Source organism: Micromonospora endolithica, from assembly GCF_003626595.1.
Lineage (GTDB): Bacteria > Actinomycetota > Actinomycetes > Mycobacteriales > Micromonosporaceae > Micromonospora > Micromonospora endolithica.
Genome location: NZ_RBAK01000003.1, coordinates 454,497 through 510,273, shown reverse-complemented (window position 1 = coordinate 510,273; position 55,777 = coordinate 454,497). Strand labels below are relative to the sequence as shown.

55 protein-coding genes (1 of these 55 running past the window's edge) are annotated in these 55,777 nt (G+C 73.2%); 17 read left to right on the top strand and 38 right to left on the bottom strand.

Annotated features, from left to right (window positions below; translation table 11 throughout):
• Positions 1–90, bottom strand: the 5' end (the start) of a protein-coding gene (locus tag D7223_RS11630; protein WP_120728006.1) for a Gfo/Idh/MocA family protein. 918 nt of this gene lie to the left of the window's left edge; the window shows 90 of its 1,008 coding nt (coding positions 1–90); its start codon is at positions 88–90; the stop codon falls past the left edge of the window.
• A 228-nt stretch (positions 91–318) separates the two neighbouring features.
• Here D7223_RS11630 and D7223_RS11625 point away from each other — a divergent pair, with 228 nt between their 5' ends.
• The 4 genes from D7223_RS11625 (at position 319) to ctaD (ending at position 5,482) form a co-directional block, all read left to right on the top strand.
• Entirely contained in the window at positions 319–1,302 is a 984-nt protein-coding gene (locus D7223_RS11625) for a glucosyl-3-phosphoglycerate synthase (protein WP_238161842.1), read from the top strand.
• Between the two features lie 49 nt (positions 1,303–1,351).
• Positions 1,352–2,509 carry a glycosyltransferase gene (locus D7223_RS11620; RefSeq protein WP_120728002.1) on the top strand — a complete coding sequence of 386 codons (1,158 nt, stop codon included), beginning with the start codon at positions 1,352–1,354 and terminating at the stop codon, positions 2,507–2,509.
• Between the two features lie 112 nt (positions 2,510–2,621).
• The gene (locus D7223_RS11615) at positions 2,622–3,350 is read left to right on the top strand and encodes an ATP-binding protein (RefSeq protein ID WP_120728000.1); all 729 of its coding nucleotides are present in this window, start codon (positions 2,622–2,624) and stop codon (positions 3,348–3,350) included.
• Between the two features lie 104 nt (positions 3,351–3,454).
• Entirely contained in the window at positions 3,455–5,482 is a 2,028-nt protein-coding gene (gene ctaD / locus D7223_RS11610; protein WP_120727998.1) for an aa3-type cytochrome oxidase subunit I, read from the top strand.
• Positions 5,483–5,585: 103 nt separating this feature from the next.
• Here ctaD and D7223_RS11605 read toward each other — a convergent pair whose 3' ends face one another.
• Positions 5,586–6,725, bottom strand: coding sequence for a SigB/SigF/SigG family RNA polymerase sigma factor (locus tag D7223_RS11605; RefSeq protein ID WP_120727996.1), 1,140 nt, complete (start codon positions 6,723–6,725; stop codon positions 5,586–5,588).
• Between the two features lie 224 nt (positions 6,726–6,949).
• Positions 6,950–8,353, bottom strand: coding sequence for a hypothetical protein (locus D7223_RS11600; RefSeq protein WP_120728207.1), 1,404 nt, complete (start codon positions 8,351–8,353; stop codon positions 6,950–6,952).
• A 256-nt stretch (positions 8,354–8,609) separates the two neighbouring features.
• Here D7223_RS11600 and D7223_RS11595 point away from each other — a divergent pair, with 256 nt between their 5' ends.
• Positions 8,610–8,837 carry a CDGSH iron-sulfur domain-containing protein gene (locus tag D7223_RS11595; protein ID WP_120727993.1) on the top strand — a complete coding sequence of 76 codons (228 nt, stop codon included), beginning with the start codon at positions 8,610–8,612 and terminating at the stop codon, positions 8,835–8,837.
• Between the two features lie 32 nt (positions 8,838–8,869).
• Here the strand turns inward: D7223_RS11595 and D7223_RS11590 are convergent, their stop codons facing one another.
• The 3 genes from D7223_RS11590 to D7223_RS11580 are packed head-to-tail and all read right to left on the bottom strand — an operon-like array spanning position 8,870 to position 12,865.
• Positions 8,870–9,973, bottom strand: a complete 1,104-nt coding sequence (locus D7223_RS11590) for an iron-containing redox enzyme family protein (RefSeq protein WP_420330307.1) — start codon at positions 9,971–9,973, stop codon at positions 8,870–8,872.
• A 17-nt stretch (positions 9,974–9,990) separates the two neighbouring features.
• The gene (locus tag D7223_RS11585) at positions 9,991–11,748 is read right to left on the bottom strand and encodes a thiamine pyrophosphate-binding protein (protein ID WP_120727991.1); all 1,758 of its coding nucleotides are present in this window, start codon (positions 11,746–11,748) and stop codon (positions 9,991–9,993) included.
• Entirely contained in the window at positions 11,741–12,865 is a 1,125-nt protein-coding gene (locus D7223_RS11580; protein WP_120727989.1) for a baeRF2 domain-containing protein, read from the bottom strand. The genes D7223_RS11585 and D7223_RS11580 overlap by 8 nt, the downstream gene beginning before the upstream one ends.
• Before the next feature lie 153 nt (positions 12,866–13,018).
• Here D7223_RS11580 and D7223_RS11575 point away from each other — a divergent pair, with 153 nt between their 5' ends.
• The gene (locus D7223_RS11575; RefSeq protein WP_120727987.1) at positions 13,019–13,567 is read left to right on the top strand and encodes a hypothetical protein; all 549 of its coding nucleotides are present in this window, start codon (positions 13,019–13,021) and stop codon (positions 13,565–13,567) included.
• A 100-nt stretch (positions 13,568–13,667) separates the two neighbouring features.
• Positions 13,668–14,528 (top strand): alpha/beta fold hydrolase, encoded by an 861-nt coding sequence (locus tag D7223_RS11570; protein WP_120727985.1) that lies wholly within the window; start codon positions 13,668–13,670, stop codon positions 14,526–14,528.
• Positions 14,529–14,547: 19 nt separating this feature from the next.
• Here D7223_RS11570 and D7223_RS11565 read toward each other — a convergent pair whose 3' ends face one another.
• Positions 14,548–14,886: a DUF3817 domain-containing protein gene (locus D7223_RS11565; protein WP_120727983.1), complete on the bottom strand. Its 339-nt coding sequence runs from the start codon at positions 14,884–14,886 to the stop codon at positions 14,548–14,550.
• 185 nt (positions 14,887–15,071) lie between these two features.
• On the opposite strand from D7223_RS11565, the gene D7223_RS11560 reads away from it, so the two are divergent.
• Positions 15,072–16,550, top strand: a complete 1,479-nt coding sequence (locus tag D7223_RS11560) for a glutamate-cysteine ligase family protein (protein WP_120727981.1) — start codon at positions 15,072–15,074, stop codon at positions 16,548–16,550.
• 34 nt (positions 16,551–16,584) lie between these two features.
• On the opposite strand, the gene D7223_RS11555 is transcribed toward D7223_RS11560, so the two are convergent.
• The 7 genes from D7223_RS11555 to D7223_RS11525 form a co-directional block, all read right to left on the bottom strand.
• Complete coding sequence (locus D7223_RS11555) at positions 16,585–17,190, bottom strand: GNAT family N-acetyltransferase (protein ID WP_120727979.1); 606 nt, start codon at positions 17,188–17,190, stop codon at positions 16,585–16,587.
• A gap of 137 nt (positions 17,191–17,327) precedes the next feature.
• Positions 17,328–18,500: a zinc-dependent alcohol dehydrogenase gene (locus tag D7223_RS11550; protein WP_120727977.1), complete on the bottom strand. Its 1,173-nt coding sequence runs from the start codon at positions 18,498–18,500 to the stop codon at positions 17,328–17,330.
• 16 nt (positions 18,501–18,516) lie between these two features.
• Positions 18,517–19,470, bottom strand: a complete 954-nt coding sequence (locus D7223_RS11545) for an SRPBCC family protein (RefSeq protein WP_120727975.1) — start codon at positions 19,468–19,470, stop codon at positions 18,517–18,519.
• A 120-nt stretch (positions 19,471–19,590) separates the two neighbouring features.
• Positions 19,591–20,505, bottom strand: a complete 915-nt coding sequence (gene bla / locus D7223_RS11540; protein ID WP_120727973.1) for a class A beta-lactamase — start codon at positions 20,503–20,505, stop codon at positions 19,591–19,593.
• Positions 20,506–20,661: 156 nt separating this feature from the next.
• Positions 20,662–20,907, bottom strand: a complete 246-nt coding sequence (locus D7223_RS11535) for a hypothetical protein (RefSeq protein WP_238161826.1) — start codon at positions 20,905–20,907, stop codon at positions 20,662–20,664.
• 121 nt (positions 20,908–21,028) lie between these two features.
• The gene (gene msrA / locus D7223_RS11530; protein ID WP_120727971.1) at positions 21,029–21,547 is read right to left on the bottom strand and encodes a peptide-methionine (S)-S-oxide reductase MsrA; all 519 of its coding nucleotides are present in this window, start codon (positions 21,545–21,547) and stop codon (positions 21,029–21,031) included.
• Between the two features lie 44 nt (positions 21,548–21,591).
• Complete coding sequence (locus D7223_RS11525) at positions 21,592–22,482, bottom strand: redoxin family protein (protein ID WP_120727969.1); 891 nt, start codon at positions 22,480–22,482, stop codon at positions 21,592–21,594.
• A gap of 187 nt (positions 22,483–22,669) precedes the next feature.
• Between D7223_RS11525 and D7223_RS11520 the strand changes: the two genes are divergently transcribed.
• Positions 22,670–23,299 carry a GNAT family N-acetyltransferase gene (locus tag D7223_RS11520; RefSeq protein ID WP_120727967.1) on the top strand — a complete coding sequence of 210 codons (630 nt, stop codon included), beginning with the start codon at positions 22,670–22,672 and terminating at the stop codon, positions 23,297–23,299.
• A 67-nt stretch (positions 23,300–23,366) separates the two neighbouring features.
• Here the strand turns inward: D7223_RS11520 and D7223_RS11515 are convergent, their stop codons facing one another.
• From D7223_RS11515 to D7223_RS33485, 4 genes are all read right to left on the bottom strand, one after another.
• The gene (locus D7223_RS11515) at positions 23,367–24,698 is read right to left on the bottom strand and encodes a hypothetical protein (protein ID WP_147252522.1); all 1,332 of its coding nucleotides are present in this window, start codon (positions 24,696–24,698) and stop codon (positions 23,367–23,369) included.
• Positions 24,695–25,216, bottom strand: coding sequence for a SigE family RNA polymerase sigma factor (locus D7223_RS11510; RefSeq protein WP_120727963.1), 522 nt, complete (start codon positions 25,214–25,216; stop codon positions 24,695–24,697). The genes D7223_RS11515 and D7223_RS11510 overlap by 4 nt, the downstream gene beginning before the upstream one ends.
• A gap of 124 nt (positions 25,217–25,340) precedes the next feature.
• Entirely contained in the window at positions 25,341–26,468 is a 1,128-nt protein-coding gene (locus tag D7223_RS11505) for a helix-turn-helix domain-containing protein (protein WP_238161825.1), read from the bottom strand.
• Positions 26,458–26,622 carry a hypothetical protein gene (locus tag D7223_RS33485; protein ID WP_238161824.1) on the bottom strand — a complete coding sequence of 55 codons (165 nt, stop codon included), beginning with the start codon at positions 26,620–26,622 and terminating at the stop codon, positions 26,458–26,460. The genes D7223_RS11505 and D7223_RS33485 overlap by 11 nt, the downstream gene beginning before the upstream one ends.
• A gap of 186 nt (positions 26,623–26,808) precedes the next feature.
• On the opposite strand from D7223_RS33485, the gene D7223_RS11500 reads away from it, so the two are divergent.
• Positions 26,809–27,048 (top strand): winged helix-turn-helix domain-containing protein, encoded by a 240-nt coding sequence (locus tag D7223_RS11500; RefSeq protein ID WP_120727959.1) that lies wholly within the window; start codon positions 26,809–26,811, stop codon positions 27,046–27,048.
• Between the two features lie 18 nt (positions 27,049–27,066).
• On the opposite strand, the gene D7223_RS11495 is transcribed toward D7223_RS11500, so the two are convergent.
• The gene (locus D7223_RS11495) at positions 27,067–28,086 is read right to left on the bottom strand and encodes a helix-turn-helix transcriptional regulator (protein WP_120727957.1); all 1,020 of its coding nucleotides are present in this window, start codon (positions 28,084–28,086) and stop codon (positions 27,067–27,069) included.
• Positions 28,087–28,177: 91 nt separating this feature from the next.
• On the opposite strand from D7223_RS11495, the gene D7223_RS11490 reads away from it, so the two are divergent.
• Complete coding sequence (locus D7223_RS11490) at positions 28,178–28,579, top strand: RidA family protein (RefSeq protein WP_238161821.1); 402 nt, start codon at positions 28,178–28,180, stop codon at positions 28,577–28,579.
• A gap of 44 nt (positions 28,580–28,623) precedes the next feature.
• Here the strand turns inward: D7223_RS11490 and D7223_RS11485 are convergent, their stop codons facing one another.
• The gene (locus D7223_RS11485) at positions 28,624–29,034 is read right to left on the bottom strand and encodes a nuclear transport factor 2 family protein (protein ID WP_120727953.1); all 411 of its coding nucleotides are present in this window, start codon (positions 29,032–29,034) and stop codon (positions 28,624–28,626) included.
• Positions 29,035–29,121: 87 nt separating this feature from the next.
• Here D7223_RS11485 and D7223_RS11480 point away from each other — a divergent pair, with 87 nt between their 5' ends.
• The gene (locus D7223_RS11480) at positions 29,122–29,562 is read left to right on the top strand and encodes a MarR family winged helix-turn-helix transcriptional regulator (RefSeq protein ID WP_120728203.1); all 441 of its coding nucleotides are present in this window, start codon (positions 29,122–29,124) and stop codon (positions 29,560–29,562) included.
• A 130-nt stretch (positions 29,563–29,692) separates the two neighbouring features.
• Here D7223_RS11480 and D7223_RS11475 read toward each other — a convergent pair whose 3' ends face one another.
• The 3 genes from D7223_RS11475 to D7223_RS33480 form a co-directional block, all read right to left on the bottom strand.
• The gene (locus tag D7223_RS11475; RefSeq protein WP_120727951.1) at positions 29,693–30,343 is read right to left on the bottom strand and encodes a maleylpyruvate isomerase family mycothiol-dependent enzyme; all 651 of its coding nucleotides are present in this window, start codon (positions 30,341–30,343) and stop codon (positions 29,693–29,695) included.
• A 275-nt stretch (positions 30,344–30,618) separates the two neighbouring features.
• Positions 30,619–31,113 (bottom strand): GNAT family N-acetyltransferase, encoded by a 495-nt coding sequence (locus D7223_RS11470; RefSeq protein ID WP_120727949.1) that lies wholly within the window; start codon positions 31,111–31,113, stop codon positions 30,619–30,621.
• Positions 31,114–31,219: 106 nt separating this feature from the next.
• The gene (locus D7223_RS33480) at positions 31,220–31,378 is read right to left on the bottom strand and encodes a DapH/DapD/GlmU-related protein (protein WP_272948687.1); all 159 of its coding nucleotides are present in this window, start codon (positions 31,376–31,378) and stop codon (positions 31,220–31,222) included.
• A gap of 61 nt (positions 31,379–31,439) precedes the next feature.
• Between D7223_RS33480 and D7223_RS33475 the strand changes: the two genes are divergently transcribed.
• A complete protein-coding gene (locus tag D7223_RS33475; RefSeq protein WP_238161843.1) occupies positions 31,440–31,682 on the top strand; it encodes a hypothetical protein in 243 nt (80 codons plus the stop codon).
• A gap of 60 nt (positions 31,683–31,742) precedes the next feature.
• Here the strand turns inward: D7223_RS33475 and treZ are convergent, their stop codons facing one another.
• From treZ to glgX, 3 genes are read right to left on the bottom strand one after another with little or no spacing between them, the layout of a single operon-like run.
• Positions 31,743–33,470 (bottom strand): malto-oligosyltrehalose trehalohydrolase, encoded by a 1,728-nt coding sequence (treZ, locus tag D7223_RS11460; RefSeq protein ID WP_120727947.1) that lies wholly within the window; start codon positions 33,468–33,470, stop codon positions 31,743–31,745.
• A complete protein-coding gene (gene treY / locus D7223_RS11455) occupies positions 33,470–35,776 on the bottom strand; it encodes a malto-oligosyltrehalose synthase (protein ID WP_120727945.1) in 2,307 nt (768 codons plus the stop codon). The genes treZ and treY overlap by 1 nt, the downstream gene beginning before the upstream one ends.
• A 3-nt stretch (positions 35,777–35,779) precedes the next feature.
• Complete coding sequence (glgX, locus tag D7223_RS11450) at positions 35,780–37,897, bottom strand: glycogen debranching protein GlgX (RefSeq protein WP_120727943.1); 2,118 nt, start codon at positions 37,895–37,897, stop codon at positions 35,780–35,782.
• A gap of 338 nt (positions 37,898–38,235) precedes the next feature.
• Here glgX and D7223_RS11445 point away from each other — a divergent pair, with 338 nt between their 5' ends.
• A complete protein-coding gene (locus D7223_RS11445) occupies positions 38,236–39,642 on the top strand; it encodes a glycosyltransferase family 4 protein (protein WP_120727941.1) in 1,407 nt (468 codons plus the stop codon).
• A 203-nt stretch (positions 39,643–39,845) separates the two neighbouring features.
• On the opposite strand, the gene D7223_RS11440 is transcribed toward D7223_RS11445, so the two are convergent.
• From D7223_RS11440 to D7223_RS33015, 4 genes are all read right to left on the bottom strand, one after another.
• Positions 39,846–41,129 (bottom strand): citrate synthase, encoded by a 1,284-nt coding sequence (locus D7223_RS11440; RefSeq protein ID WP_120727939.1) that lies wholly within the window; start codon positions 41,127–41,129, stop codon positions 39,846–39,848.
• 300 nt (positions 41,130–41,429) lie between these two features.
• On the bottom strand, positions 41,430–43,436 hold the full coding sequence (locus tag D7223_RS11435; protein ID WP_120727937.1) for a sulfatase-like hydrolase/transferase: 2,007 nt from the start codon (positions 43,434–43,436) through the stop codon (positions 41,430–41,432).
• On the bottom strand, positions 43,429–44,847 hold the full coding sequence (locus D7223_RS11430) for a class I SAM-dependent methyltransferase (RefSeq protein WP_120727935.1): 1,419 nt from the start codon (positions 44,845–44,847) through the stop codon (positions 43,429–43,431). Before D7223_RS11430 ends, D7223_RS11435 begins: the two co-directional genes overlap by 8 nt.
• A gap of 5 nt (positions 44,848–44,852) precedes the next feature.
• Positions 44,853–45,002 carry a hypothetical protein gene (locus D7223_RS33015; RefSeq protein ID WP_167183181.1) on the bottom strand — a complete coding sequence of 50 codons (150 nt, stop codon included), beginning with the start codon at positions 45,000–45,002 and terminating at the stop codon, positions 44,853–44,855.
• 529 nt (positions 45,003–45,531) lie between these two features.
• On the opposite strand from D7223_RS33015, the gene D7223_RS11425 reads away from it, so the two are divergent.
• The 3 genes from D7223_RS11425 to D7223_RS11415 all read left to right on the top strand — a co-directional run bounded on the left by D7223_RS11425 (position 45,532) and on the right by D7223_RS11415 (position 47,705).
• Complete coding sequence (locus D7223_RS11425; protein ID WP_120727933.1) at positions 45,532–46,119, top strand: hypothetical protein; 588 nt, start codon at positions 45,532–45,534, stop codon at positions 46,117–46,119.
• 259 nt (positions 46,120–46,378) lie between these two features.
• Positions 46,379–47,236 carry an arginase family protein gene (locus tag D7223_RS11420; RefSeq protein WP_120727931.1) on the top strand — a complete coding sequence of 286 codons (858 nt, stop codon included), beginning with the start codon at positions 46,379–46,381 and terminating at the stop codon, positions 47,234–47,236.
• Between the two features lie 76 nt (positions 47,237–47,312).
• Positions 47,313–47,705, top strand: a complete 393-nt coding sequence (locus tag D7223_RS11415) for a VOC family protein (RefSeq protein WP_120727928.1) — start codon at positions 47,313–47,315, stop codon at positions 47,703–47,705.
• A gap of 43 nt (positions 47,706–47,748) precedes the next feature.
• Here D7223_RS11415 and D7223_RS11410 read toward each other — a convergent pair whose 3' ends face one another.
• From D7223_RS11410 to D7223_RS11380, 8 genes are all read right to left on the bottom strand, one after another.
• A complete protein-coding gene (locus tag D7223_RS11410) occupies positions 47,749–48,435 on the bottom strand; it encodes a helix-turn-helix domain-containing protein (protein WP_120727926.1) in 687 nt (228 codons plus the stop codon).
• Positions 48,436–48,473: 38 nt separating this feature from the next.
• Entirely contained in the window at positions 48,474–49,706 is a 1,233-nt protein-coding gene (locus D7223_RS11405; protein ID WP_120727924.1) for a bifunctional glycosyltransferase family 2/GtrA family protein, read from the bottom strand.
• A gap of 1 nt (position 49,707) precedes the next feature.
• Positions 49,708–51,768, bottom strand: a complete 2,061-nt coding sequence (locus D7223_RS11400; protein ID WP_120727922.1) for an ArnT family glycosyltransferase — start codon at positions 51,766–51,768, stop codon at positions 49,708–49,710.
• Positions 51,769–51,813: 45 nt separating this feature from the next.
• Positions 51,814–53,289, bottom strand: coding sequence for a sensor histidine kinase (locus D7223_RS11395; RefSeq protein ID WP_120727919.1), 1,476 nt, complete (start codon positions 53,287–53,289; stop codon positions 51,814–51,816).
• Positions 53,267–54,013: a response regulator transcription factor gene (locus D7223_RS11390; RefSeq protein ID WP_120727917.1), complete on the bottom strand. Its 747-nt coding sequence runs from the start codon at positions 54,011–54,013 to the stop codon at positions 53,267–53,269. The genes D7223_RS11395 and D7223_RS11390 overlap by 23 nt, the downstream gene beginning before the upstream one ends.
• An 81-nt stretch (positions 54,014–54,094) precedes the next feature.
• On the bottom strand, positions 54,095–54,343 hold the full coding sequence (locus tag D7223_RS11385; RefSeq protein ID WP_238161820.1) for a hypothetical protein: 249 nt from the start codon (positions 54,341–54,343) through the stop codon (positions 54,095–54,097).
• Positions 54,344–54,353: 10 nt separating this feature from the next.
• Positions 54,354–54,524: a hypothetical protein gene (locus D7223_RS33010; protein WP_186832223.1), complete on the bottom strand. Its 171-nt coding sequence runs from the start codon at positions 54,522–54,524 to the stop codon at positions 54,354–54,356.
• A 127-nt stretch (positions 54,525–54,651) separates the two neighbouring features.
• Positions 54,652–55,608 (bottom strand): helix-turn-helix domain-containing protein, encoded by a 957-nt coding sequence (locus D7223_RS11380; RefSeq protein WP_120727915.1) that lies wholly within the window; start codon positions 55,606–55,608, stop codon positions 54,652–54,654.
• Positions 55,609–55,777 lie beyond the last annotated feature (169 nt).

Genomic DNA, 55,777 nt, shown 5'->3' with positions numbered 1-55,777 from the left:
CAGTTCGACGTCGTCGAAACCGCTCAACACCCGGGCATGGCGTTGCGCCACCCCACCGGCTCCTACCAGTCCCACCCGGCACACGCGCATGTAGAGCCCTTCTCACCAGAGTTTTCATGTTCCGGCTGTCCCCACTCCCCCCGCGCGTTCGCAATCAAACGTTCACCGCCTGGGAACACTGCGTCGTCCGGTCCGTGATCAGGTTGTTAGCCCCTACCCGGTTAGCGCGAGGAGGGTAGTGGGAAAACCAACTCTGCTTTTTCCGCCCACGATCAGGGGGTGCCTGTGCGGAACTTGGATACGACTGTCTCACCGGTGGTGGAGGCGTGGGCCACCTACCGGACGACCTCGGCGGCCGACTGGCCGGCCCGGCGGCTCATGCGGGCCAAGGGGGACACCCGGGTCAGCGTGGTGCTGCCGGCGCGCAACGAGGAGGCGACGGTCGGCGCGATCGTCTCGACGATCCGCGAGCATCTGATGGACCGGGTGGCGCTTGTCGACGAGTTGATCGTGGTGGACTCGCGCTCGACCGACCGTACCGCGCAGGTCGCCCGCGCCGCGGGAGCCGAGGTGGTCAGCCAGGACGCGATGACCCGTGGCCTGCCGCGGCTCAGCGGCAAGGGGGACGCCCTGTGGGCCGGCCTCGCCGCCGCCGAGGGCGACGTGGTCGCGTTCGTCGACGCGGACCTGCGGGAGTTCCGCCCGCACTTCGTCACCGGGCTGATCGGCCCGCTGCTCACCGATCCGTCGGTGGACTTCGTGAAGGGCTTCTACCACCGGCCACTGGTGGGTGCGACGAGCGTCGAGCTTGACGGCGGCGGGCGGGTGACGGAGCTGATGGCGCGTCCGCTGCTCAACCTGTTCTGGCCGGAGTTGGCCGGTTTCGTGCAGCCGCTCGCCGGTGAGTACGCCGGTCGCCGCGAGGTGCTGTCCCGGGTGCCGTTCGTGTCCGGCTACGGCGTCGAGACGGCGATGCTGATCGACCTGCTGGATCTGGTCGGACTGGACGCGCTGGCCCAGGTGGACCTGGGCGAGCGCAAGCACCGGCACCAGGACACCGCGGCCCTGGGCCGGATGTCCGCGCAGATCATGCTCACCGCCTGGACCCGGCTGCAACGGCGCGGCTGGGCGGCCCCGGGTGCGATGCCCGCCGGCCTGCTCACCCAGTTCCGGCGCGGCGGCTCGGAGGCGCTGCCGAACCTGGACCGGGAAATCGTGGTGCACGACGTCTCGATCGAGGAACGGCCGCCGTTGGCGGAGCTGCGCCACCGGGTGCCCCGCCGTCGGGTGGCCGCGGCGTGAGGCGGGCCCGGACCACCCCACCGCCCGCCGAAGAGAGGAGCCGCGCCCGATGAGCCTCACCGTCCTGATGAACGCCGGACCGTGGCTGTCCGTGCCGCCCCCCGGCTACGGCGGCATCGAGAACGTCATCGCCACCCTGGTGCCGGAGCTGCGTCGGCTCGGCGTGAAGGTGGTGCTGGCCTCGGTGGACAGCAGCACCCTCGCGGTCGACGAGAAGTTCTCGGTGTTCCCCGACGGGCAGTTCCACGCCCTGCAACGGCCGTACAACCAGGTGTGCGGGGTCGCCCAGGCGCACCTGGCCGGCGTGGCCCGGGTGGTGCACGCGCGCGACGACATCGACCTGGTGCACGACCACGTGGAGGCCGTCGGCCTGGCCACCCTCGCCGCGATGGGTCCGGACGCGCCGCCGGCGCTGCACACCCTGCACTGGGACCTCGCCAAGCACCCGGCGTTGTACGGCAACCTCGACGGAGGCGACCGGGTACGGGTCAACGGCGTGTCCGCGTCGCAACTGGCCCGCGCGCCGCAGGCGTTGCGGGACCACTCGGTGGGGCACGTGCACCTGTCCACACCGCTGGCGGTGGACGCGGACCGGCGCCGGTTGCCCGACAAGGGCGACTACCTGATCATCCTGGGCCGGATCAATCCCGGTAAGGGGCAGGACGTCGGCGCGCGGCTCGCCCAGCGGGTCGGTGTCCCGCTGGTGCTGGCCGGGCCGGTCGGGCCCTACCACCGGCCGGAGGACCTGGCCGCCGCCGGGGACGAGGCGCGGCAGAACCCGGATGTCCGGTTCTTCTACGACGAGGTGGCCCCGCACGTGGACGGGGACCTGGTGCGCTGGGTCGGCACGGTCGCCGGGCAGGACCGCGACGACCTGCTGGCCGGCGCCCGGGCCTCGCTCTTCCCGCTGCGCTGGGAGGAGCCCGGTGGCACGGCCGTGGTGGAGTCCCTCGCCCTCGGTACGCCGGTGGTGGCCACCGCGCGCGGCTGCCTGCCCGAGCTGATCGAGCACGGTCGCACCGGCCTGCTCACCACCGACGAGGAGGAGCTGGGCGACCTGCTGCTCGCCGCCGGCCTGCTCGATCCGGACGAGTGCCGGCGGGAGGCGGCCGCGCGGTTCACCCCGGCGGTGATGGCCGAGAAGTACGTGCGGCTATACGAGCGGGTACGCCAGCAGGCCACCACCCCCCACCTCCAGCCAGCCTGACCCCCACCTCCGCCCACCCCACCGCGGGGTGGGCGGAGGTGGGTGCGGTTTCGCCCTGCTGGGCCCCGGGTAGTTCGCAGATGACCCCCGACACAGCGAAACGAGGGCTGCGATGCCGAGCCGGATCACCTGCGAGGTGCGCGACTGGTCTCCGGTGACCGTCGTGCGGCTGCACGGCGGGCTCGACCTGGGCACCATGCGCGCGGTGCACACCGTGCTGGACCGCTGCCTGTCCACCCAGCCGGACGCGCTCGTGATCGATCTCGCCGACGTCACCGTTCGGGACGAGCTGGCCCTGTCGGTGTTCGCGGCCACCGCCCGCCGGGCCGCCGACTGGCCGGGCGTGCCGGTGGTGCTGTGCTCCCCGCCGCCGGCCGCGGCGACCTGGCTGGCGGAGTCGACCGCCTGCCGGGTGGTGCCGGTGCGGCGCGACTGCGCGGAGGCGACCCGGGTGGCGAACGCCGCCGCCGCACCCCGGTTGCGGGCCCGGTTCGAGCCGGTCGCCGGAGCGTGCCGGCGGGCCCGGGAGATGGTCGGCGAGGCGTGCGCGCGGTGGAACCTGCCGGAGGCCGCCGGTCCGGCGTCGCTCGTGCTCAGTGAGCTGGTCGGCAACGTGGTGCGGCACGCGGGTACGCCGATGCAGGTCACCCTCACTCTGCGCCGGCCGTACCTGCACCTGGCGGTGGTGGACGGCAATCCGGCCGGCGCGCGTGCCGTGCGGCCGGACCCGCGGGCCGAGGGCGGCCGGGGGCTGATGCTGGTCCGCGAGCTGGCCCAGCGGTGGGGAAGCATGCCGGCCGGCGAGGGCAAGGTCGTCTGGGCGACACTCCCGGCGAACTGACCGAAATTTCCGCTCTAGCCTGAATAGTCTCTCTCGCCTGGTTACATGGGAGAAGGGGCGGGTAGTCGCGCCCGTCCTTTCTGCCGTTGTGACGGGGTGAGACCATGGCCAGACGGGTGACCACGGAACCCGCGCGAGACCGCGGTCCCGCGGTTCTGGCGCCGGCCCGCTTCGGCGGCTACCCCGGTCCGTTCCGCGCGATCACACCCGGCGGCAGCCTGATCAAGCTGCTGGGGACCACCGACGCCAAGGTGATCGGCCTGCTCTACCTGATCACGTCGTTCATCTTCTTCCTGATCGGCGGAGTGCTGGCCCTGCTCATCCGCGCCGAACTGGCCCGCCCCGGCCTGCAACTGCTCTCCCCCGAGCAGTACAACCAGATGTTCACCATGCACGGCACCATCATGCTGCTGCTCTTCGCGACGCCGCTGGTCTTCGCGTTCGGCAACTACGTCGTGCCGTTGCAGATCGGCGCGCCCGACGTGGCGTTCCCCCGGCTCAACGCGTTCGCCTACTGGCTCTACCTGTTCGGCGGCAGCATGGTCGTGCTCGGGTTCGTGACACCGGGCGGCGCGGCCGACTTCGGATGGTTCGCGTACTCCCCGCTGAGCAGCGCCGAGCACTCCCCCGGCGTCGGGGCCAACATGTGGGTGGTCGGCCTGGTGATCTCCGGCCTGGGCACCATCCTCGGCGCGGTCAACCTCATCACCACCGTGCTGACCCTGCGCGCGCCCGGCATGACGATGTTCCGGATGCCGATCTTCACCTGGAACCTGCTGCTGACCAGCGTGCTGGTGATCTTCGTCTTCCCGCTGCTGGCCGCGGCACTGTTGGCGCTCGCCTCGGACCGGCTGCTCAACTCGCACGTGTTCGACCCGGCCACCGGCGGGCCGATGCTCTGGCAACACCTGTTCTGGTTCTTCGGCCACCCCGAGGTCTACATCGTCGCGCTGCCGTTCTTCGGCATCATCACCGAGATCATCCCGGTCTTCTCCCGCAAGCCGATCTTCGGCTACACCGGTCTGGTGCTGGCCACCATCGCGATCACCGTGCTGTCGATGGCCGTCTGGGCGCACCACATGTTCGCCACCGGCCAGGTGCTGCTGCCCTTCTTCAGCATCCTGAGCTATCTCATCGCGGTGCCCACCGGGGTGAAGTTCTTCAACTGGATCGGCACCATGTGGAAGGGCCAGCTCACCTTCGAGACGCCGATGCTGTTCGCCATCGGCTTCCTGGTGACGTTCCTGCTCGGCGGGCTCACCGGGGTGCTGCTGGCCAGCCCGCCGGTCGACTGGCACGTCTCCGACACGTACTTCGTGGTCGCGCACTTCCACTACGTGCTCTTCGGCACCATCGTGTTCGCCGCCTTCGGCGGGGTGTACTTCTGGTTCCCGAAGATGACCGGGCGCCTGCTCGACGAGCGGCTCGGCAAGGTGCACTTCTGGACCATGTTCATCGGCTTCCACGCCACCTTCCTGGTCCAGCACTGGCTGGGCAGCGAGGGCATGCCCCGCCGGTACTCCGACTACCTGGCCAGCGACGGCTTCACCACGCTCAACATGATCTCCACGGTGGGCTCGTTCCTGCTCGGCGCCTCGACGCTGTTCTTCATCTACAACGTGTGGAAGTCCTGGCGGTACGGGGCGATGGTCACCGTGGACGACCCGTGGGGCTTCGGCAACTCCCTGGAGTGGGCCACCACCTGCCCGCCGCCGCTGCGCAACTTCGACCGGATGCCCCGGGTCCGCTCGGAGCGGCCCGCGTTCGACGCCAAGTACGGCCCGCTGGTGGCCGACCTGGGCCGGGACCTGCCGCAGCGCACCGTCAAGCCACCGCAGGAGTTCCGCGAGGAACTGCACCGCGAATCGCACCGGCCCGACTCGCCGGCCGCCGGTGGCGCGCGCGGCGCCCGCGACGCGGTCGCCTACCAGCCGGCCCCGCAGTCCGGCGCGCGGCCGGTGGAGGTACCGGAGCCGGAGGACGTACGCCGGCCCAGCTTCGAGAACAGCGACGCGCCGAACGGGGACGAGAACCCGAACCCGCTGGACTCCGACCGTGGTGAAACCCGGCGCAGCCCGGGCCGCTGGCGGCACCCGCACAGCGACCGCGGCGACGACCGACCGGAGGAGTGACCGACGACGCATGGTCAGGGCCGGCACCACGATGGTGCCGGCCCTTTCCGCGTACGCCGAGAGGGCCGGCACCATCGTGGTGCCGGCCCCACGGACGTGCCGGTCAGCCCTCGCGGGCCGGGGCGAGACCCGCGGCGGTCAGCGACCGGCGCACCGCCGGCTGCACCCGGGTCAGGCGCAGCGGCACCCCGGTGCGGGCCGCCGCCTCCTGCCCGGCCATCAGCGCGGCGATCCCCCCGGCGTCGACCACGCCCGCACCGACCAGGTCGACGACCACCTCGGCGGGCTGGCCGGTGACCGCCTCCAGCATCGCCCGGCGCAACTGGTTCGCGCCGTCCCGGTCGACCTCACCGCCGACCTCGACCACCACCCGGTCGCCGTTCTGCTTCACCGAGATCCGGGTCTTCGCGGTGTCCGACTCGGCGGCGCCGTTCTGCCACGGCGGCGGGGCGTCGGCCAGCATCGCCTGCCGCAGCCAGGTCAGCGCCCGGGACAGCAGCCGCGAGACGTGCATCTGGGAGATGCCGAACCGGGCGGCGATCTCCGCCTGGGTCTGGTTGCCGTAGAAGCGCATGGCGAGGATCCGCCGTTCCCGCCAGGGCAGCCGGTGCAGCAGGCCGCTGACCGTCACCCGGTCGTCGACGGACTCCAACGCGTTGTCCGACTCACCCACCAGGTCGCCGAACTCCGCGGAACTCTCCCCGCCGACCGGCGCGTTGAGCGACGCCGGGCTGTACCCGGCGGCCGACTCCAGGGCGGCCAGGATCTCCTCCTGGGGCGTCTCCAGCCGCGCCGACAACTCGGCGACGGTGGGCGCCCGGGACAACTCACTGGTCAGCGCCGCGGTGGCCTGACCGACCTCCAGGATGAGGTCGCGCAGCCGGCGGGGCACGTGCACGCCCCAGGTGCGGTCCCGGAAGTGTCGTTTGATCTCACCCACGATGGTGATCGCCGCGTACGCGGTGAACGAGCCCCGTTCCGGGTCGTACCGGTCGACGGCGTTGACCAGGCCGAGGCGGGCCACCTGCTCCAGATCCTCCAGCGGTTCCCCCCGCCCCCGGTAGCGCCGCGCCAACCGGCCGGCGAAGGGCAGCGCGAAGCGCACCAGGTCGTCCCGCGCCTCCTGCCGCCGCTCCGGTGGCAGGCCCTCGATCCGTGCCGCGTACGCCAGCGCCGCCGCGTCGAGGTCCTCAAGACCCCGATCGGTGGGTGGTGGGGTACCTGTGGTGGTCTGTCCGAACATCCGCGCCTCCCTCAGGAAGGTCCCCCGCCCGGATTGGGAAACCGGTCGTGCGCGTGGTCGGACCACGCACCGGGCCGGAAGTTGGGTTACGTGACTGGGATGCCAGCGGGTGACGACGCTGCGCGACGCGGCGTTATCAGGCCGTCGCAGCCAGCGGTGTTCCCGCTCCGTAGGTACTCAATCACGGGACCCCGGTATCGCGAGGATGTTTCGGTGTGCTGGTCTCAACAGACCAGTAATCCCTGGTGGCGGCCGCTGTCGCGGAGCGCCTCCAAGGCGTCCGGCACACTCATCGGCGCCGGTGTCGGCAGGTCGTACGGCTGGGCGCGCAACACCTCCGTGGCACGTCGGGTGGGCACCGAGGTCACCGGGTAGCCCCGGGCGGAGGTCCGGTCCAGGGCGCGCCGGCGGCGACCGAACCCGGCGACCGCCAGCCACTGCGGCAGCCCGGCCAGCGCCGGCGACCGCAGGCCGGGCGGCTCGGGCAGCACGTCCACCGAGCTGAACGGCTCGCTGCCGGCGAGCCACCACTCCACCTGGTCCACGCTGCGCCGGGTGGCGTTCTCGCACCAGTACGGCACCATCCCGGCCCGCACCACCTGCCACGGGTCGAGCAGCCGCCCGCACTCGACCACGAGGCGGTCGCCGGTCTTGCCGGCCGCGCGCAGCCAGCGCCGGTACAGGTCCGCGGTCGCCGCGCTCAACGCCGCCGGCTGCGGGGCGAGCACCCGGTGCAGCGGGTGTCCGTGTACGCCGGCGAAGCGCCGCACGTCGGCCTCAAGGTCGCCCTCGACGGCGTGCTCGGCGGAACCGCGTGGGGAGGTCACCTCCGGTGGTTCCCAGTCCGCGCTCTCGCCCCCGGCCGAGCGCAGCACCTGGCGCAGGGCGTGGCTGTCCGGGTGGAAGTCCACCGGGTCGAGCCCGCTGCCCGGGCAGCCGACCTGGAAGCTGTGCCCGGATCCGCCGTCGAGGACCGGCCAGGTGCGCGCGTCACCGACCAGTAGCAGCGGCGCCCCGGGCTCCAGGCGGTCGGCCAGGAACCGCGCGTACGCCACCGGCAGCGACCGCCAACGGGCCGCCAGGGCCACCGTCGCGCCGGCCAGGGCGCCGCGACTGGCCGGGCAGTGCACCTGGCGTACGTGCAGGTCGGGGTTGCCGGCGAGCAACCGGCCGGCCAGGGCGGCGCCGTGGTCGAGGGCCGCCTTGGGCCGGTCGACCGCCCCCCGGGCCCAGTGCGCGGACATCTCGAAGCCGGTCGGCAGCCAGGGCACGCCGAGCGCCGTCGCGAGATGCGCGACCGCCCCGTGCGGGGACCCGAGCAGCGCACCGGGGTAGCGGCGGCGGGGGTACTGGTCGGCGAACCAGGCCGCCACCCGGCCGGCGTCGACCTCGGCGGTCTGCCCCACGGTGAGCGCCACCCGCCCGGCCGCCCGGGTCGCCGCCGCCCGGCGTACCGGGTCGGGCGCGCCGGTGAACCGGGACAGCGGCCCGGGGTGTCCCAGGTCCGCGCAGTCCGTCCCGCGCAGCGCCCGGGCGGTGGCCGCGACCAGCACCCGGGCGCCGCTGCCGACGGCCACGACCCGGTCGCCGGCCAACCCGGCGCCGTCCGCCGTGAGCCCCGCGCGCACCTTGTGCACCGGCTCCACCTTGCCTCGTTCGCTCACCACGCGGCCCGGCTTCCCGCCCGGATGCGGTTCAAACGGGGCATCACGCACTGGTCGGGAGTAATCCTCGGAACTCCGGCGCTTCGCCGCGTCCGGGAGATTGGCCGGTCCCGGTCGGTTGTCGGCAGGCCGGCCGCGATCCGGGTGATCCACCGGCGTCGCCGGCGGCCCGTGGCGCGTGGCGGGTTTCGGCACGGCCGGCACGGGCACTGGACCGGCCATGCAGGAAGAGGACCCGATCACCGCGGCCACCACGATCACCCCGTACCAGGACGGGCCGCTGCTGGTCCGAGGCGATTTCGCCCTGGTCACCCCGGACGGTCAGCGCATCGACGCCCGGCGGGGCACGGTGGCGCTCTGCCGGTGCGGCAAGTCGGCCGTCAAGCCCTTCTGCGACGGCACCCACAAGGCGATCAAGTTCCGCGCCGCCCCCCACCGCGAACCCTGACCCGCCGCCCCGTCGCACGGGCGGGCGGCGGATCAGGCGGCGGCGGAGAGGGCGGAGGCTGCCGGGAGCACCGCGGCCGGCGCGGGGGTGCGCAGGCTGGTGCGGTCGGCGGACCAGTTGTCCAGCAGGTGCGCCGCGAAGAGCCGGTCCACCGCCAGGGCCGCCGCCGCGCCGAACAACACGTCCGCGGTCAGCGCCGGCTCGACGAGGGTCAGCCCGCCGCACAGGTCGTACGCGGCGATCTGCTCGTGCACCGCGTCGGCCTCGACGTGCTCGTCGTAGAACCGGGTCGCCACCTCGTCGAAGCCGAGCCGGCGCAGCCCGTTGCCGTACCGGCGGTTGGGCAGCGACGACGTCATCTCGTACGCGGCGAGGTGGCCGAGCACCGCCCCGCGCAGCCGCCGGTGCAGGCCGAACAGGGACATCAGGTTGTTGGTGGCCAGCGTGATGGCGGGCACCACGTCCAGGTGGGCGCCGTACGAGGTGTCCAGACCCAGCCGGCCCAGGGTCACCCGGAACAGTTCGGCGTGCATCCGGTCCAGCCGGCCGTTGCCGTACTCGTCCATCTGGATCTCGACCAGCGCGGCCTTCGCCGGGCCGCCGAGACGGGGCAGCGCCCAGGTGTGCGGGTCGGCCTCGCGCAGGTGGTAGACCGACCGGTGCGCGGCGAACTCGCGGAACTGGGCGAGGGTGGCGCGCCGTTGCAGGTATCCGGCGAGCGACGGCCCGGCGTCGGCGGCCACCACGTCGAGCAGCGCCGCCGGCACGGCGCCGGGCAGCACCGCCGGCAGCGGCCCGACCAGCTCCCGCACCGCCGCCTCGAAGAGCCGCTCGGCGCGCGCCCGCAGCGCCAGCAGCGACGGCTCCCACTCCCATTCGTCGTCGACACCGGCCAGGCCGCGGTAGTGCAGCTCGTAGCAGAGGAACAGGGTGAGTTGCAGGTCCTCGTCGGTGAGCGCGTCGGCCGGGTCGAGGTGCTCACCGAGGTCGGCGGGCAGCTCGTGCGGGGCCTGCCGCAGGGCGTGCCGCAGCGCCTCGGAGACCGGCCCCCGCCCCGACACCAGGGGTGCCGGGCCGTACCGGTGATCGGTGGTGTTCGACACGCTGACCTCCCGCTCTGGACTGCCGATCTTCATGCCCGGGCGGTGGCCGGCTAAACGAGATCCTTCTCCTCTACGGTCGGGGCGAGCATCCGCTCGCGTACCCGGCGGGCGGCGTCGCCGTCGGCGAGGATGCCGCGCAGGTCGGCCAGGGCCGGCTGCGGTGGGCGCAGCGCGACCGCCGGGTCGACGACGGCCTCCACCACGCAGGGACGGTCGGCGGCCAGCGCCTCGTCCCAGGCCGCGCCGACCAGCTCGGGCCGGTCCACCCGGACCCCGTGCAGGCCGAGCAGGCGGGCCCAACCGGCGTACGGCACGTCGGGGCGGCGCCCTGCCGGGTCGGCCGGGGCGGGCCGCCCGCCGCCCAGGCCGGACTGGTCCCGGTTGTTGAGCACCAGCACCACCAGCCTGGGGTCCGCCCACTCCTGCCAGTGGCGCGCCACGGTGATCAGTTCGGCGAGCCCGCCCCGCTGCATGGCCCCGTCGCCGACCAGCGCGACCACCGGCTGGTCCGGCGCGGCGAGCTTGGCCGCGACCGCGTACGGCAACGCACAGCCCAGCGATCCGAGGGTGCCGCACAGCTGGGCGTTGACCCCGGGTGGCAGCTCCAGGTGACGGGCGTACCAGTAGATCACCGAGCCGACGTCGACCGCGAGCGAGGCGGGGCGCGGAAGCCGCCGGGACAGCTCCTGGAGCACCAGTTGCGGGTTGACCGGCTCGGCGGGTGCGGCGGCCCGGTCGGTCGCCTCGACCCGCCACCGGTCGACGGAGTTCTCCACGGTGGCCCGCCAGGCGTCGTTGGGCCGGTCGGGGACCTGGGTCAGCAGCGCCCGCAGGGTCTCCGCGGCGTCGCCGACCAGCGGCACGTCGACCGGGTAGCGGGTGCCGATGCGCCGCCCGTCGATGTCGATCTGGATGGTGCGGACCTGCCCGGGCATCGGGTAGTAGCCGGTCCACGGGTCGTTGGTGCCGACCATCAGCAGCGTGTCGCAGCCACCCATCAGCTCGGCGGCGGCCGACGTACCGACCTCGCCGAGCACGCCGGTGTGGAAGGGCAACCGCTCGTCCAGGACCGGTTTGCCGAGCAGCGAGGTGGCCACCCCGGCGCCGAGCCGGTCGGCCAGCGCGACGATCTCGTCGGCGGCGCCCCGGGCGCCCTGCCCGACCAGGATCGCGGTGCGCCGCCCGCCGCCGAGCAGTTGCGCGGCGGCGTCCAGGTCGACCTCGTGCGGGAGGACCCGGGCCAGCGGCTCCCCCGGGGTGGCGGTGAGCACCCCCGCGGCCAGCGGTGGCAGGTCCGGCACCACCATCCGCTGCAACCGGGTGGGCAGCACCACGCAGACCGGGCTGCGGGTCGCCGCGGCGGTGCGGAACGCCTGGTCGAGCAGGCCGGGGATCAACCCCGGGTCCCGCCCGTACCGGACGAACTGGTTGCACACGTCGCCGAAGAGCCGGCTCAGGCCGATCTCCTGGTGGGCGTCGCCGAGCGGACCGCAGACGTCCTCGCCCACGATGGCCACCACGGGCTTGCTGTCCAGCTTCGCGTCGTACAGGCCGTTGAGGAGCTGGACCGCGCTGGGCCCCTGGGTGGCCAGGCAGACCCCGATGCCGCCGGTGAACTTGGCGTGCCCGGTGGCCATGAACGAGGCGGTCTCCTCGTGCCGGGCGGGGACGAAGGCCGGGTCCCCGCCCGAGGCGTCGAGGGCCTCGATCACCGGCGCGATGGCCGCGTCGGGGCAGCCGAAGGCCCGCGGAACCCGCCAGGCCCGCAGCCGCTCGACCACCAGATCGGCGACGGTACGGTCAGCCATCGCCCCGCCCGGGCGTGGACGCGTCGACGTAGCGCAGCACCGCGCCGACGCCGTCGGTCAGGTCCGGCGCCTCGTCCGGCCCCAGGACGGTCAGCTCGGCGTCGGTGCCGACCAGCGCGCGGACCAGGGCCGCGTCGGCGCGTACCTTCTCCGGGTCGGGCACCGACATGGCGGTGAGCTGGCCCGGGTCGGTGGCGATCTCGGTGGCGTCCGGCCCGATCCACAGCTCGCCGGTGGCCGACGGGTCGTCGACGATGAGCATGGTGTCGACCTGGTTGCGTTGCAGGGCGGACACCACGGCGTCCAGCCCCGCGCCGACGTCCTCCTGCATGCCGAAGCGGTCCAGCGCGGCGGTGATCCGCTGGTCGGCCACCTCGGCGATGGTCTGCACGGTCAGGTCGTCCAGCAGGGTGGAGTCCGCGCCGCCGGCCCGCGAGCCGGCGTCGGTGCGGACCACCAGGTCCTGCCAGCGCTCCGGCATCTGGGCGGCGATCATGCCGGTGGCCCGGACGTCGCCGGCCACCACCACCACCTCGGCGCCGACCTTCTCGGCCAGTTCCACGGTCGCCGCGGTGACGTCGCCGGCGTTGTGGTGCCAGGCCTCCATCGCGGCCCGCTGGTAGCGGGACTGCGACCAGCCGCCGGGGTTCACCCGCCGCAGCGGGAACTCCTCGCGGCCGGCCACGTGGGCGCGGCGCGGCACACCACCGGCGCTGACCGCCATCGCGTCGGCGCCGGTCCGGTCGGCCAGCACCCGCACCCACGCCACCTGCTCGCCGCGCTGTGCCAGCAGTGGCATCACGTGCGGCAGCGGGGTGTACGCGGCCAGGTCCCGCAGTGGCGGCGCGGACAGGAACTCCGACAGCGCGACCCGGCCGTGGCTGGCGAAGACGGCCAGCCCGTAGTCGCCGGCCATCGGGTCGTGCCCTCGGACCACCCGCTCGATCGCGGCGATCGACGCCGGGTCGGCGCCCTGCTGGCGCAGTTGGTCGCTCAGCGCGCGCCAGCGCAGGTCGAGCGCCGGGTGGGCGTCCTCGGTGTTGGCGGACGCGTCCAGGTAAACCGAGCACCACGGCCCGGGTCGGTCGTAGAGCGGGCGCAGGAAGGACAGCTGCATGCTCGACCCCTTTCCAGCTCGGCCCTGCGCTTACCCACCCGACCGGCGATGTCACCTGCCGGGCCGGTGGGCGCACCGGCCCGTGACCACTTTTCATTCACGTCGTTCAACCCCGGGTGACCGATACCATCGGTGAACGCAACGGGACGGAGGGTGGTGATCATGGACACCGACCTGCACTACCGGCGGATCGCCCACCCGACCGGTCGGATCGTCACCGGCCGGATCGTCCGGCTGTTGGAGGGCTATCCGCGCGAGGTGCGGATCGGGCAGCCGGTGCTGGTGGCGGTGCTGGTGACCGCCGGGGTGGCCGGGCTGCTGGTGACCGTGCTGCGGTCGGTGCTCAGCGCCGGCTCCGGAGGCGCCCGGCGTCGCTTCAAGGACCTCAAGAAGGGGCCGGAATATCTGGTCACCCCGGTCCGGGTACGCGACACCACCGGGCAACTGGTCGAGGTGGAGTTGCACGGGCACCTGCCGCAGAGTGCCCTGCACCCCGCCGACCACGTGCAGATCACGGTGCGCCGGCAGCGCGACGACGACCTGCCGCCGAAGATCGAGCGGATCGTCAACCTGACCACCGGTCAGCTGCTCACCCCGCGCACCGCGACGCTCTGGTCACACCTCGGCCCGCCGCTGCTGCTCCAGGCGGTGCTCGGCGCGATCCTGCTCGCCGGTGTCGCGGCCTGCTCCGCGCTGACGTGAAAGGAAGGGCCCCCGCTTAACGCCTGGTGTAGTAGAAGGGCCCCTTCCTCACGCAAGGCCCACGTTTCGGCGCACCCGGCCCAGGGCACCGCAGGACGGCATGTTCCCCGGTTTCACGCTCACCGAGATCGATGTCGGCCCGGTCCGGCTGCGGGTGCGGCACGGCGGCTCCGGACCGCCGGTGGTGCTGCTGCACGGCCATCCCCGTACCCATGCCACCTGGCACCGGGTCGCGCCGCTGCTCGCCGCCCGGCACACGGTGATCTGCCCGGACCTGCGCGGCTACGGAGGCTCGTCGAAGCCGCCCAGCACCCCGGACCACACGACGTACGCCAAACGGGCGATGGCGGCCGACGTGGTGGCGCTGCTGGACCGGCTCGGCCACGACCGGGCCGCGGTGGTGGGGCACGACCGGGGCGCGTACGTGGCGATGCGAACCGCGCTGGACCACCCGGACCGGGTCTCGCGGCTCGGGGTCCTCGACGGGGTGCCGATCGGTGCGGCGCTGGCCCGCGCCGACGCCCGGTTCGCGTCCCGCTGGTGGCACTGGTTCTTCCTCGGCCAGACCGGCAAACCCGCCGAGCGGGTGATCAACGCCGACCCGGAGGCCTGGTACGGCGGTTCGCCCGAGGCGATGGGGGCGGAGGCGTACGCCGACTACCGGCGCGCGATCGGTGACCCGGCGACGGTGCACGCGATGTGCGAGGACTACCGCGCCGGGTTGGGTCCGGACCGGGCGGCCGACGACGCGGACCGCGCCGCGGGACGGCGGATCACCTGCCCGGTGCTGTTCCTGTGGTCCACCCGCGACGACATGGTCGATCTGTACGGCGACCCGGCGGCGATCTGGCGGGACTGGGCCGACGACGTGCGGGCGGGGCCGATCGAGTCCGGGCACCACATGGCCGAGGAGGCGCCGGAGCAGCTCGCCGCGGCGCTGGCGGAGTTCCTGGCCGGGTGATCCACAGCCGGCCGGCGGGTCAGCCGACCGGCGTCGCCGCGCGGACCGGCTCGCGGGTGGGGTCGAGCAGGCCGCGCCGCCGGGCCCACCGCTCGAAGACCAGGGTGGCGAAGGGCGGCACCGCGCAGGCCAGGGCGACCGCGGTGGTCACCAGGCTCCACCGGTGCAGGCGGGCGACCGCCAGGACCAGCACGCCGTACGCCACGAACAGCCCGCCGTGGATCGGGCCGAAGACCTGCACGCCCAGCTCGTTGGCCGGCGGGCCGTACTTGACCGCCATCCCGGCCAGCAGTGCCGCCCAGGAGATCGCCTCCGCGATCGCCGCCACGACGAACAGCCGGGTCACCTTGTCGCGCATCGCCGCTCCCTCACCTCTTCGCGCGGTCATGCTAGCCGGGCGCGGCGGTGCGACCGCGCGAGACCGACCAGGCGCGACGGGGATCACCCGGGCCTTCGGTGGGTATCAGGAGGGAACTTCGGGTCTTCCCCCGCCCGGCGTCACGTGCGAAGTTAGGGGGCACCAGCGGTGACAGGGCGGTGACCATGGGCGAGGAAGTCGGCGCACGAGCGTTCAGTCGGGAGGATCGGGCGCGCTACCGCGAGAAGGTCCGGCGCTGCCTGGACGTCTTCGCCGAGATGCTGCGCGAGTCCCGCTTCGACACCGACCGGCCGATGACCGGCCTGGAGATCGAACTCAACCTGGTCGACGACGACTCGATGCCGACGATGCGCAACGCCGACGTGCTGGACGCCGTCTCCGATCCGGATTTCCAGACCGAGCTGGGCCAGTTCAACGTCGAGATCAACGTCGCGCCGCGCCGGCTGGCCGGCAGCGGCATCGCGGCGTTCGAGGAGCAGGTGCGGGCCAGCCTCAACGCCGCCGAGCAGAAGGCCCGCACGGTCGGGGCGCACATGGTGATGATCGGCATCCTGCCGACGCTGCGACCGGAGCACCTGACCGCGGAGACGCTGTCGACCAATCCCCGCTACAAACTGCTCAACGAGCAGATCTTCGCCGCCCGGGGGGAGGATCTGCGGATCGCGATCAACGGGGTGGAGCGGCTCAACGTCACCGCCGACACGATCACTCCGGAGGCGGCCTGCACGAGCACGCAGTTCCACCTGCAGGTGTCACCCGCGCAGTTCGCCGACTACTGGAACGCCGCCCAGGCCGTCGCCGGAATCCAGGTGGCGCTGGGCGCGAACGCGCCGCTGTTCTTCGGCCGGGAGCTGTGGCGGGAGACCCGAGTCCCGCTGTTCGAGCAGGCCACCGACACCCGCGCCGAGGAGATCAAGGCCCAGGGCGTACGCCCCCGGGTGTGGTTCGGGGAACGCTGGATCACCACCGTGTTCGACCTTTTCGAGGAGAACGTGCGCTACTTCCCGGCGCTGCTGCCGGTGTGTGACCCGGAGGACCCGGCGCAGACCCTGCACGCCGGTGGGGTGCCGAAGCTGGCCGAGTTGCGGCTGCACAACGGCACCATCTACCGGTGGAACCGGCCGGTCTACGACGTGCTGCGCGGCCGCCCGCACCTGCGGGTGGAGAACCGGGTGCTGCCCGCCGGCCCGACGGTGGTGGACACCATCGCCAACGGCGCCTTCTACTTCGGGGTGGTCCGGGCGCTGGCCGAGGCGGACCGGCCGCTGTGGTCGCAGATGTCGTTCAGCGCCGCCGAGGAGAACTTCAACGCCTGCGCCCGGCACGGCATCGACGCGCAGGTCTACTGGCCGGGTCTGGGCTACCTGCCGGCCACCGAGCTGGTGCTGCGCCGGCTGCTGCCGCTGGCCCACCAGGGGCTGGACCGGTGGGGCGTCGACCCCGCCGAGCGGGACCGGCTGCTGGGCATCATCGAGCAGCGCTGCCTGACCGGCCGCAACGGGGCGACCTGGCAGGTGGAGACGCTGCACCGGCTGGAGTCCGCCGACCACCTGGACCGCCCGGAGGCGCTGCGCGAGGTGGTCCGGCACTACGTGGAGCTGATGCACAGCAACCGCCCGGTCCACGAGTGGCCGATCCCCTGACCGGCGGACCGGCGGCGGGCCCCGGGGCGTCCGCTCAGCCGGCCGGGTGCACGGCGTCGGGGCCGGGCCACTCCCGCTCCGCCGGCCGGTCCCAGGGCGACGGGTCGTCGCGCAGGCGGCTGTAGAGCAGGGCGTCGCACCACCGACCACCCCGGAACTCGGCGGCCCGCACCACGCCCTCGCGCTGGAAGCCGGCCCGCTCCAGGGCCCGCTGCTCGGCGACGTTCTCCGGGTGGGTGCCGGCCTGCACGCGCTGCACCGGGGTGTGCAGGAACAGGTAGTCGCAGAGCAGTGCCTGCGCCCGCCAACCGATGCCCCGCCCACGCCAGGGCGGCAGCAGGACAATGCCGATCTCCCGGTACCCGGCGGTCCCGCCGTAGACGCCGTGGCGGTAGCTGACGAAGCCGGCGGCGGCCGGCTCGTCCTCGACCTCGACGACGAGCCGGCCGTCGTGCTCCCCCAGCCACCCGTCGGCGGCGTGCCGGCGCTCCGCCGCGACCGGGTCGCGGAAGCCGTGCCAGTCCAGGCCGAGCAGGCCCGGCTCGACGGCGAAACGGCGGAGCATCGCCAGATCGGGTTCGCCGACCGGCCGCAGCCGGATGCCGTCGCGGCGGACCTCGGAGCCCGGTGTGTACGCCATCGGCCCACGGTAGCCAACGACGAGCACGCGTGGGGGGCGCGCACCCGCTCAGCCGAGCGGTGGCTGCGCGTCGGACTCCCCCGCGTCGCGGACGAACACGTGAAGCCTGGCGATGGTGTGTCGACGCGCGGGCGGACTCACACCTTGAGGACGACCTTCGTGCACTCGTCCTGCTTCTTCTGGAAGATGCGGTAGCCCTTGGGGGCGTCCTTGAGCTTCATCCGGTGGCTGACCACGAAGCTGGGGTCGATGTCGCCCCGCTGGATGCGACCGAGCAGCGGCCGGGTGTAGCGCTGCACGTGGCACTGGCCGGTACGCATGGTCAGCGACCGGTTCATGAACGCGCCGATCGGGAAGGTGTCGACGAACCCGCCGTAGGCGCCGATCACCGAGACGATCCCGCCACTGCGGCAGGCCAGGATCGCCTGGCGCAGCGCGAACGGGCGCTCGGTCTCCACCTTGGTCGCCTGCTTCGCCCGGTCGTACGCGTACACCGCGGCGTTGCCGTGATGGCCCTCCAGGCCGACGGCGTCGATGCACGCGTCCGGGCCCCGACCGGCGGTGAGGTCCTTCAGGGCGTCCAGCACGTCGGTCTCGGAGTAGTCGACGGTGTCGGCGCCGGCGTGCTCGCGGGCCAGCCGCAGCCGGTAGGCGTACCGGTCGACGACGATGACACGGCCGGCGCCGAGCAGCCGGGCGCTGGCGGCGGCGAGCAGCCCGACCGGGCCGGCGCCCCACACGGCGACCACGTCGCCGGCCTTGATGTCGCACATCTCGGCGCCCATGTAACCGGTGGGGAAGACGTCGGCCAGCAGCACCGCCTGGTCGTCCGGCACGTCGTCGGGGACCTTCAGCGGGCCGACGTCGGCGAACGGGACACGGGCGTACTCGGCCTGGCCCCCGGCGTACCCGCCGAGCAGGTGTGAGTAGCCGTAGATCCCGGCCGGCGAGTGGCCCATGACCTTCTCGGCGACGCCGGCGTTCGGGTTGGAGTTCTCGCAGACCGAGTAGAGGCCGCGCTGGCAGGACACGCAGTGCCCGCAGGCGATGGGGAACGGCACCACCACCCGGTCCCCGGGACGCAGGTTGCGCACCTGCGGGCCGACCTCCACCACCTCCCCCATGAACTCGTGACCGAGGATGTCGCCCTTGCGCATCGCCGGGATGAACCCGTGGTACAGGTGCAGGTCGGAGCCGCAGATCGCGGTCGAGGTGACCCGGACGATCGCGTCGCGGGCGTTGAGGATGCTCGGGTCCGGGACGTCGACGACCTTGACCCGGTCGGTGCCCATCCAGACGTTGGCCTTCATCGGTTGCCTCCCCTGCTCAGCGACGGGTCGCCGGCAGCGGCTGCGCCGGACGCTGCATGACCTGCTGGCGTACCGACAGGCCGTTCGGGCTGCCCTCGGACCGCACCACCTCGCCGGTCTCCAGCACCTGCTTGAAGCGACGCAGATCGTCGCGGACCTGCTGGGCGGGTTCCTCCCCGAAGAGCGCGGCCACCGCCCGGCCCACCGCGCCGGCCGGCGGCACGTACCGCAGGTGCACCCGCACCTCGGTGCCCCGGTCCCCGGGAGCGGGCACGAAACGCACCCGGCCGGCGTTGGGCACCGGCGTGCCGGGCAGCGACCGCCAGGCCACCGACCGGTTCGGCCGGTCGTCGACGATCTCCGCGTCCCACTCGACGTGCCGGCCGGCCGGACCGCGCACCGTCCAGTGCGACCGGCGCAGGTCCTCGGCGCGCACCGACTCCAGGTGGGACATGAACCGGGGCAGGTTCTCCACGTCCCGCCAGAACCGGTACGCCTCGGCCGGCGAGCGGTTCACCGTCACCCCGATGTGCACCTCGATCACCCGTCGCCCGGCCCGGCGAACCCGCCCGGCGTGCAGCGCGGCGAGCAGGTCGACGGCCGTGGCGCCGCCGAGGACGGCGGTGGTGACCGCCACCCGGCGCCGCCGCTGGCCCCGCCGGTCGGGCAGCGCGCGGGCGAGCAGGGCCAGATCGACGGCGTCCCCGGCCAGCCGCGCCCAGGCGCCGCCGGTCGCCCGCCGGCCGGGGATCAGCGTGCCGGCGTGCGCGAGGTGCCGTACCCCGGCGACCGCGACGAGCCCCCGCGCCGCCGGCGCGTCGTCGAGGCCGGTCAGGCGGGCGATCCGATCGGGCACGGCGAGCAGGCCGACACCGACTGCCAGGCTCAGCCAGCCCAGGGCCCGGGGCAGCCCCCCGGCCCGGCTCGGCCCGCCCAGCTCACTCATCAGTACGCGGTCGTCGTCGTCCACCCCGTGACGGTATGCGCCGCAATCGCCCGCCGAACCCGAAACGAGGTAAGGAAGGGCCCCCTGTTAACGCCTCGTGCATAGGAAGGGTCCCTTCCTAACATCCCGGCCGGGGGCGCCCGCTCAGCGCAGGGCGGCCAGGGTCACCTCGGCGGCCCGGGCGACCAGGGCGTCGTCGTGGTCGGCGTCCCTGGCGTCCCGGCGGGACAGCACCGCCAGCACGATGGGGGCCCGGTCCGGCGGCCAGAGCACGGCGATGTCGTTGCGGGTGCCGTACCCACCGGTGCCGGTCTTGTCGCCGACCACCCAGCCGTCCGGCGCGCCGGCCCGGATCAGCTTCGCGCCGGTGGTGTTGCGCCGCAGCCAGTCCACCAGCACCGCGCGGTCCCCGACGTCCAGCGCGTCGCCCACCGCGTACGCCCGCAGGGTGGTGGCCAGCGCGCGCGGGGTGCTGGTGTCGCGGACGTCGCCCGGCGCGGCCTCGTTGAGCGCGGTCTCCCGCCGCGCCGGCTCGGTGACCTCGTCGCCCAGCTCGCGCAGGTCCCGCTCGAACCCGGCGGGGCCGCCGAGCCGGTCCAACAGCAGGTTCCCGGCGGTGTTGTCGCTGTGCCGCACCGCCGCGTCGGCGACCGCCCGCAGCGTCATGCCGGAGTCCACGTGCCGCCCGGTGACCGGTGAGAACGCGACCAGGTCCGCGCGGGTGAAGGTGACGACCTCGTCCAGCTCGGCGGTGGTCGTCGCGTCGAGCACCGCCGCGGCGGCCAGGGCCTTGAACGTCGACGCGTACGCGAAGCGCTCGTCGGCGCGGTGCGCCACCGTGCGCCCGGTGCCGGTGTCCACCGCGTACACCCCGAGCCGCGCGTCGAACTCCGCCTCCAGCGGCGTAAAGTCCACGGTGACCGGCACGGCGGACGCCGAGGACGGCGGGACGTCCGACGGGGTGACCGATGTCGGCGCGGTCGGTGTGCCGGGGGCGCAGCCGGCGAGCAGCGCGAGCACCAGCGTGGCGGTGCCGGTCCGGCGGGCGGTGCGGGTCACGTCCGGGGATCCTTCCGTCGCGCGGGCGGCCGGAAGGGGAACCGCCCTGCCGTCGGGGTGGCTGCGGCGCCGGCAACGGTACCCGGAAGGCGGTGACGCGCGACGGGCCGGGCGGCGCGGGACGTCGCGCCACCGGCCGGGTGCGGCCGCGACCGGTCAGCGCAGCGAGCGGAACGCGTCGCGCATCTCCCGCGTGAACAGCTCGGTCTGTTCCCAGGCCGCGAAGTGTCCGCCCCGGTCGAGCCGGTTGTAGTGCATCAGGCGCGGATACGCCTGCTCCGCCCAGCTCCGTGGCGCTTCGAACAGTTCGTTCGGGAAGACGCTCACCGCGGCCGGGACGGCGACGCCCTTGGCGGCGAAGAAGGAGAGCGGGTTCTCCGCGTACAGGCGCGCCGCGGACACCCCGGTGTTGGTCAGCCAGTACAGCGAGATGTTGTCCAGCAGGTCGTCGCGGGTGAGAACTGTCTCCTCGGGTCCGTGACGTCGTCCCGGCGTGCGCTCGTTCAGGTGGCGGTCGCACCCGTCAGGCGGCGTTCGCTCCGCGCCGGGGGAGCTTCCAGTCCGGCCGGACGAAGTGGCAGGTGTAGCCGCCGGGGTTGCGTTCCAGGTAGTCCTGGTGCTCCGGCTCGGCCTCCCAGAACGGGCCGGCCGGGCTGACCTCGGTGACCACCTTGCCGGGCCAGAGACCGGAGGCGTCCACGTCGGCGATCGTGTCCTCGGCGACCTCGCGCTGCCGGTCGTCGGTGTAGAAGATGGCCGACCGGTAGCTCTCCCCCACGTCGTTGCCCTGCCGGTTGACCGTGGTCGGGTCGTGCACCTGGAAGAAGAACTCCAGCAGGTCCCGGTAGGTCAGCCGGGCCGGGTCGTAGACGATCTCGATCGCCTCGGCGTGCGACCCGTGGTTGCGGTAGGTGGCGTTCGGTATGTCCCCGCCGGTGTAGCCGACGCGGGTGGACAACACGCCGGGGCGCTTCCGGATGAGATCCTGCATCCCCCAGAAGCAGCCGCCGGCCAGAATCGCCTTCTCGGTCGTGTCGGTCATCGTCGCGCTCCCGTCCGGGTCGGTGGTCGGTGGTCAGGACGGCCCTACGGGCCGAAGGTGAAGACGTACGCCCGCAGACCCGGCCGGTCGGCGACCAGGGTGAGCAGGTGGCGGTCGGTCCGGGACGCCCCGGCGACCAGCCGGAACATGGCCGGCCGGTCGAAGAGCGCGACCCCGTCCGGGTGCACGTCGGCCCCGCGCGCGTCGCCGATCGGCTCCCCGTCGAGCAGCACCCGGACCGCGGCCAGTCCGGCGGGTCCCGGGTCGAGGACGAGGTTCACCTCACCGGCCTCGAACGGCAGGGCGAGTTCCCCGCCACCGGCGACGAGTTCGACGTACTCTCCGGCGCTGCGCCAGTCGCCGGTCACCCCGAACGAGCCCGGCCGGCCCCGGTCGGCACCGAGGTACGTCTCCGGCGTGATGCCGACGTAGGTCGGTTGCCCGGTCCGGGCGAAGGCCGTCACCTCGGCGCTGACCGGCGGCAGCCTGGTGCCGGGGGCCCGGACCTCGATCAGTCGACGGATCTCCGACTCGACCTGTTCGTAGTCGCCCTCCCCCACCCACCGGTCGACGAGTTGACCGTCGGCGTCGAAGAGGTACTTCGCCGGCCACGCGTCGTTGCCCAGCGCCCGCCAGAAGGTGAAGTCGTCGTCCACGGCGACCGGATGGGCGAGACGGTGCTCGCGGACCGCCCGGTCCACGTTGCCGGGATCCCGGCCGAAGGCGAACTCGGGGGCGTGCACGCCGACCACGGTCAGGCCCAGGTCGGCGTAGTCGCGGTGCCACGCCCGGACGTACGGGGCGGTGCGGATCCAGTTGACGCAGGTGTACTCCCAGATGTCCACCAGCACCACCCGGCCACGCAGGTCCTCAGGGGTCAGCGGCGGCGAGTTCACCCACCGCGTCACGGTGATCGGAGGCAGCCGCAGGGTCATGTCCGCGCCCTGGGTGATGTGTCCGCCATGGTGCCGCCTCCCCCGGTCGGTCCGCGCTGACGACACGTGCCTTCCCGCTCCGACGGAGGCCATGCCGCGCCCGCCCGCGACCTCCGGTCCGGGCGACCGGTCTGCCGGTGGCGAAAACCGGTCGCCGCGGCCGATTCCGCCGTGCGACCGTTGCCGCATGCCCGCACCGACCCTGCGTACCGACCGCCTGCTGCTGGTCCCCCTCGCCGACCGGCACCTCGACCTGGAGATCCAGCTCGACTCCGACCCGGAGGTGCTCCGCTACCTCTTCGGCCGGGCCCGGTCGGCCGACGAGGTGGTCGCCGCGCACGAGCAGCGGATGAAGCTGTCCGGGATGGTGGACGGCCTGGGCTACTGGATGGCGTTCGGCACCGACGGCGGTGCCCCGGGCTCGACGCCACCGGCGACCGAGGACGAGGGCGAGTTCGTCGGGCTGATGATGCTCCCTCCCGCGCACGGCCCCGACCAGCCCGACGACCCGGCGGTGGCCGACCTCGGCTACCGGATGATCCGCCGGCACTGGCGCAAGGGCCTGGCCAGCGAGGCGTCGCGGGCCCTGCTGCGGCACGCCTTCGACACCGTCGGGCAGCGCCGGGTGATCGCGCAGACCATGGCGGTGAACACCGGGTCCCGGCGGGTGATGGAGACCGTCGGGATGCGCTATGTCCGCACCTGGTTCCCGTCCTGGGACGACCCGCTGCCGGGCACGGAGCAGGGTGAGGTGGAGTACGAGATGACCCGCGAGATGTGGCGCGCGTACCGCGCCCCCCGGCCGCTCACCGGCTGAGGCCGACCGGCGTCGCCAGCCGCGCCACGCCGGCCGGCACCGGCGTGGGCGGCAGCGGCACGACGGGTCAGGACGTCACCGGGACGGTCCGCACGGTTCCGCTGGCATCGGTGACACGTACCGCGGTGGCGTCGGCGGGCAGGAGCGCCACATTCCGGCCGGCGCCCTGCCAGGCGCCGTCGCCGATCCGGTAGCTCAGCGCCGCGCCCTCGGCGGCGACGAGAACGCCCTGATCGTCGGGGAGTCGCAGTCGCACCGGCAGAGGTGCCGACCAATCCGCGAACGTGCTGGCCACCGCCTGGAACGGAGCGTCGTCGCGGGCGAGCAGCGCGATCACGCGCGCGGGCTCGTCGTCGTACTGGATGGTCTCCACCAGGAGTCGCCGTCCGTCCGGGGCCGAGCCGTAGACGGACAGCAGGGGCGAACCGTCGCCGCGGTGGGTGCCCACCGGGTCGATGTAGTCGGCGAGAGCCTCGGTGCCCTGGGCGCTGACCTCCTGACCGCCCGGTGCGTTCTGGTACTCGGCAGTGGTGGGGTCGCCGCCCCACACCTGTTCCACCCCGGGCAGGGCGTACCTGAGCAACGTCGGCGACGGGCTGTCGCCGTTCGGGAACAGGATGTCGGTGGCGTTGACGATGTGAACGACGTTCTCCTGCCTGATCGGCGTCCTGGAGAGCCCGACCGTGATCTTCGTGCGTTGTGGCCGCACCGCGAGTACGGCCGCACCGTCCCGGAACACCACCGGCTGAAAACGTCGTTCGACTCTGCCGTCCGACAGGTACTCCAGTGTCGGCGAGAACTGCACCGGCTGTCCGAAGTCGAGCACGAGCAGCACGTCACGTTGCGGGCCAAGTAGTGCCGCCTGCGAGTTGCCGTCGGTTCCGGCGTCGGTGACTGTCTCCATCGTCATGACGCGCGGTCCGTCGGCGGTGGGTTCGACGAACGCCGCCACGGCGACCATCCGGTCATTCGCAGGTTCGCTCACCACCACGTTGTCCGAAGCCCGGTGGACGACGTAGGCGGCCGGGCCAGCAGGAGTAGTGCCGGCCCACACGATGTGCGGTTCGCCCGACACCCCTGTCTCCGTCTGCTTCAGTCGGCGGTGCCACGCCTCGCGGACCTGCCGCAGATAGCTCTCGTCGCCGGCCAGGTCACCGCGAGTGGGCACGTCCAGCAGTGGCACGGCGACCTGCGCCTCCCGCGCGTCTCCCGTCAGCAGGAGCGCACCGCCCAACGGCACCGCCACCACGGCCGCGCAGACGGCCGCCAGCACGGCTCTGCGACGCACCAGCCGGCGCCGGCCACCCCGGCGCACCTCGCCGAGCAACCCCGGTGGGCCGACCAGGTGATCCGTCGCGCGGTGCAGGACCTCGCGCACGTCGCTGTCGTTCGAAGTCACCGTGAACTCCCGTTGTCTGGAAGGGTCAGGACGGGTTGCGATTCGGCCAACTCCACCCGGAGGCGGGACAGCCCACGGGCGGCGTGACTCTTGACCGCGCCCTCGGAGCAGCCCATCGCCGACGCCACGTCAGCGATCGACAGGTCCTCCAGATAGCGCAGGACGACCGCGACCCGCTGCCGGGCCGGCAGGGCCCGCAGCGCCCGGACGACCACCTCGCGAACGGCCACGCCGTCGGCATGGTCCCGGGCCACTCGGTCGTGGGCACCCAACGCCTGCTCCGGTCGCCGGGCACGCCAGCGCCACCGGTTGATCGACCGGTTCACCAACGCACGCCGCGCGTACGCCTCGGGGCTGCTGCGGACCCGACGCCACCGCACGTAGACCTGTTCCAGCACCTCCTGAAGCAGATCCTCCGCCGCGTGTCGATCTCCCGTCAGCAGGAAGGCGACCCGCAACAGCACCAGCGATCGGGTGCGAACGAAGTCGTCGAACTCCGCTCCACGCGAATCCGTCATCTGACCTCCCGGCCTCATCACCGAGCAAGACACCGGATCGGCCAGCGAGGTTTACCGGTCGTGCTACCCGGCCGGAAGAAACCCCCGGGGGGGATGTGGCAGGCGTACCACTTCTCCCGGTTGCTCACCGGCTGAGGCCGACCAGCGTCGCCAGTCGCGCCACGCCGGCCGGCGCCGGCTGACCGGCGGCGACCTCGGCGATCAGCGTACGCACCGTCGGCCGGCACCGGACCTCGCAAGGCGCCACCGCGTCGGCGTCGACCAACGCGCGGGCCGCCCCGCGCAGGTCACCGACCCGGAGGTACGCCCGCGCGACGTCCACCAGGTAGGCCGCGCGGTGCTCGGCGGGCAGCCGCCACCAGCCCGGCAGCCGCCGCACCGCCGCGTGCCGGCGTACCGCCTCGTCGGCGTCGCCCCGCCGGGCCGCCACCAGCACCCGCGCCAGCTCCACGGCGAGCGGACCGAAGCCGGTGTGGTGCGGGTCGTCGCCTCCGGCGCGTACGCCCAGGTCGTCGGCCTGACCGAGCAGCTCCCCGGCGCGGCCGGCCGCGCCGCAACCGGCGGCGGCCAGTGCGGCCTGGAGCAGCAACGTTCCCCGCACCGCCCACCCGGCGGGTGCGGTGTCCAGGCGGCCGGCGGCGGCGACCGTCGCGGCCAGTGCCAGCCGGTCGCGGCCCAGCGCGCGCAGCGCCTGCCCGACCGACAGCGCCGCCGTCGCGGCCAGCACCGGGTCGCCGCCCGCCGCGCCGACCGCCCGGTCGGCGGCCAGCCACCCCAGGTCGGCCTCGCCCAGCTTCACCAGCAGCGCCGAGGTGATCCGGTAGGCCGGCACGAGCACCTCCGGCGCGCCGTGGCCCTGCGCGGCGCCGAGCAGCCCGGGCAGCAGCCGGACCAACTGCGGGTAGTGCGCGTGCTGGTAGGCCAGCCAGGCGTGCCCGACCTCCCCCGCCGGCACGGGCCGGCCCGGCACCGCGTCGTAGCGGGCCAACGCCGTCCGGATCCCCTCCACACCCTCGGGGATCCCGGCCGGCGTCGGCGTTCTCGTCGCGCCGAGCAGCGTCAGCGGATCGACCCGCAGCACGTCGGCGACCTCCTGGATCACCGGAAGCCGGTCCAGGGAGCGGACCCCGCGCTCGACCTTGTCCACCCAGGACTTCGACCGGCCGAGCCGGTCGGCGAGCATCTGCTGGGTCATCCGCCGCCGTACCCGCCAGCGCGCCACCCGGCGACCGATCGGCAGCTCATCGGTCACGCTTCCACCGCCGGTCCGGGACCGCGCGGGTCGGGTCGTCGGTGGGTACGCGGTCCGCCTCGGCCTGCGCGAGAAGACGCCGCTTGGCCGCCTCCCGCTCGGCCGCGTCGATCCGCTCACCTCGGCGCGTCGAATCCTTGTCTCGGCCCTGCACTCCGCCTCCATCACGCCCGTCTTCCGCACGCTTCTCCTTACGGGGCGTGGATGTCCGATCACGGGGAACGTCGGACATCCACGCCTGCGAGGACGGCCCGACAGCGCCAACCGAGGAGTCGACCTCCTCGGCAACCTCCCATAGGTACCGTTGGGAAGTCAAGGGCTGACGTAGGTGGTAGTACTCGTGTTGCCAACCGAGGGGAACACCGTGCCGCCGCGTTACCGCTATGAGCAGATCGCCGACGACCTTGCCGAACGCATCGCGTCCGGCGAGTTTCCGCCTGGCGCGAAGCTGCCGAGCCGTCGAGAGTTGATCGAGCACTACGACGTCACCGAGCCCGTGATCGACCGTGCCATGCAGGTGCTACGCATCAAGGGGATGACCGAGACGCTTCCGGGCGTAGGCGTCTTCGTCGCGGACTAGCCTCGGCTGGCTACCGCCTCAGCGTCGAGCAACGCGCGACCCCCGATGCGGAACGCGGCCCACCCCTTCGGATGGGTCTCCGTAGCGGGTGACGAGGGCGGCGGCGCGGTCGCGCAGGGTGGTCCGCAACGATTGCGGGGCCAGGGCTTCCGCGTTGAGGCCCAGTTGCCACAGCGCCCATTCGGCGTGGCGGGAGTCCTGGAAGGTCACCTCCAGCCGCAGCCAGCCGTCCTCCTCGGGTTCCTCGGCGCGGACGGCCAGCGCGGTGCTCAGCAGGTCCTCCCGCCGCGCCGGGTTGACCCGTACCAGCACGGTGAGGTGGCCGTCGGCCAGAAACCGAGTGCGGCGTTCCCGCCAGGCCCGGTCCAGGTCGACCCGGTCCGGTCGCTGCGCCGGTTCGGGAAGTTCCTCGGCGGCCAGCACCCGCGACAGCCGGTAGGTGCGGTCCGCGCCGGACCTGGTGGCCAGCAGGTAGGCCCGGTCGCGCACGGTGACCAGGCCGATGGGGTCCACGGTTCGCCATCGTGGCGCCTGGCCGGTGGCCGCGTAGTGGATGCGCAGCTTGTGCCCGGCGAGCACCGCGCGGCGGACCTCGATCATCGTCGTGTCCGGCACCTCCTCGGTGGCCAGCCGACGGGAGAGCAGGTCGGTCTCCGGCTCGACGAGGAACCGCTGGACCGCGTCCGTCGCGGTGACCCGATGGCCGTCGGGCAACGCGTCGACCACCTTGCGCATGGCCGAGGCGAGCGCCGAACCGAGGCCGAACACCCGCTCGCCGCGCCCCGATCCGGCGGTCAGCAGGGCAAGGGCCTCGTCGTGGTTCAGTCCGGTGAGTTCGGTCCGGAACCCCGGCAGCAGCGCGAACCCGCCGTGCCGACCACGCTCGGAATGGACCGGAACGCCGGCCGCGGACAACGCCTCGATGTCGCGCAGCACGGTGCGGGTGGACACCTCCAGCTCGCGGGCCAGGGTCTCCGCGGTCAGCCGACCGCGCTGGCGCAGCAGCAACACCAGCGAGACCAACCGGTCGGCGCGCATACGAAAGAACTCTACTCAATACGCGACACAGGATGTCGTGATTGATTGGAAGGCTTGCCAGGAGACACCCGATGGAGCGAATGGAGTTGAGGTGGCAGTGGAACGTACGGCGGTCAACCCGGTGACGTGGTCGGCGGCGATGGGATTCAACCAGGGGGAGGTCGTCTCCGGGCACACCCGGACCCTGTACTGCTCCGGGCAGACCGCGATGAGCCCGGACGGCGAGCCCCGGCATGACGGCGACATGGCGGCGCAACTGGCACTGAGCCTGGACAACCTGGAGGCCGTGCTCGGCGGGGCCGGCATGTCGCTGGCGAACCTCGTCCGGCTCAACGTCTACACCACCGACGTCGACCTGCTGTTCCCGCACTACGGCGTGCTGGCGTCGCGGTTGGGTGGCGCCGGGGTGGCGCCGACCACCACGATGCTCGGGGTGACCCGGCTGGCGATCCCCGGCCAGATGGTCGAACTTGAGGGAACCGCCGTCGCGTGACCCGGCTACGCCGGGCGACGACGGCGGCGACGCTCATCGTGTCGTCACCGCTCCTGCGTCCAGGCGAGCGTGATGCGCATGTCGCTGATCCGCCAGCCTTCGGCGGTCCGTACGGCGGTGCAGGTCTCCCGCAGGCCGCTGGTCCGGTGCGGCGGCGCGCCGTCGCGGTAGAAGTACACGAGCTGGTTCGTGGTGGCCGTCGCCTGGTCGCCGTCGACCCGCACCAGCACGTCACCGTGTACGTGTTGGGTGCGCTCCCCCGCCACCCGGCTCCCCTTCAGGAAGGCGGTCACCTCGTCGAGGCCGTGCAGCTCGGCGCGCGGGGAGCGCACCACGACATCGGCGTGGTAGACCCGGTGGACGTCGTCGTCGCGACCCTCGTCGAGCAGGTTGGCCAGACGGGCGAACAGCTCGCCGATCTCGATCCGGTCGGCGGTCGGGGTGGCAGTGGACATGACGCTCCTTTGATGGCAACTCCAACATTGGCCTGACCAACACTATCCCAGAGTGTTGGTCAGGCCAACACCGATAGAGTGGCCACCATGAACGAGATCCCCCAGCGCCTGGCGGCGAAGCCGAGTTGGCTGATCACCCAGCTGGCCGTACACGCCCGCCGGCTGGTGTCCGAGGGCTTCGCCGCCGCCGGGGCGCGCGGGTACCACTACCGCATCCTGGCCGCCCTGGACGAGTTCGGGCCGGCGAGCCAGGCCCAGCTCGGCCGCCGGTGCCGCATCGACCGCAGCGACGTCGTCGCGGCGGTCAACGGACTGGTCGAGCTGGGCCATGTCGACCGGGCACCGGACCCGGACCACGGACGGCGCAACCGGGTGACCCTCACCAGCAGCGGCGTCCGCCAACTCCGGCGCATGGACGGCCTACTCGACCAGGTGCAGGACGACCTGCTCGCACCGCTGCCGGCCGCCGACCGGCAGACCCTGACCCGGCTGCTCAGCCAGGTGCTCGCCCACCACGAACCGGAATGACCGTCGCGGAGGCGGGGAGATGGTGGTGCGGTATTTCTGGGTGACATGAAAATGTCACTGAGAAATACCGCAGTTCCGTCGTACGCCTCCCGGCCGGGCTGAGCCGTTCCCGGCGCGGCCCGCCTACGGCTCAGCCGGCGGCGGCGCACCGCTCCCGCAGCGTGGGCACGCCCGGGCCGGTCAGGTCGTCGCAGTACGCGCCCCGCCCGGCCATCGCCATCATCAGCGCGACCGTCGTGCCGGTGACCAGCGGACCGTCCCCGGCGGCGAAGGGACCGTCGGTCGCCTCGACCCGCAGGCCCTCGATCGCGCTACGACCGGCGACGGTGAAGTCCCGCCCGGCGAAGAAGCGGGCGACCGGGGTGAGGGCTTCGATCGACGGCGTCCGCGCGATGCCCAGGGGACGCCGGATGTCCTGGGCGTGGATGACCACCTCGCCCAGCCACGCCTCGGTCGGGCCGAACGTCGAGGTGGTGCTGTTGATGATGCGCCGGAACCGCTCCAGGGTCTCCGCCGGGCTCGCACCCATCTGCTCGGCGAGCCGCCGGTCGTTGTGCCGGCCGAAGTCGAACCGGGCGGCCAGGACACTGGCCACCCAGCGCAGCCGGCCGACGCTCGCCGCAGCCGTCAGATGGGCGACGGTTTCCCGCACCGTCCACCGGTCGCACAGCGACCGCCGCTCCCACTGCCCGCCGTCGAGGCCGGCGAGGTCCTCGGCGAGTGCGGCGCGCTCGGCGTGGGCGAGGGCCCACAGTTCGTCGCGGGACAGGACGTCGGACATGGAACCTCCGGGATCAGACCATCGTGACACCGGGACAGACTCCGCCGGCACCCCAAACTCACCGGCCCCCGACGCCGGAGCAGACCCGTGCCGACAGATCACCGCGCCGTGGGCCCGGCAACTTCGGGGAAGATGCGGCTTCCGCGCCCCGGGTGACAGCATCTTCCCCGAAGTTGCCCCTGGCCACCCACTACGCCGAGCGGGCATCCCTCCACCGCGCAGGTCTGGTGCTCATCGCCGCCGTCATCTGGCTCCGATGACCAACAGCGCAGGCCCTAATCCAGCCGTCTGCCCAGGGAGAACCCGGCGTTGGTGTAGCCGTGCCTGCGATAGAAGCGCACTGCATCGATGTTGCGGTGGTAGATACCGGCCGACAGGTAGATGATGCCCCGGTCGGTCGCCCACCGACAAGCGGCCTTCAGCAAGGCTGATCCCACCCCGAGTCCCCTGGCATCGGGCAGCACAACCGTGTGGACCTGCGCCGAAGGCTCGGGACGCAGGATCTGATGCTCCGGCGGATCGGATTGCCGCAACACCTCGATCATCCCGACCGCGCGGCCATCATGAGCCTCGGCGACGAGAACAGCGTCCCGCCCCGGCTCGTCGGCCAGCATGGCCGTGAAGTGGCACACCACCGCCTCACGCTGCGGAATGCGGTAGATGCCAGGGTCGAGAGCGAGGTGCGCCTGGGCGTTGGCCAGGCGCAACTCCACGAGTGAAGGAACATCCGCCAAGCTCGCTGGCCGAACCGTCAGCTCAACCTCCTGCATCGTCCCGATCCTAGGGCCGACGCAGCAGACGTGGCGGCTCGGCCACGACGTGGGGCGGCGCCTGGTTGTTTCTGGTCATGACATCCTCAGCACGACGAGGCCCCTCTCACCACCGTCGGCGCACGGTCGCCTTGGTACCGGTGACCAGGCTTGCTGGCGGAACGTCATCCGTCACGACCGCGCCAGCGGCGACCACGGCGTCACGGCCGATGCTGACGCCGGGCAGGATCGTGGCACCAGCGCCGATCCACACGTTCTCGGCCACGTCGATGGGCGCGCCCGTGAGGTACAGCCGCCGCTCCTCTGGATCGACCGGGTGGCCGCTGGTGATGAACGTGACCTTTCGCCGGCAGCGGCCTGCCGACGATCTGTTCGAACAGATCAGCCCTGCCCGCTTCGTCCTCGAAAGGCAGGACATTCAGGCGAGAGGTCAGCTCGGTGACCCGCAGGACCCGCTCGGCCATGGCCCGGAACTGCGCGCTGTGGATACGCATGAGGCGGTCGTTGGACACGACACGAGCCTTCCTGGTGCCTCGGCAACCGGGCAAATCTCACCGGCGCGCCGGTGAAGGCTACCGACGACACCCCGACTTCACCGAACCGGAGTCGATCAAGGGCGGGCGGCCCCCTCACAGGGCGACGATCGCCGCCGTCTCGGCCGGCAACTGGATCCGGTCCCGCATCACCGTGACGCCCTCGCCGGTGGCCAGCAGCACCCGCCGCACCACCCCCGGCAGCGAGATCCCCTGCGCCCGACCAGCCAGGTTCGCCACCACGAGGCACTCGCCCCGACGCATCACCAGGAACTGGTCGCCGTGCCGCACGTCGACCTCGTGCAGGCGCGGGTCGGACAGGTCGGGCAACGACTTGCGCAGCGCGATCAGCCGCCGGTGGAACTCGTACATCTCGCGGTGTTCGGGTTTGTCCAGCTCGGCCCAGTCGAGGCGGGAGCGTACGAAGGTCTGCGGATCCTGTGGGTCGGGCACCTCACCGGGCGGCCAGCCGTGCGCGGCGAACTCCCGGCGACGCCCGGTGGCCACCGCGACCGCCAGCTCCGGTTCCGGATGCGCGGTGAAGAACTGCCACGGGGTGGAGGCCGCCCACTCCTCCCCCATGAACAGCATCGGGGTGAACGGGGCGGTCATCAGCAGCGTGGCCCCGACCCGCAGCAGCGCGGGCGACAGCGAGGCCGAGAGGCGATCGCCAACCGCGCGGTTGCCGATCTGGTCGTGGTTCTGAAGGTAGGCGACGAACCGGTGCCCGGGGGTGCGCTGCCGGTCGACGGGCCGGCCGTGCGACCGGTTGCGGAACGACGACCACGTGCCGGTGTGGAAGAAACCGCCGGTCAGCACCTCGGTCAGGCACTCCAGCGAGCCGAAGTCGCCGTAGTAGCCCTGCCGTTCCCCGGTGAGCAGGGTGTGCAGCGCGTGGTGGGCGTCGTCGTTCCACTGGGCGTGCAGGCCGTACCCGCCGGCCTCCCGGGGGGTGATCAGCGTCGGGTCGTTGAGGTCGGACTCGGCGATCAGCGACAGCGGCCGGCCCAGGTGGGTGGAGAGCGTCTCGACCTCGACGGCCACCTCCTCCAGCCAGTGGGTGGCGCGCGAGTCGGGCATCGCGTGCACGGCGTCCAGCCGCAGCCCGTCCACGTGGTAGTCACGCAGCCACATCGTCACGCTGTCGATGATGTAGCGGCGCACCCCGTCGGAGTGCGGGCCGTCCAGGTTGACGGTGCGGCCCCAGGTGTTGCTCTGCTCGGTCAGGTAGGGCGCGAACATCGGCGCGTAGGCCCCGGAGGGCCCGAAATGGTTGTAGACAACGTCGAGGATCACCCCCAGCCCCTTGGCGTGGGCGGCGTCGACGAAGCGTTTCAGCCCGTCCGGGCCGCCGTACGGCTCGTGCGGGGCGTACCAGCAGACGCCGTCGTAACCCCAGTTGTACTCGCCGTTGAAGGCGTTGACCGGCAGCAGCTCGATCATGTCGACGCCGAGGTCGACAAGGTGGTCGAGGCGGCCGATCGCCGCGTCGAACGTGCCCTCCGGGGTGAACGTGCCGATGTGCAGCTCGTAGAGGATGCTGCCGGGCAGTTGCCGGCCGGTCCACGCCTGGTCGGTCCAGTCGAACGCGGCGTGGTCGTAGCGTCGGCTCGGCCCGTGCACGCCGTGCGGCTGCCACCGCGACCGTGGGTCCGGAAGTGGGGTCTCGTCGTCGTCGAGCAGGAACGCGTAGTCCCCGTCGGCGTCGGGCACGTCGACCCGCCACCAGCCGTCGGGGTCGGCCCGCATGTCGTGGTCGGCGGCACCGGGCAGGCGCAGCCGGACCCGGGCGGCATCGGGCGCCCACACCGTGAACTCGGTCATCAGGCGGCCTCCACGGACTCGGCTACGGGAGCCAGCAGCGCGACGGGATAGGTGGCCAGCAGATCGGCCAGTGGGACCTCCCCACCACTGTAGACCCGACCGGTGAACAGGTCGGTAACGGCGTTAACCGGAAGTGACACGATCGTGTGACCCCAACCGCCCGCCCGGGCCAGCGTCAGCGGCAGCCGGGTGGCCACCGCGACCGCGCCGCCCCGGTCGAAGGCGACCGCGTGCCGGGCCGCCGGGCCGTGCGCCGGCACCGGCCGGTAGCCGGTGAACAGCTCCGGCCGGTCCCGGCGCAGCCGCAGCGTCCGCGACACCACGAGCAGCTTCGCCGCCCCGCCGGCGTCGACCTCGGGCCGCCAGCCGGCGTCGAGGCGGGCCAGCAGATCCCGGCGTACGGCGAAGTCGACCGGTCGCCGGTTGTCCGGGTCGACCAGGGAGTTGTCCCACAGCTCGGTGCCCTGGTAGGTGTCCGGCACGCCGGGCATGCTCAGCTGCACCAGCTTCTGCGACAGCGAGTTCGACCAGCCGGCCGGGGTGATCTCGGCGACGAACGCGTTCAGCTCGGCGTGCAGCGCCGGGTCGTCGTAGAGGGCGTCGACCAGGGCGTGCATCGCGTCCTCGAAGCCCGGGTCCGGGTCGGCCCAGCTGGTCGAGACCGACGCCTCCCGGGCGGCCTTCTCCGCGTACGCGTGCAGCCGCTCGCGCTCGACGGGCCAGGCGCCGACGGCGGTCTGCCACAGCAGGTGGGCGAAGGCCGGGTCGGGCAGCGGTGCCCGGCCCATCCACCGGGTGACCTGCTCCGACCAGCGGCCGGGCAGTTCGCTGAGGACGGCCAGCCGGGCCCGGACGTCCTCGCCGCGCTTGGTGTCGTGGGTGGAGACCGTGGTCATGCTGGCCGGCCAGCGCACCTGCCGGGCGGCGGCGAAGCGGTGGAACTCCGCCGGCGGGGTGCCGAAGTGCGCCGGGCTGCCGCCGACCTCGTTGAGGGCGACGAACCGGCTCCACCGGTAGAAGGCGGTGTCCTCCACCCCCTTGGCCATCACCGCGCCGGTGAGCTGCGGGAAGCGCCGCGCCAGCTCGTCCTCGGGATCGCGCAGCCGGCGGGTGACCGCGTCCAGCGCGCCGGTCAGGTCGGGGCGGCGGCGGCCGGCCTCGGAGCGGGCGGCGGCCAGGTAGCGGGCGCCATGCGGCGGGTAGCCGCGGTAGACCGGGAACGCGGCGGCCAGCTCGGCCAGCGCCGCGCGGGCGTCGTCGGTGGCCACGTCCGGGGCGAGCGTGGCGAGCCGGGTCAGCTCCGCCGACAGCAGCCGGGTGGCCGCCTCCAGCTTGGTGGCGTGGGTCAGGTCCTCCCAGGAGGTGTGCCGGCCGGTGATCCGGGCGTCCAGGGCGGTGAAGTGTCCCTCCGCCTCGCCGTCGACGAACAGGCCGGTGACCGCGGCGAGGGCGTCGTACCCGGTGGTGCCGTCGACCGGCCAGTCCGGCAGCTCCTCGCCGTACTCCAGGATCTTCTCCACCACCAGCCACACCGCGGGCGCGGCGGCGCGTAACCGCGCCAGGTAGCCGGCCGGGTCGCGCAGCCCGTCCGGGTGGTCGACGCGGATGCCGTCGACCTCCCCGGCCGCCGCCCAGGCCAGCACGAGCTCGTGGGTGGCGGCGAAGACCGCCGGGTCCTCCACCCGCAGGCCGGCCAGGTCGGAGACGGCGAAGAACCGGCGGTACGTCAGCTCGGCGTCGCCGCGCCGCCAGGACACCAGCTCGTAGGGCTGCCGGTCGTGCACCTCCCGGGGGGTGCCGTCGGCGGTGCCGTCGGCGATCGGGAAGCGGTGCTCGTGGTACCGCAGCTCCCCGTCGACGACCTTCAGGTCGTCCAGCGCCGCCGGGTCGTCGGCCAGGACCGGGAGCAGCAGCCGGCCCCGGTCCCAGTCGATGTCGAACCAGCCGGCGTACGCCGAGTCGCGTCCCCGGCGCAGCACGTCCCACCAGGCCGGGTTGGCCGCCGGCTGGGCGACTCCGGCGTGGTTGGGCACGATGTCCACGACCAGGCCGAGGCCGGCGGCGCGCAGCGCCCGCAGCAGCCGCTGCCGGCCGGCCTCCCCGCCCACCTCCGGGTTGACCGCCCGGTGGTCCACCACGTCGTAGCCGTGCTGCGAGCCGGGGGTGGCGGTCAGCAGCGGGGCGCTGTAGAGGTGGGTCACGCCGAGGTCGGCGAGGTAGCCGGCCAGCCCGGCGGTGGCGTCCAGGTCGAAGCCCGGACGGACCTGGACCCGGTAGGTGGACGTGGGTCGGGGGGTGTCGGGCATCGCTCAGACCGTCCTCTCCAGGACCAGCAGGGAACGGTCGGGGACGGTGAGCGAACCCGCCGCCTCGACCAGCGTCGTCTTCTCCGGGTCGGGGTCCGCGGTGCTGATCACCAGCTCCCAGCGTGCGCCGAACTCCGCCGGCGGCAGGGTGAAGTCCAGCGGCGCGTCGTGGGCGTTGAAGCAGAGCAGGAACGAGTTGTCCCGGTGGCGCTGGCCGTACTGGCCGCGCTCGCGGATGCCCTCGCCGTTGACGAACAGGGCGACCGACCGGCCGAAGTCGTTGCCCCAGTCCTCGCCGGTCATCTCCCGGCCGTCCGGGGTGTACCAGGCCAGGTCGGGCAGCGGCGCGTCGACCTCCTGGCCGCGCACCTGCACCCCGGTGAAGAACCGGCGGCGCTGGAACACCTGGTGCCGGAGGCGGAACGCGACCAGCCGGCGGGTGAAGTCGAGCAGCTCCGGGTCGATGTTCGCCCAGTCGATCCAGGCCAGTTCGCTGTCCTGGCAGTAGGCGTTGTTGTTGCCACCCTGGGTGCGACCCAGCTCGTCGCCGTGGCCGAGCATCGGCACGCCCTGCGACAGCATCAGGGTGGCCAGGAAGTTGCGCCGCTGCCGGGCCCGCAGCGCGCGTACGCCGGGGTCGTCGCTCTCCCCCTCGACGCCGCAGTTCCAGGACCGGTTGTGGCTCTCCCCGTCCCGGTTCTCCTCGCCGTTGGCCTCGTTGTGCTTGTCGTTGTACGACACCAGGTCGTTGAGGGTGAAACCGTCGTGGCAGGTGACGAAGTTGATGCTGTGGAACGGGCGGCGGCCGTCGTCCTGGTAGAGGTCGGCGGAGCCGGAGATCCGGGAGGCGAACTCGGCCAGGGTGGCCGGCTCACCGCGCCAGAAGTCGCGCACGGTGTCCCGGTACTTGCCGTTCCACTCGGTCCACACCGGCGGGAAGTTGCCGACCTGGTAGCCGCCGGGGCCGACGTCCCACGGCTCGGCGATCAGCTTGACCTGGCTGACCACCGGGTCCTGCTGCACCACCTCGAAGAACGTCGACAGCCGGTCCACCTCGTAGAACTCCCGGGCCAGGGTGGCGGCCAGGTCGAACCGGAAACCGTCGACGTGCATCTCGGTCACCCAGTAGCGCAGCGAGTCCATGATCAGCTGGAGCGAGTGCGGGCTGCGCACGTTGAGGCTGTTGCCGGTGCCGGTGTAGTCGACGAAGTACCGCCGGTCGGACTCGCTCAGCCGGTAGTAGCTGGGCGTGTCGATGCCCTTGAAGCTCAGCGTCGGGCCCAGGTGGTTGCCCTCGGCGGTGTGGTTGTAGACCACGTCGAGGATGACCTCGATGCCGGCGGCGTGCAGCGCCTTGACCATGCCCCGGAACTCCTGCACCTGCTGGCCCAGGTGACCCAGCGCCGAGTAGCCGTGGTGCGGGGCGAAGAAGCCGATCGTGTTGTAACCCCAGTAGTTGCGCAGCCCCAGGTCGGCCAGGCGGTGGTCGTGCACGAACTGGTGCACCGGCATCAGCTCGATCGCGGTCACCCCGAGGGTCCGCAGGTGCTCGATCATCGCCGGCGAGGCGATGGCCGCGTACGTGCCGCGCAGCTCCTCGGGGATGTCCGGGTGGGTCATGGTCAGGCCGCGTACGTGGGCCTCGTAGATGACCGAGTGGTGGTACGGGATGCGCGGTGGCGCGTCGTTGCCCCAGTCGAAGTACGGGTTCACCACCACCGACTTCGGCATGTAGGGCGCCGAGTCGGTGTCGTTGCGGGTGTCCGGGTCGCCAAGCTGGTAGTCGTACACCGCCGGGTTCCACTCGATGTCCCCGTCGATCGCCTTGGCGTACGGGTCGATGAGCAGCTTGTGGGGGTTGCACCGCAGGCCGTTGGCCGGGTCGTACGGACCGTGCACGCGGTAGCCGTAGCGCTGGCCCGGCTCGATGCCCGGGATGTAGGCGTGCCAGACGTACGCGTCGACCTCGCGCAGCGGGATCCGCCGCTCGGCACCGGTGTCCCACTCGTCGAACAGACACAGCTCGATGGACTCGGCCACCTCCGAGAAGATCGCGAAGTTGGTGCCCATCCCGTCGTAGGTGGCCCCCAGGGGGTAGCGCTCACCCGGCCAGACCTGCATCTCGCTCCTCAGTCCCCACGATCATGGGCGCACCGCACCATGAGCGCACCGCACGGCGGGGCCGGCGGCGTCGCAGGCGCGTTATTGCCCCACAGTCTCGCACCCGAATCCACCCGTTCGGCCGATGACCGTAATCCACCCGACTGATGCGTGGTAAACCTTCAGGTGTCGTCCGTCACGTTGGCCCCTTTCGAGATGCGGGATCGCGCGAGATGCCCTTTGCTTGTGCGCGGGACGCGCCCGCGCGTCACCAGTTGGCCGCTCGGCCGCCCCTCACCGCACCCTGCTCTGCCGTCGACGACGCCGGCGCGCCCACCCATGCACGGACGGAGATCGATGTGACGACCCTGCGGGTCGACGTACCGCCCACCGCCACCGTGGACCGGATCCACCGGCCCACCCTCACCTCCCGGCCGCAGACCCCGGCGCCGTCCGGGACCACCGGCGTCCCCCCGCAGGCCCGCCGCATCCTGATGCTCTCCTGGGAGTACCCACCGGTGCTGGTCGGCGGTCTCGGCCGGCACGTGCACGCCCTGTCGGTGGCCCTCGCCGCCGCCGGGCACGAGGTCACCGTCGTCACCCGGCACACCGAGGGCGCGCCACTGGAGGAGTACGCCGACGGCGTCCGCGTCGTCCGCGCCGCCGAGGACCCGGTCACCTTCCCGCTGGCCACCTCCTCCCTGCTGGCCTGGACGATGGCGTTCAACCACACCCTGACCCGCGCCGCCCTACGGGCCACCGAGTCCGGCTCGTACGACGTCATCCACGCCCACGACTGGCTCGTCGCGCACACCGCGGTCACCCTCGCCGAGCACCTGGACCTGCCGCTGGTCACCACCATCCACGCCACCGAGGCCGGCCGGCACCAGGGCTGGCTGCCGGAGGAGATGAACCGCACCATCCACGGCGTCGAGCAGTGGCTGTCCGGCGAGTCCGGCCGGGTCATCGTCTGCTCCGGCTACATGCGCGACGAGGTGACCGGGCTGTTCGGGGTACCGGCCGGACGCGTCGACGTGGTGCCCAACGGGGTCGAGCCGCACCGCTGGAAGGTGCCCGCCCGCGCGGTCGTGAAGGCCCGCGAGCGGTTCGCCGGGGACGGCCCACTGGTCACCTTCGCCGGCCGGCTGGTCTACGAGAAGGGCGTCCAGCACCTCATCGCCGGCCTGCCCCGGCTGCGCGAACAGCACCCCGGCCTGCGCGCGGTGATCGTCGGCGACGGCCCGTACCGGGGCGAACTGGAAGCCGAGGTGCACCGCCTGGGCCTGGCCGACACGGTCAGCCTCCCCGGCTTCCTCGGCGGCACCGACCTGCCGGCCGTCATGGCCGCCTCGGACTGCTTCGCGGTACCCAGCATCTACGAGCCGTTCGGCATGGTCGCCCTGGAGGGCGCCGCCGCCGGAGCGCCGCTGGCCGTCGCCGCCACCGGCGGTCTCGCCGAGATCGTCGAGCCGGGCGTCACCGGGATGACCTTCCGCCCGCAGGACCCGGACTCACTCGGCGACGCGGTGCACGCCGTGCTCGCCGACCCGGAGCGGGCCCGCCGGCTGGCCCGCCGCGCCCGGCGGATGGTGCACGAGCAGTACGGCTGGTCGGCCATCGCCAGCCGCACCGCCGCCAGCTACGCCGCGGCCATCACCCAGGCCCCGGCGTTCGCCACCGAACGCGCCGAACAGCGGATGGCCCACGGCCGCGCCCTCCCCCCGCTGCCCACCGGCAACCTGCTAGCCGCCGCCGGCCTCCGCTGAGGGGTGTAAGGAAGGGCCCCTTATTAACGCCTGGCGCATAGGAAGGGCCCCCTTTTAACACGGCGCGCACCGGCCACCGAACACGACGAAGGCCGCCGACCCTCGCCCGGGTCGGCGGCCTTCGTGTGACTCCTGTGGCTACCGGCGTTAAGAAGGGGCCCCTGCTCTACCGCAGACGTTAAGAAGGGGCCCTTCCTTACACCTCAGCGCTCGTCGACCGGGACGTACGCCCGCTCCGGCGAACCGGTGTAGATCTGCCGCGGGCGGCCGATCTTGGTCTCCGGGTCGCTGATCATCTCGCGCCACTGGGCGATCCAGCCGGGAAGCCGGCCCAGCGCGAACAGCACCGTGAACATCTTGGTCGGGAAGCCCATGGCCTTGTAGATCAGGCCGGTGTAGAAGTCCACGTTCGGGTAGAGCCGCCGGTCGACGAAGAAGTCGTCGGCGAGGGCGATCTCCTCCAGCTCCATCGCGATGTCCAGCAGCGGGTCCGGCTTGGCCATCCGGCCGAGCACGTCCTGAGCGGCCTTCTTCACGATCGCGGCGCGCGGGTCGTAGTTCTTGTAGACCCGGTGCCCGAAGCCCATCAGCTTGACGCCGTCCTGCTTGTCCTTGACCTTACGGACGAAGGACCGGACGTCGCCGCCGTCGGCGTCGATCTTCTGGAGCATCTCCAGTACGGCCTGGTTGGCACCGCCGTGCAGCGGACCGAACAGCGCGTTCACGCCGGCCGACACCGAGGCGAACAGGTTGGCGTTGCTGGAGCCGACCAGCCGTACGGTCGAGGTGGAGCAGTTCTGCTCGTGGTCGGCGTGCAGGACGAAGAGCATGTCCAGCACCTTCGACATCACCGGGTCGACCTCGTACGGCTCGGCCGGCACGCCGAAGGTCATCCGCAGCAGGTTGTCCACGTACCCGAGCGAGTTGTCCGGGTACAGCAGCGGCTGGCCGATCGACTTCTTGTACGCGTACGAGGCGATGGTCGGGACCTTCGCCATCAGCCGGACCGTGGAGATCTCCACGTGCTCGGAGTCGAACGGGTCCAGGCTGTCCTGGTAGAAGGTCGACAGCGCGCTGACCGCCGAGGAGAGCACGGCCATCGGGTGCGCCTCGCGGGGGAAGCCGTCGAAGAAGCGGCGCATCTCCTCGTGCAGCAGGGAGTGCCGACGGATCCACTCGGTGAACTCGGTGAGCTGCTGCTGGGTGGGCAACTCACCGTAGATGAGCAGGTAGGAGACCTCCAGGAAGGAGGACTTTCCGGCCAGCTGCTCGATCGGGTACCCGCGGTAGCGCAGGATCCCCGCGTCACCGTCGATGTAGGTGATCGCGGAGGAGCAGGCCGCGGTGTTGACGAAACCGGGGTCGTACGTGGTCATCCCGGTTTCCTTCAGCAGCTTGCCCACCCCGATGCCGGCGGGGCCCTCGACCGCGTTGTGCACCGGCATCGAAAGCTGCCCACCGGGGTGATCGAGCTTGACTTCCGTCATGTGGTTCCTCGCTTCGCCGGCAGATCTTCGTTGAATTGCCTTCGCTTTTACCGTAATCGCGGTTGCGGGGATACCGCCCGCCGTGGTTCGGCGGTGAGGTATGCGTCACCCGATTCCCGACTTGTCGGCTGGGAAACCCCCTCGACCACGGGTACGCCACCTGCCGGAGCGCGGCGGACGCGAGGCATGGGAACGGTACCGGTCGCGACCACGACCGGCGCAGCGAGGTCGATCAAGAAGCGGCTGCGGTGTTAAGCGGGGGCCCTTCCTCTACCGCAGGCGTTAACGGGGGGCCCTTCCTTACCCCGAGCGCAGGCGGCGCAGCGTGCCGTCGGGGGCGATCCGGTACAGGTCGAGGCGGTTGGCGCCGGCCCGGTACAGCCGGTCGTCGGCGATCAGCGCGGCGAAGCGGCGGCCTCCGGCGTCGCGTGGCACCACCGGCACCACCGCGCCGACCCGGCCGTTGACCGCCACCGCGAGTGGTGTGCCGTCCGGCACGTCGTCGGGCAGGTCGCCCCAGATCATCGCCGGAAGTCCCCCGGTGTCCGGGTCGACGGCGCGGAACGCGGCCAGCGGGGCGACGTCGGCGGTGCCGCCGGGGGGACGGTCGCCGACCTCGGTGCCGACCAGCGGGTGCGGCGCCGGCGGCGGCAGCGGGGCGGGCACCCCGCCGGTGATCGGGGTCGGCTGGGCGGGCCGGTCGTAGAACACCTTCCCGTCGTCCGGGCGGGGCGTCTGCCGCGCGGAGCGCCCGTCGACCCGCCAGGGCAGCCGGATCGCCGCCTCGTCGGCGACGGTGGGCAGCAGGTCGACGTGTTGCCAGTTGCGGTCGTCGATCCGGCCGGTCTGCTGACCGGGGCTCTTGACGAACATCGGTACCCAGGCGACCTCGTCGGCGGCGGCCCTGATCGCGTCCATTCCGCGGCCCTGGGCGCCGGCGGTGAAGCTGACCCCGTGGTCGGCGGTCACCATCAGCAGCGCCCGGTCGTACAGGCCGTTGGCGCGCAACGTCCGCAGCGTCTCCCCGATGAGCCGGTCGGTGTAGCCGAGCTGCGCCAGGTGCCGCTGCCGGGCCAGCTCCGCCCAGCCGGCGCCGTCGTTGGGCAGGTCGTCCGGCGCCTCGTAGCGGGCCCCGGAGGGCAGGTACGCCCACGGCGAGTGCGGCATCAGCAGGTGCAGGAAGTGCAGGGTGGGCCGTGGCGCGGGCCGCAGCCCGGCGAGGAAGCTGGTGAAGCGGGCCGGCTGGTTGTCGTCGAGGCTGTCCCAGCGGAACTTCGGGTCGGCCGGCACCGGCTCGGCGGCGTCCATGCCGGCCTCGACGCGGGTCCGCTCCCGGTAGGAGTCCTCCGGGTCGGCCCGGCTGTCGACCGGCGCGGCCAGCCGGGACAGCAGCGTCCCGGTCTCCCGGACCAGCACGCCGAGGCCCTGTTCCGGGTTGACCGGCGTCTCGCAGCGGCTGGGCGGGCAGAGCCGGGTGATGCTCTCCTCGGCTCGGATGTCGTACAGGCCGCCGAAGGCGGTGAAGAGGTTGTCCGGGTACTCCCCGTAGTGCGGCGCGGCGGCCTTCGCCGGGTAGCGGCCGGTCAGCATCGCCGGCAGCGCGTAGGGCGTCCACCCGCTGACGCCGGTCGCGTTGCGGTACCAGGTCGACCCACCGGCCAACTCGGCGAAGTGCGGGAACCGGGCGGCGTCGACGCGGCCGTCCGGGCCGAGCAGCGACACCAGCGGCAGCTCGTCGAGAATCAGCATGACCACCGGCGGGTGCAGGTCGCCCGCGGCGACCCCGGCGGCGCCCGCCTCCGCGCGGGGCAGCACCACCACCGAGGTGGGCGACACGAACAGGAACAGCGCCACGAAGACCACCGGGCCCACGCCGGCCAGCCGCAACACCCGGCCGGGCGCGCGCCACCGCCGGTGGGCCGCCGCCGCGGCGGCGCCGACCACCGCCGCCAGCAGCAGCAGGGGTACGCCCCGAAGCGGCGTGCCGTGCCGACCCGCCTGGACCGCCCCGGCGGCCACGAGCAGCCCCAGCACCACGGTGTGCGTCGCGGAGCGGACGGTGGTGCCGGCGAGCCCGCTCAGCGCGCCGAGCAACCCGACGGCCAACGTCGGCACCACTGTCACCAGGGCGACGAGCAGCAGGATCTCGCCCCGGTCGGCGCGGTGGAACAGGAAGAAGTCGGGGCTGCGGCCGAGCACGTCCAGGACCGGCTGGGTGACCACCAGCCCGAGCAGCCCGCCCACCTCGGCGAACCGCCCGGCCTCCGCCCGCCAACCGGGTCCCCGGCGGGGCGCGGGTTCAGCCACCCACCACCACCTCGTACAGGGTCCGGGTGCCCGAGGGCAGGTCCCGCCGGCGGGAGATCCGGCCGCGGCGGGCCAGCGACCGCTCGAACTCCTCCCGCCGGTAGTCCGGGAACAGGCCCTCGGGCTTGTTGGCGAGCAGCCGGCGAGCCATCGGGTCCTCCGGGTGGACGAACTCCACCGCGATCCGGCCGCCCGGGGTGACCAGGCCGGCGAGCCAGTCGACGATCTCCGGCAGCGGCACGTTGCGGCCGATCGCGAGGTGGTGCACCACGGCGAGGGCGAGAACCAGGTCGGCGTCGGACCGGTCGGCGAAGGACGCCCGTTCGACGCCCCGCCAGCCGCCGCCCGGAGACGGGTCGGCGAGGTCCATGACCAGCGGCAGGATCCGGCGTTCCCCCTCGGCGCGCAGCGTCCGGTACAGCTCGTCGACGACCGCGGGGTCCTGCTCCACCGCGACGACGTAGTCGGCGTGGCGGGCGGCCAGCCGCGCGTACCGGCCGTCGTTGGCACCGAGGTCCAGCACCAGGCGCGGGCGCGCGCCGGCGGTCAGCGCCTCGGCGACGAACCGCTCCTTGGCGTTCCGGTCGTCCATCGTGTAGCCGCAGGTGCGCTGGTAGTCCACCCAGTGACTGGCCGCCGGACGACGGTCCAGCCGGCGGACCAGCTTCTCGATGCCGCGTACGGTGGCCATGGCCAGCTCCGACGAGTAGCCGGCGGCGCGTAGCTGGGAGCGCACGTCCGCGGTGCTCGCGGCCGCGTTGCGGCGCTGCATGGCGCCGTGCAGGTGCACGTGGGTGAGTACGCCGGGCAGCAGCCGCCGGGTGCCACCGAAGAGCGGCCGCAGCTGGTCGGGTTCGATGCCGTCGACCCGGGCCCGCAGCCACGGTTGGAAGTCCAGCCCGAGGTGGGCACCGAGCAGCAGCGGGTAGAGCATCGTCTGACAGAACTGCCGGTAGCCGGCCCACGGCTCACCGACCCGGGTCGGCGTGAACGACCCGACGTCGATGAAGATCGGTTCGGCGCCGCGCCACTGCAGGTTGTACGCCGAACCGTCCTTGGTGGTGAACCCCTCCGGCAGGGCGGCGCGGAGGATCTCCAGGTGCAGCAGCGCCGCGTCGCGCAGCATGGCGAAGGACCACTCGTACGGGTGGGAGACGAACGGAATCCGCTCGTGCCGCAGCGCCGCCGTCCAGCCCTGCCCCAACGTGACCGGGTCGGTCGGCTCGGTGCCGCACACCTTGCCGTCGGCCAGCAGCGCCGGGAAGAACCCGGTCGCGGCGAGGGCCCGCCACTGACCGGCGGCCTCCTCGTCGAGCCCGCGCAGCACCTGGTCGCCGAGGTGGAAGACCCGATTGGCCGGATCACGGAACGAGCCGGGCTCGGCGCGCAACGGCGGTTGGGAGGTCGCCATGCCGGTCAGCGCTGATCGGTGGGCTGCCGGCGGAACCGGTCCACCAGGCGTCGCCAGTAGAGCTTGGCCGCCACCGCGGCACCGGCGACCCCGCCGACCACCGCCTGCACGATCAGGCTGCCGGATCCCGCGTCCAGGTAGGCCAGGTGGTTCACCGACCGCTCCTTCCCCTCGCCGTTCGATCCCGGGCACGCCTAACCGCCCACCCTTGTGGTGTTTTGTGGCGTTACGCCGGACTTGTCTGCCACGGTACGCCCCTTCCCGGCCCAAAGGTGCCGACACCGGGCACTCCGCCGGCCAGCCGATGACGGTCCAGCTAGACGCGGACGGCCGGGCGGGCCTGCAGTTCCGGCGGATCACGCGACGCGACGTCGGCTGTGGGGTCTTTGTCGGGTTCGGGGGTGTGGTCGGGGGCACCCCGGTGGCGGAATGCCGGCCGGGCCGGGGTCGTTACACCATGCGGACGATCGAGTAGCACCCCCGACCTGCGGTTCTCCGCAGGGTCGCAAGGGGGCCCGGGCCCCTCCGGGAATGGGGGTGGCCGGCCGGTCGTTGGATCCCCCCGACGCCACGCACCGGGCATCCCCCTGCTCGTGACACGCGTGTGCCGGATCGTCTTCCGAACGCCCACGCCCTTCCCCCTTTTGTGGTGTGGGTTGTCGACCCCCGAATGGAGCTTCTGTGATGAACACGATCATGCGTAAGAGCGTGCTGGGTATCGCTGGTCTGGCCTTCGCCGGTGGCATGTTCGCCGGCCCCGCCACCGCCCACGCCGCCCCGTCGGTGCAGTCCACGCCCGTGGCCGTTGCGGTGCAGGCCGACAAGCCCGACACGAACAAGCTGATCCCGCACGGTGTGCAGGGCGCGCAGTCGCGGATCGACCTGTCCGACGAGCAGACCGCCAACGTCAAGGCGATCATCGCCGCGACGAAGAAGGCCGGCATGGACGAGCGCGCCGCGGTCGTGTCGATCGCCACCGCGTTGCAGGAGTCGAAGCTGGAGAACCTGGGTCACCTGGGTGACCGCAACGACCACGACTCGCAGGGCCTGTTCCAGCAGCGCCCGTCCTCCGGCTGGGGCACCGTGGAGCAGATCACCGACCCCGAGTACTCCACGATGGCGTTCCTCAAGGGCCTCAAGCAGGTCGACGGCTGGCAGGACATGCCGCTGACCGAGGCCGCGCAGACCGTGCAGGTGTCGGCCTACCCGGATCACTACGCCCAGTGGGAGCAGCAGGCCGCCGACCTCGTCGCCCAGCACTGGAACAACTGACAGCCTTCCTCGTAAGGGGGAACAAGGCCGCTGGCCGGCACCCGAACCCGGGTGCCGGCCAGCGGCGTCCCCACGTCAACGCCCCCACCCCGAGGCGGCGATCTTGCAGATTCGGTCGTCGCGAAAGGTGGAAACGGGACAAGGCAACGACACAAAGTGCAAGATCGCGGAGCGGCGCGGGCGGCGTGGGCGGCGCGGGGCGGCGCGGAACTCTCGGTACCCGTCACCGGGCCCGTCCCGGACGACTACCTTCGGCGACATGCGATGGTCGGTGCTGGACGCCCCGCTGGACTCCTCGGGCCGGGGACGGGGTGAGCGGCGGGCGCCGGGCGCCCTACGCACCGCGGGGCTGCTCGCCCGACTGGGCGCCCAGGACGCTGGCGTGCTGGACACGGTGATCAACGACCCGGTCCGGGACCCGGCGACCGGGGTGATCGGGGCGGACCAGCTCCGGCGGGCGACCCGGGACATCTCGGCCCGGATCACCGAGCTGACCGACGCGGGCGACGTGCACCCGCTGGTCCTCGGCGGCGACTGCGCGATCCTGCCGGGCATCCTGCACGGCCTGCCCGCCGGCTTCGACCTGTGGTTCCTCGACGGGCACTACGACTTCCACGACGGGCGGTCCTCCCCCACCGGCGAGGCCGCCGACATGGACCTGTCCATGGTGACCGGCCACGGCCCGGTCGGGATCCTGGACCGGGAGGGACCGCTGGTCGACCCCGACCAGGTGCACCTGCTCGGTCCCCGCCCGCCCCGGGACACCGAGAGCGGGGTGGAGGCCGCCCGGGTGGACCGGGCGATCCACCTCGTACCGGCCGACCAGCTACGCGGGTCCGCCGCCGCCGAGGTCGGCCGGACCCTGGCCGCGGCGACGGTCTGCCCGGTCTGGTTGCACCTGGACCTCGACGTGCTCGACCCGTTGGTGCTGCCGGCGGTCAGCTACCCGGAGCCGGGCGGGCTGGACTGGGCCGACGTCGTCGGGCTGCTCACCCCGCTGGTGCGGTCCGGTCGGCTGGTCGGCATGAGCGTCGCCGACCTGAACGCCGACGAGGACCCGGACGGTCGTCACGCCGAGCGCGTCGTCGACGTCCTCGCCGAGGTGCTGGCGGCCTGACCCGTCCGGAGCGACACGGCGGCGGGTGTCCGTTCCGTTCAAGACAGCGGAAGCGGGCCGGCCTAGCCTCGGCGGCATGGCTCCCCAGATGGACTTCATCAGCGTGGTCGTCGCCGACATGGCGCGCAGTCTCGACTTCTACCGCCGGCTCGGGCTGGAGATCCCCGCCGAGGCGGACACCCTCTCCCACGTGGAGGTGCCACTGCCCGGCGGCATTCGACTGGCCTGGGACACGGTGGACAGCATCCGCGAGTTCGGCTGGACCCCGCCGACCGGGAGCGCCCGGATGAGCATGGCCTTCCGGTGTGCCGACCCGGCCGAGGTGGACCGGTACTTCACCGAGCTGACCGCTGCCGGCTTCCACGGCGCGTTGCCACCGTGGGACGCCACCTGGGGCCAGCGGTACGCGGTGCTGCACGACCCGGACGGCAACGGCGTCGACCTCTACGCCCCGCTGCCCGCCGGCTGAGCAGCCGACGCGGGCACGCCGGGCCGGTCACCCGCCACGCCGGTCACCCGAGCAGGACCGTCGGGGGCACGCCGGCCAGGGCACTCACGTCTCGGGTGAGGTGGGCCTGGTCGGCGTAACCGGCCCGGACCGCGACCTCGGCCAGCGGGGCACCCGCACGAGCCAGGTCGAGGGCCCGGCGCATCCGCAGGATACGGGCGAGGGTCTTCGGGCCGTACCCGAAAAGGGCCTGGCTGAGACGGTGCAGGGCGCGCGGGGTGAGGCCGACCTCGGCGGCGGTCGCGGCCACGGTCGCGCCGGCGGCGAGTGTCGCGGCCACCCGGACGCCCCGCGGGTCGGGCCCACCCGCGGCGGCCAGTCGGACGGCGGCGACGGCCTCCAGCGCGGCGGCGGTCGGCCGGTCGCCGAGCCGCTCGGCGATCTCGCCCGCCGCCGCGCCCCACAGCGCGTCCAGCGGCACCCGCCGGTCGCGAAGCTCGTCGGCGGGCACCCCGAACACCGCCGGGCCCACGCCCGGTGGCAGGCGCAGACCCAACCACCGTTCCCCCGCCGTGCCGGAGCTCAGGTGTGCGGCCCGGTCCGGACCGGCCACCAGCAGACCGCGCCGGCTCGACCAGAGCAGGTCCAGGCAGCCGTCCGGCAGCACCCGGGTCGGCGGCACGTCCGACCGGACGCGGCTGGTCCACACCACCGCGCCGGCGAGCGTGGCCGCCGCCCGTTCCCGGTACACGCCCGCAACCCTGCCACCACCGGCCGACACCGCACCGGTCAGGTCCGCCGGTGGTGGTGCATGCCGAGACGCAGCAGCACGAACCGCAGCACCGTCGCGGCCAGGTTGGCGGCCACCAGCACCACCAGCTCCACCGACCGGGCCGGCGCGGCGGCCACCGCGTGCAGCACGGCGAGCGAGCCGCTGGTCAGGGCGAGCCCCAGCCCGAAGGCCAGCAGCCCCTGGAGGTGGTGCCGTCCGGCGTGCCGGCGGCCGGTGACGCCGAAGGTCAGCCGCCGGTTCGCCGCCGTGTTGGCCACGGCGGTGACCAGCAGCGCCACCAGGTTCGCCGGCTGCGCGCCGAGCGCGCCGCGGGTGGCCACGAACAGCAGCAGGTACGCGCAGGTGCTGGCCACCCCGACCGCGGCGAACCGGACCAGCTGCCCGGCCAGGCCGGCCGGCACCTGCGCCGGGGGCGCGACCAGTGGTGCCCGGCCCAGTTGTGCCCGCAGTTGCGCCATCGGCAGCGCCCCGGTGAGCAGCGCGCGGCCGAGCCGACCGATGCCGCGCAGGTCCGCCAGGGCGGTGGCCACGATGTCCACCCGGCTGTCCGGGTCGTCCACCCAGTCCACCGGCACCTCGTGGATACGCAGGCCGGCCCGCTGGGCGAGTACCAGCAGCTCGGTGTCGAAGAACCACCCGGTGTCCCGTACCAGCGGCAGCAGCTCCCCGGCCACGTCGGCGCGGATCGCCTTGAACCCGCACTGGGCGTCGGAGAAGCGGGCGGCCAGGGTGCCGCGTAGCAGCAGGTTGTACGCCCGGGAGATGACCTCCCGCTTGGCGCCCCGCACCACCCGGGAGGTCCGGGCCAGCCGGGTGCCGATGGCCAGGTCGGAGTGGCCGGAGATGAGCGGGGCGACCAGCGGCAGCAGCGCCGCCAGGTCGGTGGAGAGGTCGACGTCCATGTACGCGAGCACCGGCGCGGAGGAGTCCGACCAGGCCGCCCGCAGCGCCCGGCCGCGGCCCTTGGCGTCGAGGTGCCGCACCCCGACGCCGGGCAGTTCCGCGGCGAGCGCCTCGGCGACCGCCAGGGTGCGGTCGACGCTGGCGTTGTCGGCGATGGTGATGGCGAACGGGTACGGGAAGTGCGCGCTCAGGTGGGCGTGCAGCCGCCGGACGCACGGTTCGAGGTCGGTCTCCTCGTTGTACACGGGGACGACCACGTCGAGCACGGCGGTCGGGGCGGTCGGGCGGGCCCGCACGCCGGCCCGGGAGGCGGTGGAGCCGGCCATGTCAGCTGTCCTTTCCGCTGCTGAGGTCGTAGACGGTGACGCCGTCGACGGTCTGCGCCGGGAAGGTCGCGGCCACCCAGGCCGCGATGTCCGACGAGGCGGTGCTGCCGCCGTTGGCGCCGGGGAACCCGCCACCTCCGACGAACCAGTGGATCCGGCCCGCGGCCACGTGTTCCTGGAACTGCGCGAGGGTCGGGGACGGGTCGCTGCCGTTGAAGCCGCCGACCGCCATCACCGGGTCACCGGTGGCGAGCTGGTAACCGGAGGCGTTGTTCGAGCCGACCGTCGCGGCGATCCAGGTGTAGTCCTCGCTGTCGCGTTCGAGGAGCGCGCGCAACTCGGCGCTGGGTTCGCGGACGTCCAGCAGGCCGCCCATGCCACCGGCCCGGTCACCCCGGCCAGGGCCGCCCCCGCCCGGAAACCCGGGGACCTGGCCACCCGGGAAGGACGGGAGCTGGCCACCGCCGGGCAGGGACGGGAGCTGGCCACCGCCGGGCAGGGACGGAAGCTGGCCGCCGCCGGGCAGGGACGGAAGCTGGCCACCGCCGGGGAAGGCCCGGCCGGGGCCGAAGCCGCCCGACACGGCCGGGCCGGCGGTGGGGATGGCACCGGTGTGCGGGGTCGCGGCGGTCTGGAGGGAGTACGCCACCGGGCCGGCCAGCGCGGCCGCCGCGCCCACCGCGACGACCACCGGGGCGACCCGCCGGGGCAACCGGTCGGCCACGACGAGCAGCGCGGCGGCGGCGAGCCCGGCCACCAGGACCGCGGTACGCAACCACGGATACCAGTCCGGACTGCGCCCGAGCAGCGTCCACGACCACCAGGCGGTGACGGCGAGCGCGCCGGCCAGGGCGAGGGTCGCCGCGAGCGACCACCGGCGCGTGGCGGCGAGCCGGTGCCGCCACAGCGACGTGCCGCCGATGCCGATCAGCGCGCCGACGGCCGGGGCCAGGGCGACGGTGTAGTACTCGTGGAAGATCCCGGACATGAAGCTGAAGATCCCGCCGGTGACCAGCAGCCAGCCGCCCCACAGCAGCAGGCCGGCCCGCGTCCGGTCGGTACGGGCCGCCCGCCCGGCCAGCACCAGGCCGGCCAGCAGGAGGATCAGCGCGGCCGGCAGCAGCCAGGAGACCTGACCGCCGATCCGCTCGTCGAACATCCGCATCACGCCGGTGCCGCCGCCGAGCATCGCGGCACCGCCGGGCGGGCCGACACGGCCCTCCTCCTCGCCGGTGATCCGACCGAGGCCGTTGTAGCCGAGGGCCAGTTCCAGGACGCTGTCGCCCTGTGATCCGCCGATGTAGGGGCGGGAGCCGGCCGGCACCAGCTCGACGATCGCGACCCACCAGCCGGCGGCGACGAGCACGCCGACACCGGCCAGGAGCAGCTGCCGGATCCGCCGCCCCGGTCCGGTCGGCGCGGCCAACAGGTAGACCCCGGCGAGGACCGGCAGCACCAGGAACGCCTGGAGCATCTTGGTCAGGAAGCCGAAACCGACAAGCGCCCCGGCCAGCACGAGCCACCGGGTGCTCGCCGTCTCCACCGCCCGCACGGTGGCGTACGCGGCGGCGACCAGGACCAGCACCAGCAGGGCGTCGGGGTTGTTGAAGCGGAACATCAGGGTCGCCACCGGGGTGACCGCGAGGACACCACCGGCGATCAGTCCGGCCACCGGGCCGTGCCACCGGCGCACGGTGGCGTACAGGACGCCGACCGCGGCGACGCCGCACAGGGCCTGCGGCACCAGCAGGGCCCAGCTGTGCAGCCCGAACAGCCGCACCGACAGGGCCGGCAGCCACAGCGACGCGGGCGTCTTGTCCACGGTGATCGAGTTGGCCGCGTCGGAGGAGCCGTAGAAGAACGCCGTCCAGCTCTGCGAGCCGGCCTGCGCGGCCGCCGCGTAGTAGGAGTTCGCCCAGCCGGAGGCGTCCAGGCCCCACAGGTAGAGCGCGGCGGTGGCCAGCAGCAGCCCGGCGAGGGCCGGCCGGGTCGCGCGGGAGGGCCGCTCCGGCGGGCGGGTGGGCGCGGTGGCCGGGGCGGGCAGGGTCTGTGTTCCGTCCATGCCGGCAACCCTCGGAGGCCGGGCTGTCGCCCTCCCCTGAGCCGGCTATGCGTCCGCTGTGGGATTCGGCAGCCGGACGGTGAACACGGTGCGGCCGGGTCGGCTGTCCACGGTGACCGCTCCGTGGTGCGACTCCACCACGGCGGCCACGATGGCCAGGCCGAGGCCGGTGCTGCCGTGCGCCCGGGAACGGGAGCCGTCGCCGCGGGCGAACCGTTCGAACACCTCCGGCCGCAGGTCGGCCGGGATTCCCGGCCCGTCGTCGGCGACCCGGACCACGGCCGCGTCGTCCTCGACGGCCAGCGCCGCGGTGACGGTGGTGCCGGCGGGGGTGTGTACGCGGGCGTTGGTCAGCAGGTTCGCCAGAACCTGGTGCAGCCGGGCCGGGTCGCCGGGCACCCGGATCATCCGCTCGGGCAGGTCGAGCCGCCAGTGGTGCTCCGGGCCGGCGACGTGCGCGTCGCTGACCGCGTCGACCAGCAGCGCGGACAGGTCCACCGGCTCGACGGCCAGCGGGCGGCCGGAGTCCAGTCTGGCCAGCAGGAGCAGGTCGTCGACGAGGTGGGTCATCCGGGTGCTCTCCGACTCGACCCGGCGCAGCGCGTGGGCCACGTCGGGCGGTACCCGGTCGCGGCCCCGGCGGGCCACCTCGGCGTACCCGCGGATCGCGGCCAGCGGGGTGCGCAGCTCGTGGCTGGCGTCGGCGACGAACTGGCGTACCCGCGTCTCGCTGGCCTGCCGGGCGGCCAGCGCGGCGGCGACGTGGCCCAGCATCCGGTTGAGCGCCGCGCCGACCTGACCGACCTCGGTGCGCGGGTCGGTGTCGCTGTCCGGCACGCGGACCGACAGGGCCACCTCACCCCGGTCCAGGGGCAGTTCGCTGACCCGGGCGGCGGTGGCCGCGACCCGGTGCAGCGGGCGCAGGGTGCGCCGGACGATCAACGTGCCGGCGCCGCCGGCGACGAGGATCCCGGCGGCGGCCAGCCCGGCCTGCGCGGCGACCAGCCACCGGACGGTCGCCTCGATGTCGGCCAGCGGCTGGGCGAGGATCCAGACCTCGCCGTCGCGCACCGGCCGCGCGATCGCCCGGTAGTCACCCCGGTCACCCAGGTCGACGGTACGCGGGGCGGCGTCCACCGGGACCGCGGCGAGCGCCGCCACCTCGGCGGCGGCCACCGGTCGGCCACCGCGCTGGTCGCCGGACTGGATCCACGCGCGGGTGACCCGGCCGTCGACGGCGACCGCCGCCACCGAGTCCGGCGGGGTGCCGGGCGGCACCCCGATCGGTTCGGCGGGCAGCGGGAGGCGGGGTCCGCTCCAGGGGAGCCCGCGGTCGGCGACGAGTTGGGCGTCCACCCGTTCGATCAGGAACCGCCGCAGCGCCACCGTGGTGGTTCCGCCGATTCCGACCAGGACCACCGCGAGCAGCGCGACGACGATGACCACCAGCTGGGTACGCAGCGAGCGGCCGGCCGGCCACCGGCGCGGCCGGTGCGGTTCACTCCGCCGGTCTGAGGACATAGCCCGCGCCGCGCAGGGTGTGGATCATCGGCGGCCGGCCGACGTCGATCTTCTTGCGCAGGTACGAGATGTACAGCTCGACCACGTTGGCCTGGCCGCCGAAGTCGTAGTTCCACACCCGGTCCAGGATCTGCGCCTTGCTGAGCACCCGGCGCGGGTTGCGCATCAGGTAGCGCAGCAGCTCGAACTCGGTGGCGGTGAGGGTGATCAGGTGCCCGTCGCGGCGTACCTCGTGGCTGTCCTCGTCCAGGGTGAGGTCACCGACGGTGAGCACCGGCTCGTCCCGGGTGGCGACGGCGAAGCCGGAGCGGCGCAGCAGCGCGCGCAGCCGGGCGATGACCTCCTCCAGGCTGAACGGCTTGGTGACGTAGTCGTCCCCGCCGACGGTCAGCCCGGCGATCCGCTCCTCGACCGCGTCGCGGGCGGTGAGGAACAGCACCGGCACCGTCGGCGCGCTCTCGCGCAGCCGGCGCAGCACCTGGAAGCCGTCCAGGTCGGGCAGCATCACGTCGAGCACCACCGCGTCCGGCCGGAACTGCCGGGCGGTGTTCAGCGCCGCCACCCCGTTGCCGGCGGTCCGCACCTGCCAGCCCTCGTAGCGCAGGGCCATCGACAGCAGGTCGGCCAGCGTGGGTTCGTCGTCGACCACCAGGACGCGGACCGGGTCACCGTCGGGACGGCGCAGCTCGATCCGGGTCGGCGCGCCGTGCTCGTCCGTCACCATGGCCCCCATCGTGGGTGCGACCGCTGTGCGGGGCTTGTGCGCTTCCTGTGTACCAGCTGTGGCGCGCGGCGGCGGCCGTTCTCACTCGGTCATGCCGATCGGGTACGTGTGCACGAACCGCATCGTCCACCCGCCGCGGTACGCCCCGGCCCGCTCGTAGAGGTGGTCGGCCCCGACCGGCCCCTGCCCGTCGGGGTGGCGCAGCACCCAGCGGGCCGGCGGGCCGCCGTCGGGCTCGGCCGGCAGGGCGCGCTCCAGGTCGTGGGCCGGCCCGCCGACGAAGCGTACGGTCACCTCGGTCGTGGCCGGCTGTCCGGCGTCCGCGGTCACATCCGGCTCCTCACCGCTCCTCGTCGACGACCTCGGTCCGGTCGTCGACGGTGGCGGTCACCGGCAGGTGCTCGTCCGGCTGCGGCGCCTGCGCCGGCGTGTGGTGCGGATCCCCGTCGGGGGAGAACAGGACCTGGTCGGTCTTCCTGCTCTTCTCCCGCTCCTCCTCCGGTTCGGTCACGTCCCTCTCCCGTCTGTGGCGCTGGTGCCCTCCACGCTAGGCGTCCCCGCCGCCGGGTTCCGGGTTTCCGGCCGTTGCGCCGGGTCGGCGCACCCGGTGACGGGGGCGGCGGGAACGGCACGTCGGGTCAGCCCCGCAGGGTGTGACTCGGCGGCGCGCCGAAGACCGCCCGGTACCGGGCGGTGAAGCGGCTGACGCTGAGGTATCCCCACCGGTGGGCGATCCCGGCGACCGTGTCCCGCAGCGGGTCCGACCGGAGCAGGTCCTGGTGGGCGCGTTGCAGCCGGATCCAGCGCAGGTAGTCGGCGGGCGTCACGTCGAGCTGACGGCGGAACGCGAGTTGCAGGCCGCGCGGGGTCGCCCGGACGGCCGCGGCGACGTCCGCGACGCCGATGTCCCGGTCGGCGTTCTCCTCCATGTACGCCACCGCCCGGCGCACCGTGCTGCCCCGGGCCCGGTCGGGGCCGATCGGCGGGTCGTCCGGCGGAACGAAGATCGTCAGCACCGCCGCGGCCAGCATCCGGGCCGCCGCGTCGCGCACCAGCGGCTCGGCGGCGGCGTCCGGGGTCGCCACGAAGACGTCCCTGAGGTAAGCGACGCTGGTGTGCCAGTGCCGGGCCAGGTCGGCCGGCGCGGCGCCGAGGCGGGAGAGACGGACCGGGCCGGTCCCCCGGCCGGCCCGGTCGGCCGCGACCCGCGACAACAGGGACACGTCCAGCACGCTCAGGGTCACCCGGCCCGGGTGCCAGCCGAGTGTGCAGGCTCGCTCCGGCCGGGCGGCGAGATAGACGTCGCCGGGGGCGAACCGGGCCTCGTGGCCGTCGCAGGCGCGGCTGACCGTCGCGGTACGGACCTCGCCGACGACCACCGTGGGCAGTCCTTCGACGTCCACGCTGAGGTGTCCGGACTGGGTGGTCTCCTCCAGGCGGAAGGCGCCCAGGTCGAGCCGGCGGTGCCAGAGCCGGTAGCCGGCGCCGCCGCTGGTGATCCGCAGTCGGGTGCCGTAGGAGTGGACGAGATGGTCGTGGATCACGTCGGGATCGCGGCTGTCGAAGCTCCGACCGAGAGGCGCCTGCGTCGCCATGCCGCCTCCGCCGATTCGTCACGGGAATCCCACAGAAATTAATACCACCGGCAGGACCGGTGCGGCGACGGTTCGTACACAGTGCATGGACGTACACGTCGGACCACCTGTCCGTCGAACGGAGATCTGTTCGCATCCGGGCTACCGCCGTCGTCCACCGGGCTAGCCC

Excerpts from the sequence above, each read along its gene's own strand:
- D7223_RS11570 (WP_120727985.1), top strand. The coding sequence starts at position 13,668 with ATGTTCCCCGGTTTCACGCTCACCGAGATCGATGTCGGCCCGGTCCGG.
- D7223_RS11595 (WP_120727993.1), top strand. The coding sequence starts at position 8,610 with ATGCAGGAAGAGGACCCGATCACCGCGGCCACCACGATCACCCCGTAC.
- D7223_RS11475 (WP_120727951.1), bottom strand. The coding sequence starts at position 30,343 with ATGTCCGACGTCCTGTCCCGCGACGAACTGTGGGCCCTCGCCCACGCC.
- D7223_RS11430 (WP_120727935.1), bottom strand. The coding sequence starts at position 44,847 with ATGGCGACCTCCCAACCGCCGTTGCGCGCCGAGCCCGGCTCGTTCCGT.
- D7223_RS11480 (WP_120728203.1), top strand. The coding sequence starts at position 29,122 with ATGAACGAGATCCCCCAGCGCCTGGCGGCGAAGCCGAGTTGGCTGATC.
- D7223_RS11415 (WP_120727928.1), top strand. The coding sequence starts at position 47,313 with ATGGCTCCCCAGATGGACTTCATCAGCGTGGTCGTCGCCGACATGGCG.
- D7223_RS11395 (WP_120727919.1), bottom strand. The coding sequence starts at position 53,289 with ATGTCCTCAGACCGGCGGAGTGAACCGCACCGGCCGCGCCGGTGGCCG.
- D7223_RS11620 (WP_120728002.1), top strand. The coding sequence starts at position 1,352 with ATGAGCCTCACCGTCCTGATGAACGCCGGACCGTGGCTGTCCGTGCCG.
- D7223_RS11550 (WP_120727977.1), bottom strand. The coding sequence starts at position 18,500 with ATGAAGGCCAACGTCTGGATGGGCACCGACCGGGTCAAGGTCGTCGAC.
- D7223_RS11400 (WP_120727922.1), bottom strand. The coding sequence starts at position 51,768 with ATGGACGGAACACAGACCCTGCCCGCCCCGGCCACCGCGCCCACCCGC.
- ctaD (WP_120727998.1), top strand. The coding sequence starts at position 3,455 with ATGGCCAGACGGGTGACCACGGAACCCGCGCGAGACCGCGGTCCCGCG.
- D7223_RS11390 (WP_120727917.1), bottom strand. The coding sequence starts at position 54,013 with ATGGTGACGGACGAGCACGGCGCGCCGACCCGGATCGAGCTGCGCCGT.
- D7223_RS11525 (WP_120727969.1), bottom strand. The coding sequence starts at position 22,482 with ATGACCCTGCGGCTGCCTCCGATCACCGTGACGCGGTGGGTGAACTCG.
- D7223_RS11580 (WP_120727989.1), bottom strand. The coding sequence starts at position 12,865 with ATGCAGCTGTCCTTCCTGCGCCCGCTCTACGACCGACCCGGGCCGTGG.
- D7223_RS11405 (WP_120727924.1), bottom strand. The coding sequence starts at position 49,706 with ATGGCCGGCTCCACCGCCTCCCGGGCCGGCGTGCGGGCCCGCCCGACC.
- D7223_RS11495 (WP_120727957.1), bottom strand. The coding sequence starts at position 28,086 with ATGCGCGCCGACCGGTTGGTCTCGCTGGTGTTGCTGCTGCGCCAGCGC.
- D7223_RS11560 (WP_120727981.1), top strand. The coding sequence starts at position 15,072 with ATGGGCGAGGAAGTCGGCGCACGAGCGTTCAGTCGGGAGGATCGGGCG.
- D7223_RS11420 (WP_120727931.1), top strand. The coding sequence starts at position 46,379 with ATGCGATGGTCGGTGCTGGACGCCCCGCTGGACTCCTCGGGCCGGGGA.
- D7223_RS11470 (WP_120727949.1), bottom strand. The coding sequence starts at position 31,113 with ATGCAGGAGGTTGAGCTGACGGTTCGGCCAGCGAGCTTGGCGGATGTT.
- D7223_RS11615 (WP_120728000.1), top strand. The coding sequence starts at position 2,622 with ATGCCGAGCCGGATCACCTGCGAGGTGCGCGACTGGTCTCCGGTGACC.
- D7223_RS11485 (WP_120727953.1), bottom strand. The coding sequence starts at position 29,034 with ATGTCCACTGCCACCCCGACCGCCGACCGGATCGAGATCGGCGAGCTG.
- D7223_RS11585 (WP_120727991.1), bottom strand. The coding sequence starts at position 11,748 with ATGGCTGACCGTACCGTCGCCGATCTGGTGGTCGAGCGGCTGCGGGCC.
- D7223_RS11510 (WP_120727963.1), bottom strand. The coding sequence starts at position 25,216 with ATGACGGATTCGCGTGGAGCGGAGTTCGACGACTTCGTTCGCACCCGA.
- D7223_RS11565 (WP_120727983.1), bottom strand. The coding sequence starts at position 14,886 with ATGCGCGACAAGGTGACCCGGCTGTTCGTCGTGGCGGCGATCGCGGAG.
- D7223_RS11605 (WP_120727996.1), bottom strand. The coding sequence starts at position 6,725 with ATGTTCGGACAGACCACCACAGGTACCCCACCACCCACCGATCGGGGT.
- msrA (WP_120727971.1), bottom strand. The coding sequence starts at position 21,547 with ATGACCGACACGACCGAGAAGGCGATTCTGGCCGGCGGCTGCTTCTGG.
- D7223_RS11590 (WP_420330307.1), bottom strand. The coding sequence starts at position 9,973 with ATGAAGATCGGCAGTCCAGAGCGGGAGGTCAGCGTGTCGAACACCACC.
- D7223_RS11520 (WP_120727967.1), top strand. The coding sequence starts at position 22,670 with ATGCCCGCACCGACCCTGCGTACCGACCGCCTGCTGCTGGTCCCCCTC.
- D7223_RS11555 (WP_120727979.1), bottom strand. The coding sequence starts at position 17,190 with ATGGCGTACACACCGGGCTCCGAGGTCCGCCGCGACGGCATCCGGCTG.
- treZ (WP_120727947.1), bottom strand. The coding sequence starts at position 33,470 with ATGACCGAGTTCACGGTGTGGGCGCCCGATGCCGCCCGGGTCCGGCTG.
- D7223_RS11425 (WP_120727933.1), top strand. The coding sequence starts at position 45,532 with ATGAACACGATCATGCGTAAGAGCGTGCTGGGTATCGCTGGTCTGGCC.
- glgX (WP_120727943.1), bottom strand. The coding sequence starts at position 37,897 with ATGCAGGTCTGGCCGGGTGAGCGCTACCCCCTGGGGGCCACCTACGAC.
- treY (WP_120727945.1), bottom strand. The coding sequence starts at position 35,776 with ATGCCCGACACCCCCCGACCCACGTCCACCTACCGGGTCCAGGTCCGT.
- D7223_RS11440 (WP_120727939.1), bottom strand. The coding sequence starts at position 41,129 with ATGACGGAAGTCAAGCTCGATCACCCCGGTGGGCAGCTTTCGATGCCG.
- D7223_RS11380 (WP_120727915.1), bottom strand. The coding sequence starts at position 55,608 with ATGGCGACGCAGGCGCCTCTCGGTCGGAGCTTCGACAGCCGCGATCCC.